This window comes from Streptomyces sp. NPDC050121 (assembly GCF_044460385.1).
Lineage (GTDB): Bacteria > Actinomycetota > Actinomycetes > Streptomycetales > Streptomycetaceae > Streptomyces > Streptomyces soliscabiei.
Window position 1 is genome coordinate 56,006 of record NZ_JBITJV010000037.1, and the last position, 45,242, is coordinate 101,247.

Here is a 45,242-nt window from a genome sequence, read left to right on the forward strand (position 1 = left end):
CATCAACCCCGGTGAGCCGTGGACGCCCGACAGCCTCGCGGCCGCCTACCGCAGCGCCTACGGCGACTTCATCCAGAAGCTGCGCACGCGATACGGGGCCGACACGACCATCGTGGCGGTGGGCGCCGGTCAGTACGCCGCTCATGTCCAGCAGGTGGTCAAGGCGCGCAACGACGCCGGCGACAGCCGGGTCCGCTACTGGTCCCTCGACGACACGGGCCTGGACTTCCTCGGCTGCGACTGGCACTACTCCGCCCACGACGACCGCCTCATCGCCGACCGGCTCACCCCCTTCATCGCCGGTCTGCCGACAGGCTGGTGAACCAGGCCGTACGGGGCCTGCGTACGGGGCCTGCGTACGGGGCCTGGCTGCGCGGAGGCGGGCCCTGCTCGTGCCGACAGAGCAGCGGGATGACGGCGACAGCGGCTGCCAGGGGCAACGGTCCGGGGGCCGTTGCCCACGCAGCGACCGTGCGTTGTCGGCCCGGGTGTGGCGCTCAGCGCGGCTCAGGCCGGGGGAGGTTCTGCGCGCACCAGATCGTCTTGCCATTGGTCGTGTGCCGGGTGCCCCACCCCTGGGTGAGTTGGGCGACGAGCAGCAGGCCCCGGCCGCCCTCGTCGAAGGCGCGGGCCCGGCGCAGGTGCGGGGCGGTGTTGCTGGCGTCGGAGACCTCGCAGATCAGGGAGGTGTCGCGGATCAGCCGCAGCTTGATCGGCGGCTCGCCGTATCTGATGGCGTTGGTGACCAGCTCGCTGACGACCAGTTCGGTGACGAATGACGCCTCCTCCAGGCCCCAGGCGTCCACCTGGTCGACGGCGAACTTCCTGGCCCGCGGCACCTGCGCGGGGTCGGGCTCGACGTCCCAGTCGGCGACGTGGTGGGGATCCAGCGCGTGCGTGCGAGCGAGCAGCAGGGCGGCGTCGTCGGTGCGGTGATCAGGGAGCATGGCGTTGATCACCGTGTCGCACAGTGCTTCCAGCGAGGTGGCCGAGTGGTTCAGGACCCGCTGCAGTTCGACGACCCCCGTATCGACGTCGCGCTCGCGGCTTTCCAGCAGTCCGTCGGTGTAGAGGGTGAGCAGGCTGCCCTCGGGCAGCTCGAGCTCGGTGGCTTCGAAGGGCAGCCCGCCGATGCCGAGCGGCGGTCCCGGGTGGGCGGGTACCGGGGTCCTGGTGCCGTCCGGGGAGATGACCAGCGGCAGGCGATGGCCGGCGCTGGCCAGCGTGAGGCGGCGGGAGACCGGGTCGTAGACGGTGTACAGGCAGGTGGCGCCGGTCTCGCCGGTCGGGTGGAAATGGCCGGTGGACTGGAGGTCGCTGGCGAGGTGGAGGACCAGGTCGTCGAGGTGGGTCAGCAGCTCGTCGGGTGGCAGGTCGACGTCGGCGAGGGTGCGGACCGCCGTACGCAGCCGGCCCATGCTGGCCGAGGCGTGCAGGCCGTGGCCGACGACATCGCCGACGACCAGGGCGACCCGGGCGCCGGACAGCGGAATGACGTCGAACCAGTCGCCGCCCACTTCCGCGCCGGTCCCGGCGGGCAGGTAGCGGGTCGCCACCTCGACCGCCTCCTGGTTCGGCAGTCCCTGCGGCAGCAGGCTGCGTTGCAGGGTCAGCGCGGTCGTGCGCTCGCGCGAGTACCGGCGGGCGTTGTCGATGGCGACGGCTGCCTTGGCGGTCAGTTCTTCGGCGAGGATCAGGTCGTCGGCGGTGAAGGCCTCTGGCCGGTCGAGGCGGGAGAAGGCGACGACGCCGAGCAGCGCGCCACGCGCACGGAGCGGCACGGTGATCCGGCCGGTCAGCCCGTCCGCGGCAAGGGACTCGTCGATCACCGGATTGCCCGGCGGCCAGTGGGCCGGGTCGGCGGCGAGCCCGGGCCCGAAGGCCCATTCGCCGCCCTCGCCGGGCTCAGCGGCGAGTTCCACCGCGGACCTGCCGGTGGTCATGCAGCGGGCGGCAACGGATCCAGGCGCGTGACGGACCGGTGTCGGGGGCCCGGGAGCCCGGTCGGTGTCCTCCTTCGCGCTGTGCTGGGCGGCACGACTGAGCGAGATGTCCTCGCCGGGGGCGAAGGTGGACACGGAGGGCGGTTCCTCTCCGCGCAGCACCTCGTCGAGCAGATCCACGCTGACGAGGTCGGCGAATCCCGGCACCGGGGTCCCGGCCAGTTCCTGGGCGGTGCCGATCACGTCGAGTGTCCGGCCGATGCCGCCGCTGGCCTTGTTGAGGATGAGCAGGCGCTGCCGGGCCCAGTACTCGGCGCTCATGTCGAATCCCCAGTTGGCGACCGCGCGGACCCTGCCCTCGGCATCCCGGACGGGCCAGATACTGGTGGCCCAGGCGTTGGCGTAGTTGCTGCCGCGCGGGCGGAAGACGGTGATGAGACGCGTGGGATCGCCCGTCCTCGCCACTCGGGCCAGCGCGTCGGTGTAGGGCTTGTCGTCCCTTTCGGGAAACAGCGTGCGGTCGAACTCGGGAAGCACCTCGCGGTACTTCCTGCCGAGCACCTGCTCCTCGGAGTGCGCGATCACCCGGCCCGAGGAGGCGTTGATCCACAAAAACCGCAGCTCAGGGTCGTAGACGCCCAGAGCGAATGGGCACTGCTCGAAAGCCCGGTCGGCGATCACCGGGCGACGTCCCCAGCGCTGGATGGTCAGCACGTGACCCACTACCCGCTCGCCGGGGCCGAACAGCGGGTGAGCCGCCACCACGGCGTCCATCGTGGAACCGTCCCGGTGGCGCAGGGGGATGAACCCCGTGGGGTCGGGGCCTGCGCCGTAGCCCTCGGGGAAGCCGGGCGGCGGGGGGTCGACCAGCAGGTCGGCCACGGGGCGGCCGACGGTGTCCTCCGCCGTCCAGCCCAGCAGCAGCCGCCCTGCCTCGCTCCAGCCGCTCACCAGGCCGCCTGCGTCCACCACAACAGCGGCAGTGGGGGCATCCTGCCTGTCGGCCATTTCCACGTGCCAGGCCTCCGTCCGGACAGCCGTGCCCGTCAGGGCTGGTTTCCAGCGGCTGCTTCCAGCCTAGATCGGCTGCCGCTCCACGGCGCTCCGGCCGGTGCGTTCGGGCTGCCAGGTGCCGGAGTGGACGGGGCTCGGGCCTTCGCGCCCCCGTCCGACAGCAGCCGCGAGCCTCCGCCGAAGTGAGCCTGGCTCCATGCCGTACGCCACGGGGGCACCGGTCGAGGTCGGGGCGTCTCGAAGTACCGGGCCGGCGCGACCGCGAGCGGGCGGCGTGCCGCGCGGGGAGTCCAGCCCGCCCGGCCGCCCGCCGTGACGGCGGCCGGGCCGCAGCGCCGTCGCCCATCCAGCGCCACAAGAACCGCCGCGGCCTCCACGGCGGGGCGAGAGACGAGGCCGCTGCCGTCGGCTGCGTGACGGTCCCGGTCCGCAAAGCCGGCCACGTCGCGCCGAGGCCGACCGCCTGGGGGAGCGGCCATCACGGTGGCAGCCCACCGGGTGGGACGTCCGTAGCAGGCCATGCCCTCGGACCGCACGCCGAAAGGACTGACGGCCGCGGGCCGCAGCGCAAGCACCACCACGTCAGGGCCACTCAGTCGGCCATGACCCCCGTGTCTGGCAGGCGGTCAGCAGCCAACGGCCGTCGTCCTCGAGCACGCACAACAGCACAAGAACCCCGATGAGTTCCTCGCCTCTTCCACCCCAACGCGATCTGGACGACGGGCGGCGGCAAGGTCCTCATGGGACCGCGCGACGTCCGGGCGAATGAAGAACACGTGGACCACCTCGTAGGTGACCTTGCCGAGGTTCGTCAGCTCTACGTGACCCGGGCGACGAGAGCGAGGTCCGCCGCGGGGAGGACCTTGTCGGTGGCAACGACCTGTTCGATGGCTTCGATGTCTGCGGCGTGCGCCGTGGATTCCGTGGTCATGTGAACCACGGTGCTGGCTCAAGCACGGTTGAGGTCAAGAGGCGATCGACCACGGACCCCTCATCGTGAGTGACGGCGCCTGACGACTGCGCGGTGCCGTTCTCCGACATCGGTTCCCGACGTCCGCGCCGGTCAGCGTCGGCCACCGGTGCCGGTGCCGGTGCCGGTGCCGGTGTTCAGCGTGCGGCCGAGCGCATGCGCCTCGCGCAGGAGGAGCGCGCCGAGTTCAGGTCTGCGCTCGGCGCGGAACCTGGTCTCCACCCCCGTCACGGTCAACGCCCACGCGGGCTGCCCGGCACGGTCGAACACCGCTGCCGCCATGCCCCAGCTGCCTTCCACGACGAGTCCGGGGTTCACGGCGTAGCCGTCGATCCGGGTCTGCGCGATCCGCTCGCGCACCGCGTCCGGCGCGTGTGCCGGACCCCACCGGTCGACCAGGTCCCCGTCCGCGAGATAGGCGTCGATCTCGGTGTCGTCGAGGAACGACAGGACCGCCAGGCCCGCCGATACGACTCCGAGCGGGAAACGCGCACCCTCGTACAGCACGAAGGAGCGGATCGGAAAGTCCCCGTCCTCACGCAGCAGGCACACCGTCTCGTCACCCCGCCGGGCCGAGAAGAACGCGCTCTCTCCCGTCACCGCCGCGAGCCGATGCACGCTCTCACGTGCCTGGCGGGTGATGTCGTAGCGAATGCCTGCCACCCCGCCGAGCAGATACAGCTCGGGGCCGAGGAACCAACGCCCACTGCGTCGATCGCGGTCGACGAACCCCTCCTCCGCCAACGAGACGAGCAGCCGGTGCACGGTCGGCCTCGGCAGGCTTGTCGCTCTCGCCAGCTCGGCAGTGCCGGCACCGGCCTCGTTGACCGTCGACAGCGCGCGCAGCAGCGCGCCCATCCTGCCGATGAGGTGAGCTGCCGGGGTCGCGTCCATGCCTTCATCGTACGTTCACTGAGTGGACGCTGTGTGAGGTCCCCGCTCGCCCGTCAACCGGTTTTCCCTGCCAGGGACCCCATTCCTTGCATGTCAGGGGCGCGCGAGAGTTGACTCTGCCGCTCGGACAGTGAACGCATCGGATGGGAGGTGGACGAGTTGATCAAGCTGCGCGCGACTGCGGAAGAGGCCTTGGCCGGCGTGCTGACCGATGGGATGACAATCGCCGTCGGCGGGTTCGGTCTCTGCGGCGTTCCGTACGACCTCATCGAGGTCGTACGGGACAGCGGGGTCACGGGGCTGACGGTCGTGTCCAACAACATGGGGGTCGACGGCAAAGGCCTGGGTCTGCTGCTGGAGAACCGTCAGGTGGCCAAGGTGATCGCCTCCTACGTCGGCGAGAACAAGCTGTTCGCCCAGCAGTACCTGGACAAGGTTCTCGATGTGGAGTTCGCGCCGCAGGGCACGCTCGCCGAGCGCATGCGTGCCGGCGGGGCGGGCATCCCGGCCTTCTACACCAGGGCCGGCGTGGGTACACCCGTCGCCGAGGGCAAGCCGCACGCCGAGTTCGACGGACACGTCCATGTCCGGGAGCGCGCGATCGTCGCCGACCTCGCACTCGTGCACGCCCACACCGTCGACCGGGCGGGCAACCTGACGTACCGGGCCGCCGCACGCAACTTCAACCCCCTCGTGGCCACCTGCGGCCGGGTGACCGTCGCCGAGGCCGAGCACCTCACCGAGGAGTTCATCGACCCCGAATCGGTCACCACCCCCGGCGTCTACGTCAGCCGTGTGGTGGTCGCGCGCAAGCGGACCAAGGAAATAGAACAGCGCACGGTCCGTTCCCGCGTGACCGTCGAAGCATAGGAGAGACGACTCGTGCCCCGGACACGCGACGAGATGGCCGCGATCGCGGCCGCCGAACTCAACGACGGCGACTATGTGAACCTAGGCATCGGGATCCCGACCCTCGTGGCCAACCACATTCCCGACGGCGTCCAGGTGACCTTGCAGAGCGAGAACGGCATCCTCGGCCTCGGCCCGTTCCCCTGGGAGGGCGAAGAGGACGCCGACGTCATCAACGCGGGCAAGCAGACGGTCACCGTCAACCCGGGTGCGAGTTACTTCGACTCGGCGACGTCCTTCGGCATGATCCGCGGCGGTCACATCGACATCGCCATCCTGGGAGCCCTGCAGGTGAGCGCGAAGGGCGACCTCGCGAACTGGACCATCCCCGGCGCCCTCGTGAAGGGCATGGGCGGCGCCATGGACCTCGTGGTCGGCGCCCGCCGGATCGTCGTGCTCACCGACCACGTCGCCAAGGACGGAAGTCCGAAGATCGTCGCCGACTGCACGCTGCCGCTGACCGCCGCCGGCGTGGTCAATCGCATCATCACCGATCTCGCCACCATCGACGTGAGCAGGGATGGCCTGCGATTGCGGGCTCTCGCTCCGGGCGTTACCGAGGAAGAGGTTCGGGCGAAGACCGGTGCGCCGCTGCAACTGTCCGCTGAGGCAGCGACGGGGGCCCGCTACTGACCCCGCTGAGCTCCATCTACAGCGAGTGGCGGGCGAGCTCCGATGTCCCAGGTCTTGGGAATGCGTTCTCCGAGCGCCGTCGTGACTGTCGGCCGGTCCACCTGGGCAGTCAGCGCGTCTCCACTCCCCTGCGGTAGGTGAGGGCGCACAACTCTCCGGCCTTGTACAAGAGGTCGAAGCAGGCGCGGAAGCGGTGATGCCGGCTTGCAGGTGCGCGGCCGCCGGGTGGTCGAGCGCGCGGTGTTCTGGCTGGCCGGATGCCGCCTTGGAGCTTGTCGAGGGCGCGGCCCGGCGGCTCACGCCGGCGGCCGGTGCCGGCGAGGACGCTGCCGAGGTCAACCCCCGTCGCCCGGCCTGAGCGGGCTCACCTGCGGAAACGACGCCTTGCCCAGTCTGGCACGGCTGGCCGATCAGGCTGCCGGATTCGAGCCGCACGTGGGGCGGCAACTCGCGATGACCGCAGTGGATCTGCTGAGGGTACTGATGCGTGAACGCCAGGGCCGACTGGACCCTCATGTTTCGGAAACGGCCCGGGGCATGCTGGCACGAGTCAAGGTGTACGTCCTTCGGAACCTGGCCGACCCCGAGCTCTCACCGGAGAGGATCGCGGTCGCGCACCACATATCGGTCCGGTATCTCCACAACCTCTTCCGCTCGGAAGGGATCACGGTGGGGCCGTTGGTTCCACCGCGAGCGCCTGGAGAGGTGCCGACGTGATCTGTCACGGCCTTCGGGGAGCCGGCGTCTGGTTTGGTTCCGGCCGGGCTGGTACCTACGGTCTGGAGAGAACTCATGCACCACCGCGACCTGAGCTCACAAGGCCTGCGCGTCTCCGCTCTCGGCCTCGGCACCATGGGGATGACCCTCGCCTACGGCTCCTCCGACGACGCGGAGAGCACAGCCACCATCCGCCGCGCTCATGAACTCGGAGTCGACTTCTTCGACACCGCCGAGCTGTACGGCCTTGGCACCGGGAGTAACGAGATCCTGCTCGGCAAGGCCGTGAAGGACCTCCGGGACGAGGTGGTCCTGGCCACCAAGTTCGGTTTCGACATGACCGCGCAGCAGATCGGTGCCGGTTTCGACAGCCGCCCGGAGAACATCCGCAAGGTCGCGGAGAACAGCCTGCGCTACACCGACCGTATCGACCTTTTCTACCAGCACGTCTGCGACCCCGAGGTACCCGTCGAGGAGGTCGCCGGCGTCGTCGGTGAACTGATCGCCGAGGGCAAGGTGAAGTACTTCGGCCTGAGCAACGTCGGCCCGCAGTACATCCGTCGCGCTCACGCCGTCACGCCGGTCACGGCGCTGCAGTTCGAGTACTCGCTCTTCGAGCGGGAGGTGGAGGAGAAGACCCTGCCGGTCCTGCGGGAGCTGGGCATCGGCCTGGTCCCGTACCGCGGCTTGTTCCTCGCTCATGTCCCCGGGCAGGAACCAGGCCAGGGGGGCGACCATCGTCGCTCCCTTCGTTCGGTGCCGGGGAACCACAGCCCTCGGCCCGCCGGCCTGTGTCAGCCCTCGCGGCGCAGTGCGGCCGGCGTCGTGCCGAAGTGGGAGCGGATCACTCGGGTCAGGTGTTCCTGGTGGGAGAAGCCGCAGGCGGCCGCCACCTGGGCGATGGGCATGGATCCGGCACGCAGGAGGCGGGCGGCTCGCTCCACGCGCAGCCGCACGAGGTACCGGTGCGGAGGGCACCCCGTGCGGGCCCTGAAACGCCGGGCGAACTGGCTGACACCGAGCCCCACGGCCGAGGCGAGGTCCTCCAGCGACAGCGGCTCGGAGAGTCGGGCGTCCATGAGTTCCCGAACGGCCGTGAACTGCCGGTCGCTCAGGCCCACTTGGCGCCGCGTCGGTTCGGCGACGAGATGCCGCACGCTGTGGCGGCGGGCCAACTGGGCCGCGGTCATCAGCGCGAGCTGATCCGCATAGGTGCTCCCGCTGGGCTCCCAGCGCCGTACGACACCGTCGAGCGCCAGAACGAGCTGCTCCAGCAGCGGATCCGTGGTGCCGAACTCCTCCTTCAGCCGCACCGGCCGGCCGTCCCCCGCCGTCTCAGCCGTCGCTTGGAGGGCCGCGTCCGACAGGTAGACGTGCACCGTGTTCAGATGACCGCCGAGTTCCACGTCCAGCTCCGTGTCGGCCGGATGCAGGAACAGACCGCCGGGCGGCACCTGCCGTGCGGCCGTCAACCCCCGGCGTCCCCTCCGCACCGTGACGGGGCCGTCGAGATGCAGGATCACCAGGTGGCTGTCGGCTCCCTGGAAGGCGTCCCGATACGGCAGTTCCCGTTGCGTCGACAGATACAACTGTTCCCAGCCGAGTCCCGCGCTGGTGCGGACGGGACGCACCCCGGGCCGCGTCAGGATGCCGTGGGTGTCACCGAGGCCCATCTCGCTCATGAGGCCCTCCCTCGGGACACGGTCCTGCTGCCCTCCGGCACAGACGGGCAAGCACGGACCGAGCCGCAGCCGACGCCGTTTTCGTGCAAGGTGATGCGGAGATTATGCAGGAACGGCCGGCGCACGGGCTCGAATACTGCGGGAGACCCCAGACCCCGCAGCACGGAGAGCACCTTCATGAGGAGTTTTGTGCACACCACCGGCCCGAGCCGGGTCGTCTTCGGCACGAGTACGCTTCCGCAGGTCCGTGATGAGGTCGAGCGGCTCGGCGGGTGCCGGGTACTGCTCCTCTCCGACGGATCACCGTCCCTGCGCAAGGCCACCGAACGGCTCCGCGAAGCCCTGGGCGGCTTGGTGGTGGCCGAGTTCGACGGCGCGGCCATGCACACGCCCGTCGAGGTGACCGAGCGGGCCCTGGGCCTGCTGCGCGAGCGGGACGTGGACTGCCTGGTGGCGATCGGCGGCGGTTCGACGACCGGTCTCGCGAAGGCGTTGGCGGTCCGCACGGATCTGCCCCAGATCATCGTGCCGACCACCTATGCCGGTTCCGAGGTCACCCCCGTGCTCGGCGAGACGGTGGACGGCCGCAAGGTCACCCGGTCCTCGCCCGCGATCCTGCCGGAAACGGTCGTGTACGACGTCGAGCTCACCCTCGGGCTACCGGTCCCGATGTCGGTGACCAGCGGTGTCAACGCACTGGCCCACGCCGTGGAAGCCCTCTACTCACCGGACGCCACTCCGGTCACCGACGCCATGGCCCTGGAGGCGGTCGCCGCCATCGCCCGTGCCCTCCCCGCCCTCCACGACGACCCGTCCGACCTTCAGGCGCGGGCGGAACTGCTCCAGGCGGCGTGGCTGGCGGGCACCTGCCTCGGTGCCGTCGGCATGGGACTGCACCACAAGCTCTGTCACACGCTGGGCGGCACCTTCGGTCTCCCGCACGCCGAGACCCACACCGTGGTCCTTGCGCACGCCATGGCGTACAATGCGCCCGCCGCACCCGAGGCGATGGACCGCATCGCGCGCGCCTTGGGCGTGCCCGACGCCCCCACCGGCATCTTCGACCTGATCCACCGGGTCGGCGGCCCGACGTCGCTGCGGGGTCTCGGCATGGCGGAGGCCGACCTGGACCGCGCGGCGGAACTGGCCACCGCACAGCCGTATCCGAACCCGCGCGAGGTGACCCGCGACGGCATCGCGGACCTGCTGAGGAACGCCTGGCAGGGCGGGCGTCCCCATGTCACGGTTCCCGACCTGCGCCCGCTGACCGACGAGGTCGCGGCGAGCTTCGACGGCTGCGCGAACCCGCGCCTGAAGCAACTGCTCACCGATCTCGCCCGCACCCTGCACGCCTACACGATCCGCAACGACCTCACCCCGCAGGAGTGGCAGCGGGCCATCGACTTCCTCACCGAGGCCGGCCACATCACCACCGACACCCGGCAGGAGTTCATCCTCCTCTCCGACACCCTCGGCGTGTCCAGCGTCGTCGACGCCCTCGCCAACTCCCGTAACCCGCACACCACTTCCTCCGCGATCCTCGGCCCCTTCTACGTGGCCGGGCCGCCTGCCGCCGAACACGGCAGCGACATCGCCGCAGGGCTCACGGGCACGCCGACGTGGGCGGACATCCAGGTGACCGACCAGGAAGGGGAGCCGGTCGCCGGTGCCGTGGTGGACGTGTGGCAGTCCAACGAGGACGGCTTCTACGACGTCCAACTCCCGGACCTCGACGGGCCGGTGCTGCGCGCCCGGTTCATTACGGATGCCGCCGGCCGGTTCACGTTCTGGTCGATCCTCCCCTCGGAGTACCCGATCCCGGACGACGGACCGGTCGGCAGGATGCTCTCGGCCGTGGGACGCCATCCCTACCGCGCCCCGCACGTGCACTTCCTGATCGACGCCCCTGGCCACCAGCCGCTGATCACCCAGCTGTTCGTGCGTGGCGGGGCCTACCTCGACGGAGCCCCCGGGCAGCGGGATGCCGTCTTCGGCGTCAAGGACGACCTGATCACCGACTTCGTCCGGCGGACCGGTCCGACGCCCGACGGTCGGCCCATCGACGGTGAGTGGCGCCTGCTCGAGTTCACCTTCCGCATTGCGCGCCTCGGCAACTGAGCACCCCTCGGGTGCCGCACAGCACGCAACCCCCTGACGCGTTTCACCCAGCTTCCCGGAGACAGACAGCATGAGCACGCCTGAGAAGTACGACACCGACGTCCTGGTCATCGGCAGCGGACCCGCCGGCGGCACCGCGGCACTGCTGCTGGCCACCTACGGTGTGCGCACCCACCTGGTCACCAAGTACGGATGGCTCGCCGACACCCCGCGGGCCCACATCACCAACCAGCGCGCCATGGAGGTCTTCCGCGACCTCGGCATCGAGCAGGAGGCGCTGGAGAAGGGCACACCGAGCCATCTGATGGGCGACACCGTGTTCGCCACCTCCCTCCTCGGCGACGAGATCGGCCGCATCCGCACCTGGGGCACCGGTGACGAGACCCTGACCGAGTACGCCTCCCAGAGTCCCTGCGAGATGATCGACCTCCCGCAGACCTACCTGGAGCCCATCCTCCTGTCCAACGCCGCCAAGCGGGGCGCCGTGGTCCGGCTGAACACCGAGCTGATCGACTTCGAACAGGACGCGGACGGCGTGACCGCGCGCCTGCGCGACCGGCCCAGCGGCACTGAACACACCGTCCGCGCCCGCTACATGATCGGCGCCGACGGCGGCCGCAGCATCGTCGCGGACAAGCTCGGTCTGCCGATGGAAGGGCAGATGGGCAAGGCCGGGAGCATGAACATCGTCTTCAGGGCCGACCTCACGCAGTACGTCGAACACCGCCCCAGCGTCCTGTACTGGATCATGCGCCCGGGTGCCGACGTCGGAGGAATCGGGATGGGCCTGCTGCGCATGGTCCGGCCCTGGAACGAGTGGCTCATTGTCTGGGGCTACGACATCGACAACCCCCCGCCCGCGCTCACCGACGAAGCTGCGGCAGCGATCGTCCGCGACCTCGTCGGCGACGACGAACTCGACGTGCAGATCGACAGCGCCTCCCTGTGGACGGTCAACCACGCCTACGCCACCCGGCTGCACGTCGGCCGCGTCTTCTGCGCCGGGGACGCCGTCCACCGCCACCCGCCGTCCAACGGCCTCGGCTCCAACACCTCCGTCCAGGACTCCTACAACCTGGCGTGGAAGCTGGCGGCCGTCGTCAAAGGCCACGCCGGGGCCGAGCTGCTGGACACCTACTCCGACGAACGAGCCCCGGTCGCGAAGCAGATCGTCGAACGCGCGAACCTCTCCCGGGACCAGTTCCTGCCCCTGTTCGAGGCTCTCGGCGTCGTGGGCGGCGACGAGGAGGGCATCACCAAGGCGCTGCACGCGGCCCGGCAGCCGGACGCCGACGGGGCGAAGAAGCGGCGGGCCATCCGCGAGGCGATCGAACTGAAGCACTACGAGTTCAACGCCCACGGCGTCGAGCACAACCAGCGCTACAAGTCGGGCGCCGTCATCCCCGACGGCACAATCGAGACGATCTCCAGCGACGGAGAACTCTTCGGCCACCCCACCTCCCGCCCCGGCGCGAAGCTGCCGCACGCCTGGCTCGTCGACGGCAAGGGCGGGCGGATCTCGACGCTCGACCTGGTCGCCAGGGGCAGCTTCTCGGTCGTCACCGGCCTCGCCGGAACATCCTGGGCGGACGCCGCCGACATCCTGGCCCGGGAACTCGGCCTGGACCTGCGCGGTGTCGTCATCGACCGCGACGCCCACGACGCGTACGGCGAGTGGAGCCGCCGCGCGGAGATCGACGAGGAGGGCGCGCTGCTGGTCCGCCCGGACGGATACGTGGCCTGGCGTACTCCGGAGGGCGCCACCGACATCACCGAGGCGACCGATCTGCTGCGGCAGGCACTGACCGCGGTGCTCTGCCGATCCGCGTGACGTGTGCCGCCGCGCTGTCTTGAGGGCGGCGTGATCGCCGTGGCCGCGGCCTGGGGTCGGGTATGCGGTCCGGCTGTCGTGGGGTGGGCGGTACGCGGTCGGTATCTCCCTCGCGGCCGGCCCCGACGTCTCAGGCTCTGGGGGAGGGCCGTGCCGCTCGCTGCACATCCACGCCGAGGATGGTCATGGTCAGGGGGGCGACAGATCGGACGGACGCGCCGGGGAGGGCTGCCGCGGGTCAGCGGCGGTGCCACGGCGGGGCGGACAGGTAGGTGTCCTCCTCGTCGGCTCGTTTGAGGGATGCGGTGATCGCCGCGGTGATGTCGGCGAGCTGTTCTGTCTGCACGGGCTGAGTGCCCCGAACACCGCGCGACGGAGGGCGGCCACATGTCTGGGGCCGCCCTGGTCAGAGCTCCATGCCGACGTCGGTGCGTACGGCCGGTCGTACGTGGCCGGACTCCTCCAGGCGGATCACCGCACGCGTGAACCTGCTGCGCGTGAACGTGAGCTGCCCGGTGAGCGAGGACATGCCCGGAGCAGGCCATGAACTTGATCCCGGCTCGCATTTCGGAGCCATCGGCTGGGTGGCCGTCCATCGCGCGGCCAAGAACCCCGCAGGACTGCTGCGATGGCCCGTGCCCGTCGTCGCGGACGTCTCGTCCGTGCCCGACCTGGCCCTGCTCGGTGGGGACACGCCCGGCAAGGGCCGTAGTCGCCTGCCGGCGCGTCCTGCCGCTGCCTGTCCCGTGACGCTTCCCGGGACACAGCTGTCTGCGCATGCCCTGAACAGTGCTGTCACCACGCTCATCCACGGTGTGGATGAGCCGGATACGAGATTCGAATCGCCCGAGGGATGGCAGCGGGGCCGCGGGCAGCCCATAGTCGTCCCGACCCGCACGTACTCGTACGCCGCTGTCCGGATCAGCGGCCGACATGCGGCCACTCCCAACATGCCGTGCGCCGTCGGTGCCCCTAAGGCATGTCCCCCTTCCGTACGCCGTCCCCTGGAGTCGCCATGCCTGGTTCCGTCCCGCCGTCCGCGACCGCGGTCGACGATGTCGCGTCGCTGCCCGTCGCTGTCTCCGGCCCGGCCCATCTGCTGCGCGTGTCCCTGCTGATGGCGGGCAGTTGCCTGCCGATCCTCGGGGCGGTGCTGATCGCTCCGGTGCTGCCGAAGATGCAGGACCATTTCGAGTCGACCCCGGCTGCCAAGGCGCTGGTGCCGTTGGCGCTGACCGTTCCGGCGCTGGCACTGGCGCTGCTGGCCCCCTTCGCCGGAGTGATCGTCGACCGGCTGGGGCGCAAGCGCCTGCTGATCGTGACGACTCTCCTGTACGCCGTTTTCGGAACGGCCCCGCTCTATCTGGACTCCCTCGGCGCGATCATCGTCAGCCGTGCCCTGGTCGGCGTCGCCGAAGCCGCCATCATGACGTGCTGCACCACGCTGATCGGCGACTACTACAACGGTGCACGGCGGGTGAAGTACCTCGCCCTGCAGACCATGTGCGCTTCCGCGTCGGCCACCGTCTTCTTCGTGATCGGTGGGGCCGCCGGGTCGGCGGGCTGGCGGGTGCCCTTCTGGGTGTACGCCGTGAGCCTGGTGCTCGCCCCGCTGATGGCGACCGCTCTGCCCAACCCGGCTGCCCACGCCACCGTTGGCGAGCTCCCGGCCGAGGCGGAAGTCCGCCGCCGCTTCCCGTGGCGGCGGTTGCGGGGCATCTGCGCCCTCACCTTCTTCGGGGCGATGGTCTTCTACGCCGTCCCGGTCGAGATGTCGTACCTGCTTGACGACCTCGGGGTGGAGAACTCCGGTGTCATCGGCCTGGCCACCGCGGTGTCGAGCGCCGCCACCGTGGGCGGAGCCGTCACCTTCGCCCGGCTGAAGCGATCCCCGGACCCGATGCTGCCTGCCGTCCTCGTGCTCTGCGCGGTCGGTTTCGGGGTGATGTTCCTGGCGGGCAACGCTCCGCTGCTGGTCGTCGGGGCCGTGATCAACTGCGTGGGCACGGGCATGTTGCTGCCCGCCCTCCTCACCAGTGCCATGTCCCGGCTGGCGTTCGAGGACCGCGGTCGAGGAACGGGGTTGTGGATGGCGGCCTTCTTCGGCGGTGAGTTCGTCTGCCCGCTGGTGCTGCTGGCCGTGGAGTCGGCGGTCGGCAGTCTCGCGGGTGCGGTGGGTGTGCTGGGGCTGGCCGCCGCCCTCGTATCCGCCGGCCTCCGTGTGGCCCGCCGCCGCGCCGGTGCCGTCGCCCCCCGGCCGCTGCCGGAGCAGACGGCCTGACGGACGTACTCTCCATCGGGACTGCCACGATGTGCCGCAGCGCGGTTGCCGCGCCATCGTGGCCAGTCGTGTCAGCGCGACGCATCCCCGCGCCCCTCGAGGACGTCGCCGTCGCCGTTGGTCATCAACGTCGCCCCCACCTCCTCCGCCTTCCGCCGCAGCCAGATGTGCGCCGCGTCCTGGGCGTGCACCGGGTGCCACCACATCGCCTCCTGCACCGGTACGGCCTCGAACGGGAAGGGCAGGACGCGTACCGCGGCGGCGCGGACCGCCGTGCGGGCCAGGCGTTCCTGGATCATCGCGATCCGGCGGGTGCCCTCGATCATGTGGGGCAGCAGCTGGAACGTCTGCACGGAGACCTCCACCCGGGGGCTGATGCCGAGCATGCTCAGCTGGCGCACGGCCGGGGCGTCGTACGGGCGCTGGTAGACGGCCCAGGGCAGCCGGGCCAGATGGTCGAGGGTGAGTTCATCGCGGACCTCGGGGTGGTCGTCGGCGACCAGACACAGCCAGCGGTCGCTGAAGAGGTCGACCGCGGGCAGACCGTCGATGACGCCGTGCGGCATCAGCAGTCCGTCGACGGTGCTCAGCACGGTCGCGGCGTTCTCCACGACGGAGGGCGCCGGGTGCTGGAAGGCGAGCCGGATTCCGGGTGCCTCCCGGTGCAGGGCGCGGGCCAGGGCGGCCCCGAACACGGCCGCGCCGTAGTCCGATGCGAGCAGCGTGAACTCGCGGGTCTCGGCCGTCGGATCGAAGTCGGCCTGGCTGGCGAAGACCCGCTCCAGCAGGTCGCACGCGGTGGCGCTGCGGTCGCGCAGGGCGGTGCCGAGCGGGGTCAGCTCGTAGGAGTTTCCGGTCCGGGCGAGCAGTTCGTCGTCGAAATGGCGGCGCAGCCGGGACAGCGCCGCGCTCATCGCGGGCTGGCTGAGTCCGATGCGCTCGCCGGCCCGGGTGACGTTGCGTTCCTCCAGAAGTGCGCGGAGGGCGACGACCAGATTGAGGTCGAGACGGGACAGGTTCACCGGACACCACCTGGACAGAGAGGTATTCGTAGCGTGGATGTGCGTCATCCACAGGATTCATTTCCACGATCTGATGATCCAGGTCAGAGTAGACCGCAACTCAGCGGGAGGAAATCTCATGGCAACGCACGCGCAACCTGTCGGCCCGTTCGCGCTCGGCACGCTTTCCGCGGCTGACGGGAGACGGTTTCCCGGCCTGGCGGTCCGGGACCGGGTGCTGGACCTGAGCCAGGCTCTGGCCTGGGAGCCGACCGATGTGCGTTCCGTGCTGGAACGGTGGGAGGAGACCCTTCCCGTTCTGCACACCCTCGCGGGCGAAGACGCCCTGGAGTGGCAGCGGCTCGACAGTCTGAGCGTGCATGCCCCGGTGGAACCCCGTCAGATTTTCCAGTCCGGTGCCAACTACCGGCAGCACGTGATCGACCTGGAGGTCGCCCACCGCTCCCCGGACGACCCGCGTACGGTCGAGGAGGCGCGGGCGGAGATCGCGGCGGTGATGGACCGGCGGGCGGCGGAGGACCTGCCGTACGTGTTCATCGGCCTGCCGAGCGCGATCACCGGCCCGTACGACGACGTCTTGCTCCCCGCCTGGGCCACACAGCCGGACTGGGAACTGGAGCTGGCGGCCGTCATCGCCAGACCCGCCCACCGGGTCTCCGTGGAGGAGGCGCTGGAGTACGTCGCCGGGTACACCATCGCCAACGACCTCACCGACCGGGCCACCGTCTTCCGCCGGGACATGAAGGCCATCGGCACGGACTGGCTGCTCAGCAAGAACGCGCCCGGCTTCACGCCGCTCGGCCCGTGGATCGTGCCCGCCGCCTCGATCGCGGACCCGGGTGACCTGCGGGTGACGCTGAAGCTGAACGGCGAGACCATGCAGGACGAGTCGACCAAGGACATGCTCTTCGGCATCGCCCGCCTGGTGTCGTACATCTCGCAGACAGCCCGGCTGCTGCCCGGTGACCTGGTGCTGACCGGCAGCCCGGCCGGCAACGGCATTCACTGGGGGCGGCTGCTGCGCGACGGCGACGTCATGGAGGGCTCGATCACCGGACTGGGCGTCCAGCGCACCCGCTGTGTCGCCGAGGAGGCAGACGCATGATCGACCGTACGGATCCCGAAGGCGCGATCGCCGAGGCCGCCGAGAAGTACTCCAACTGGGGCCGTTGGGGCGAGGACGATGTCCTCGGCACCCTCAACTTCCTCGACGAGGCCAAGCGCCGTGAGGGCGCGGCGCTCGTACGCCGGGGCGTGAGCTTCTCGCTGTCCCAGCGGTTCGACATGAACGGCCCGCAGAAGGGCTGGCGGCGTCGGACCAACCCCGTGCACACCATGCTCGACACCGGCACCGACGCGGCTCTCGGCAACCAGGGCTTCCCGCACGGCATCGGCGGCGCAGACGACGTGATCGCGATGCCGCTGCAGTGTTCCACCCAGTGGGACGGGCTCGGGCACATCTTCGACCACGGCAAAGCATGGAACGGGCGGAAGGCCGAGAAGGTCGTCACCTCCGACGGCGACCTCGTCACCGGCATCGAGCACATGGCGCCGTACGTCGCCGGGCGCGGCGTCCTGCTGGATGTGGGCCAAGCCCTCGGCACGGACGGCCAACTGCCGGACGCGTTCGCGATCACCGCGGAGCACCTGACCGGGACCGCCGAGGCGCACGGGGTGAGCGTGGGCCGCGGGGACATCGTTCTCGTTCGGACCGGGCAGCTGGCTCGCGTACGGCGCGACGGCTGGGGAGACTACGCGGGCGGGCCCGCGCCGGGTCTGTCGTTCAGCACGGCCGGCTGGCTGCACGGCAGCGAGATCGCCGCGATCGCCACCGACACCTGGGGCTTCGAGGTCCGGCCCAACGAGTTCGAGAACGCCTTCCAGCCGCTGCACCAGGTCGTCATCCCCAACATGGGCCTCCTGATCGGCGAGATGTGGGACCTCGACGCGCTCGCCGCGGACTGCGCGGCGGACGGCGTGTACGAGTTCTGGCTCACCGCCGCACCTCTGCCCATCACGGGCGCCGTCGGCTCCCCGGTCAACCCGATCGCCGTCAAGTAGCCCGCAGAACCGGCCGGATGCGTCCTCCCCGGACAGCAGCGGCGCATCCGGCCCCCACCCGCTCCACCCGCCGACGGGTGATTCACCAGAGCCCCTGGCCCGCCCTCCCGGCGGGCGAGCCGCACCCCCGCCGCCCGAAGCCGCGCGGCCCAACCTCGGGAGGATCCCGACATGGCAGACAGCCCGACATGCAGAGTCCTCGTCATCGGCGGCGGCGCCTCCGGCAACGCCGTGACCATTCTGCTGAGCCGCGCCGGCATCACCGTCGACCTCATCGAGGCCAAGCCCGACTGGAACGCCACCACCGGCTCCGGCATCACTCTTCAGGGGAACGCCCTGCGCGTGCTGCGCGAACTGGGAGTGTGGGAGCAGGTGAGCGCCTCCGGCTTCCCCTTCGGCACGCTGGGCATCACCACGCCTGACGGCACCGTGCTGCACGTCGCCGAGGACATCAGGACCGGCGGCGACGACCTGCCAGCAACCCTCGGCATGCAGCGCCCCCAGCTCCAGCAGATCCTCATCGACGCCGTCCGCTCCTCCGGCGCCACCGTCCGCCTGGGCACCACCGCCGAGTCCCTGGAGCAGGACGCCGACGGTGTCGCGGTGCGCTTCAGCGACGGCACCGAGGGACGCTACGACCTGGTGATCGGAGCCGACGGCCTGAACTCCGCCACCCGCGCCGCCATCGGCATCACCGAGAAACCCGAGCCGACCGGCATGGCCATCTGGCGCATCACCGCCCCGCGCCCCGAAGGCCTGGAGCGCAGCGACCTCGCCTACGGCGGTCCGGCCTACATCGCCGGCTACACCCCCACCAGCGAGAACACCATCTACGCCTTCGTCGTCGAGGGATGCCGCGACCGCACCTCCATCGACGCGGCCACCTACGCCGACGAGATGGCCCGCCTGGCGCAGGCCTACGGCGGAGTCTGGCCAGAGATCACCAAGCACATCACTGACCCGACGAAGGTCAACTACACCTGGTTCGACCGGCTGCTGTTGGAGGGCTCCTGGCACCGCGGCCGGGTCGTGCTGATCGGCGACGCCGCTCACTGCTGCCCGCCCACCATGGCCCAGGGCGCGGCGATGTCCCTGGAGGACGCCCTGGTGCTCGCCGAGCTGCTCACCAGCGGACGGGGCTGGGACAGCGAGCTGCTCCAGAGCTACTACGAGCGCCGCATTCCTCGGGTGCGGACCGTCGTCGAGGCGTCCGTGCAGATCGGCCAGTGGCAGCTGGACGGCGTGCGTGACGCCGACATCCCGGGGCTGATCGGCCGCACGATGAACTCCCTCAAGGAACTGCCGTGACAGTGCCCACCGTGGATGTGCACGCGCACGTCCTGCTACCCGAGGTCGACGCCCTGGTGGCGGACCTGCCGGGATTGGCCGAGGCCCGTGCCCTCGACGCCCGCCGCAACGGTCCGGCGGCCCTCGCCGTCAGCGGCCCCATGGTCCGCGAGCGCGCCCCGAGGATGATCGACGTCACCACGCGGCTCGACGCGATGGACGCCCAGGGGGTGGACGTACAGCTGGTCAGCCCGTCTCCCTCGCACTACCACTACTGGGCGGACGAGGAGACGGCCGAGAAGGTCTTCCGGCGTGCGAACGAGGCGACGGCCGCCCACTGCGCCCAGGCTCCCGGACGGCTGCACGGACTCGGCCTCGTCCCCCTGCAGCACCCCGAGCTGGCCGTACGCGCCCTCGAACACGCTCTGGAGCAAGGCCTGTTGGGCGTCGAAATCTCCAGTCACGCCCCTGGCCGCGAGCTCTCGGACGCGGCGTACGAACCCTTCTGGTCCCGCGCCGAGGAGACCGGCGCGATCCTGTTCCTGCACCCCTTCGGCTGCACCCTCGACGAGCGCCTCGACCGCTGGTACCTGTCCAACGTCGTCGGCCAGCCGGTGGAGAACGCGGTCGCGCTGTCCCATCTGATCTTCTCCGGGGTGCTGGACCGTCATCCGGGGCTGAAGCTGATCGCCGCGCACGGTGGCGGCTATCTGCCCACGCACATCGGCCGCTCCGACCACGCCTGGTCCGCCCGCTCCGACGCGGGCGCCGGCTGCGCCCACCTGCCCAGCAGCTACCTCAAGCGCCTGTACTTCGACTCCCTCGTCCACGACCCGCACGTGCTGCGGGAGCTCGTCCGGGCGGCGGGCGCGGACCGAGTGCTGCTGGGCTCCGACTACGCCTTCGACATGGGCGCCGAGGACCCGGTCGCCGCCCTGCGCGCCGCCCGGCTGCCCGACCCCGACTTCCACGCCATCCGCGGCGGAAACGCCGCCGCACTTCTCAACCTCTCCTGAGGAGGTCCCCATGTCCAACCGCTTGCTCACTCATCTACGGCACGTCGACCTCGCCGTGCCCGACTACGACAAGCAGCTCGACTTCTACTCCGGGGTCTGGGGCCTGACCAAGGTCGCCGAGGACTCCGGCATCTCCTTCCTCGCCGCCGAGGGCTCCCCGGAGCAGTACGTCGTCCGGCTGCGCAAAGCCGAGGAGAAGCGTCTCGACCTGGTCTCCTACGGCGCCGCGAACGCCGCCGACGTGGACATACTCGCCGAGCAACTCCTCGCGGGCGGAGTGCAGTTGATCTCCCAGCCGGGCAAGGCGGAGACGCCCGGTGGCGGTTACGGCTTCCGTTTCTTCGACGTCGACGGACGCACCATCGAGGTCTCGGCCGATGTCGAGGTACGGCAGCACCGCAGGATCGAGGAGAAGGAGTCGATCCCGGTCAAGCTGTCGCACGTCGTGCTGAACTCGCCGGACCTGGACAAGACCAAGGCGTGGTACGAGCAGCACCTCGGCTTCCGGCTGTCCGACACGCTCGGCCATCCGCACATCGGCGACGTCATGCACTTCATGCGGATCAGCAACCAGCACCACTCCATGGCCATCGCCAAGGGCCCGCACACCTCGCTGCACCACATCTCCTTCGAGATGCGCGGCGTCGACGAGTACATGCGCGGCTCCGGCCGTGTGATGCGCGCCGGCTTCAAGAAGATCTGGGGGCCGGGCCGGCACATGGCGGGTGACAACACCTTCACGTACTTCCTCGACCCGCACGGCAACACCGTCGAGTACACGACGGAACTGGAGCTCCTGGACGAGGACACCTGGCACCCGCACGTCTACGACTTCTCCCAGCCCGAAGTGACCGACCAGTGGGGCACCGCCAACCCCATGAACGAACTGGTCACCAAGGAATCCTTCAACGACGTCGACCGCGGCGTGTTCGTCGCCCCGCCGGTCTGATCGGCGAAGCCCTCGGTCCCCGGGGGCGCGGTGGCCCTGTCAACGCCCTGACTCCCACGCCGCGCCCCCGGCCTTCGCGCCCACCCCTCACGCCGACAGGAAACCGCCATGCGCTTCGCCGCGTACGAGTACCGCAACCGACGCCACGTGGCCGTCGTCGAAGAGGACGGCACGCTCTACCCTCTCCCCGGTGTCGGCTCCCTGACCGGCCTGCTCGCCCAGGGCGGCGGCCTGCCCCAGCTGCTGGAGGCGGGCTCCGCCACGCCTGACATCCCCGCCGGCCCCCATGTCTCCGAGGTGCGGCTGCTCCCCCCGTTCCAGCCGCCCACCGTGCGGGACTTCGTCACCTTCGAGGAGCACGTCGAGGGTGTACGACGCTCCGTGGACGGCACCGCAGGCGTACCGGAGCAGTGGTACGCGGCCCCGACCTTCTACTTCACCAACCCCTACGCGGTGTACGGCCCACACGACGACATCCCCATGCCGCCCGGCTCGACCGTGCTGGACTTCGAACTCGAAGTGGCCGCCGTGATCGGCAAGGAGGGCCGCGACCTCACACCCGAGCAGGCTCGCGACCACATCGTCGGCTACACGGTCTTCAACGACTGGTCGGCACGCGACCTGCAGTCCGCGGAGATGAGGGTGGGCCTCGGCCCGTGCAAGGGCAAGGACACCGCCACCACGCTGGGCCCGTACCTGGTCACCGCGGACGAACTGGAGAAGTACCGGGACGAGGACGGTTTCCTGCGGCTCGGGCTCACCGCCTCGGTCAACGGCGAGACCGTCGGCACGGACCTTCTGTCCAACATGAGCTGGACCTTCGAGGAGATGGTCGCCTACGCCTCCCGTGGCACCCTCGTCCGCCCCGGCGACGTCCTCGGCTCCGGCACCTGCGGCAACGGCGGCTGCCTCGCCGAACTGTGGGGCGTACGCGGCAGGCAGGACCCGCCGCCGCTCAAGCCCGGCGACACGGTGACCCTCACCGTCGAAGGAATCGGCAGCGTCTCCAACACGGTTGTCGCCGGAGCCGCCCCGGCCCCGCTGCCGACCGGCCGACGCCGCTCCCGGGAGCGACCGTGACCGACCTCCACCCCAAGAGGCTTCTCGGCAAGGTCGTCGTGCTCACCGGCGCCGCCCGCGGCCAGGGCGCCGCGGAAGCCCAGGCGCTGACCCGCGAGGGCGCCCGGGTCATCGCCACCGACGTGACCGAGGCACCTGGCTGCCGCCGGCTCGACGTCACCAGCGAGAAGGATTGGGCCGAACTCGCCGCCGAACTGGGGGAGTCGTACGGCCAGGTGCACGGCCTGGTCAACAACGCCGGTGTCACCTGGCGCGCCCGCCTCGACGCCGTACGTCCCGAGGACATGGCCCGCGTCCACGCGGTCAACGTCACCGGGCCGCTCCTGGGCATCCAGCACCTGGCCCGGCTGATGCGCCCCGGGGCATCCATCGTGAACGTCGGCTCCTCGGCGGCACTGACCGCCCACTACCCGGTCGCCTACACCGCCAGCAAGTGGGCACTGCGCGGCCTGTCGGCCACCGCCGCCATGGAACTGGGGCCACGCGGCATCCGCGTGAACACCATCCACCCCGGCTTCATCGAGACAGAGATGACCGCCTCCGCCGCGCCCGCCTTCCGCGAGGCCAACCTCGCCGGGACACCACTCGGCCGCACCGGAACCGTCGACGACATCACCCCGCTCGTCACCTTCCTCCTCTCCGACGAGTCGTCCTTCATCACCGGAGCCGAGATCCCCGTGGACGGCGGCCTCACCGCGCACGGCGGCGCCAAGCCGATCTCGGACGCCGTACGCAACTAGAGATCTTTAAATGTGCGGGTTACGCGGGGTCGTGACGGCTGTCGTGTGTCGCGCTATGCCGGGGGGATGAGGTATCCCGATGGCGGAGGGCTGACGGATGAGGAACGGGTTCGGCGTGAGCGGGCCCGATTGGCGGCCGCTGATCTGATCGAGGCTGGGGCCAGTGACCGGGAGGTGGCCCGGCGCTTCACGGTGACCCGAATGTCGGCGAACCGCTGGCGGTGGGCGTTGGCTGCGGGCGTTGGCTGCGGGTGGCCGGCAGGCCCTGGTCTCCAAGGGGCCCGGCGGTGCCCGCTGCAGGCTCGATGCAATTCGACCACGTGCGCTGGAGGCGGTGTTGGAAGCAGGTCCGGCCGCTGCCGGCTGGTCTGACCAGTGCTGGACTCTGGCGAGGATCGCGGAGATCGTGCGCCACTGGTTCGGTGTGGAGTACACCCTGGCCGGGATGGACCTGCTGCTGCACCGCATCGGCTGGAGCGTGCAGGTTCCCTCCCGCAAGGCCACCGAGCGCGACGAGGAGAAGATCGCCGCCTGGAAGGACGAGCAGTGGCCCGTCATAAAAAGACGGCGGCGGACCTGGGCGCCCGGCTCTGCTTCGAGGACGAAGCCGGCCAGGGGCTGAGACCGCCCGAAGGCCGCACCTGGGGCCGACGAGGCCGCACCCGTCGTGCGGGTCACCGCCGCGGGCGCCAAACGCGTCTCCGTGGCTGCACTGATGTGCACCAAGGCCGGCCACCGGTCCCGGCTGATCTATCGCATCCACCTCGACCGCGGCCCCGCCAAAGGCCGGCGCAAGGGCTTCACCGAGACCGACTACGCCCGCCTGCTCGACGCCGCACACCAGCAGCTCGGCGGTCCGATGGTGTTGGTCTGGGACAGTCTGAACACGCACGTCAGCCGCACCATGCGTGAGCTGGTCGACGCCCGATTATGGCTGACCGTCTGCCAACTACCTCCGTACGCATCCGAGTTCAACGCGGTCGAGGGCGTCTGGTCGCACCTGAAAGGTCCCTGGCCAACCTCGCCAAACACAGCCTCACCCAGCTCACCGCGCTGGTGAAGACCCGGCTCAGCCATTGAAGATCTCTAGAAAAAGCCAAGTTTCTGAGGGTCGTAAGAACAAAGAATGTTCTTCCTCTGCCGGTGGTACAGGCGTCAGGCGTCGCTGACCTGCGTAAAACGTGGCCGCATGTGGCTTGTTGGACTGTCGGCCCCGGAATGGTCCGGATTTTGTGGACTGCTCCAACCGGATGTGTCGGCCCGCCCGGTGCTACGGCGAGGTGGGCGGGTGCGGGGACCGGAGGACGAGCAGGGTGATCTCGCTGGGGGCGAAGACGCGGAACGGCGGGCCCCAGAAGCCGGTGCCGCGGCTGGTGTAGAGGAAGGTGCGGGTGCCGTGGTGGCTGAGGCCGGCGACGACGGGCTGGTCGATGCGGACCAGGTGGTGGAAGGGCCAGATCTGGCCGCCGTGGGTGTGGCCGGAGAGTTGGAGGTCGATGCCGGCGGCTGCGGCCCGGTCGATGAACTTGGGCTGGTGTGCCAGGAGCAGGACGGGTAGGTCGGGATCGGCGCCGTTCAAGGCTCCGGCGAGGTGGGCGCGGTGGCCTGCCAGGCCGGAGGACTCGGCGGTGACGTCGTCCACGCCGGCGACCACGAGGGTGTCGCCTCCGCGTTCGAGCAGCAGATGGCGGTTGCGCAGCGGTTCCCAGCCCAGCTCGTCCATCAGGTCGACCCAGCCCTGGGCCTCGGTGTAGTACTCGTGGTTGCCGGTGACGTATACCCGGGCCCGGCCGGCCCGCACGGTTCCGAGTGGGGCGGCCTGGGCGCGGCGGCGTTCGGCCGTGCCGTCCGCGATGTCGCCGGTGTGGCATACCAGATCGGCTTCCAGAGTGTTCACCGTCTCGCATACCCGTGCCGACCAGCGAGCGCGATCGAGGGGGCCGTAGTGGGTGTCGGTGATGAGGACGACGCGGGTGCCGTCCAATCCGGCGCCCAGTCGCGGGAGTTGCACGTCGAGTCGGCGCACGCGTGGCACGCGGCGGGCCTCGGCATACCCCCAGGCGAGTAGTACGGCGGTCACGCCGACGACGGCCCAAGTGACGATTCGGGCCCGGTCCTGACTCTCGCCGACGCCGGCCACGGTCAGGGCGAGCCGCAACAGGACACCGAGCAGAACGGACCACGTGAACAGGACCCAGCTGCTTCCCAGCAGGGTGTCACCGATGATCGCCGCCCAGTCCTGCTGGCGCCGGCCGTGGCCGCGCACCATCGCGAGCGGCATGCCGATGAGGCCGAGGGCGAACAGGGCGGTGCCGACCAGCGTGACAGGCAGCGGCCAGTGCTGGCCGCCGTACAGGAGCACCCAGCAGGGCACGGTCCACAGCAGGACGGGGGCGATCAGGGGGATGTAGCGCATCAGGCGGTGCAGTCGGCTCTGCCGCGGAGCGTGCGCTTCCCCCTCGGCGGGCCGGGTGTTGCTGGTGTTGGTCATGCTTCCCCTCCGTGACCAGGCTGCCGTCTCGCGCACTGTATCCGGTCGCCTTGGGCCCGACTGGACGGGCGTTCATGTGCGCGGCTCCTTGGGGCGAAGGGTTTCTGCGGGAGTACTCCCGCAACAGGCGTTGATGTCTCCCCGCTCAGGGAGGTCGTCATCAGCGCCTCCTTCGCGCTGAGCCTTCCGGCACAGCGGCGCTCACCCCAGGCCAGGGCCTGAGTGCAGCACCCGGCCGTGCTCAGGCTTCTCGACCAGTTCGGCTCCCCGGCTCAGATCCGCAAAGCCGGACGGCGACGGCTGGTCAGCATGCTCCGGCCGAAGGCACCGCGGATGGCCGAGCGCCTGGTCGAGGACATCTTCACCGTGCTGGACGAACAGACCGTCGTTGTTCCCGGCACCGCCGCGGCTGCACTGATCGTCCCGAGCCTCGCCAATTCGCTCCAGGCGGTGTTCGACCAGCGCAAACTCATGGCCACAAGGATCGAGGAACTGCTGGAGTCCCACCCTCTTTCCAAAGTCCTGACGTCCATGCCGGGGATCGGCGTCAGGACCGGAGCACGAGTCCTCATCGACGTCCGCGACGGATCCAGGTTCCTTCCGCCGCGCACCTCGCCGCCTACGCGGGCCTCGCCCCGGCAACTCGCAGCTCGGGCAACCATGGCGGCAGGGGCAGGTCAGAGGCCGCCGGTGTTGAGCAGCCGGTTGGGGGTGTCGGGGCGGACGCCGTGTACGACGCCGCGGGTGGCCGTGTGGTCGAGCCAGACGTGGACCTCGTTGGCCGTGGCGTGGGGGTGTGCCGACAGGTACAGCGCGATCACGCCGGTCGCATGCGGCGCAGCCCAGGACGTGGCGCCGTCGTTCTGCGTGGTCGTGCCGCCGCCGGCGAGGGCGGCGGTCACCTTCTGGCCGGGGGCGTACAGGTCCACGCACCGTCCGTACCCCGATCCGTAGGAGCCGCCGTCGCTCCACGCGCGGTCGTTGGCGGTGGAGGCCGCCACGACGATCGTGCCCGGGACGCCGGCGGGGGAGTGCTTGCAGGCGTCGTCATGGAAGTTGCCGGCCGACACCACCGTCGGGATCCCCGCGTCGACCATCTTCTTCACGGCGGACTCCAGGGCCGCCGACCGGTGGTCGAGGTTGAGCGACATGTTCACCACCGCGGGCTTCTGCGCATGCGCGGTGACCCAGTTGACCGACTTCACCAGGGCTGCCTCGGCCGCTGCCGGGGAGCCCCCGCCCTCGCTCTCGCACAGGATGCCCTGCACCCGTACGAGCTCCGCCTTGGGCGCCACCCCGTACTTCGTTCCGCCGATGATGCCCGCGACGAACGTGCCGTGCCCGGTCCCCTCCTCGTTGAAGCAGTCACCGGAGTCCTTGGGGCCCACGAAGTCGGCGCCGAGGTGGGCGCGTCCGCCGAACTCCTTGTGGGCGATGTCCATCCCGGTGTCGATCACATAGACGTGCACGCCCTTGCCCGTGGCGGTGGTGGTGAACGTCCCGTTCAGCGGCCGCGACCGCTGGTCCAGGATGTCCAGGTTCCACGGCACGTGCCGGGTGATGGGCGACGCCGCGGCCTGGGCAATGCCGGACAACTTCCCCACGGCGCCGGGAGTGCCCTTCCCCTGCGCGGCGAGAGTCCCGCCGCTCTTCCCGGCTGCCGCGCCGGCTTCCCCGCCGCAGGCCGAGGCCCCCAGCAGCGTCACCATGGCCGCCGCCATGAGACCGGCCTTCGTCACGTTCCGCGTCACAACGTCCCCCACATGCCCGTTTCGTACACAGTCAGCGCACAAGACGACCACAGGGGGCGGGCGGTTGCAGCGGGGTGCAGCCAACGATCGATTCCGTTCGGCGGATCGCCGTCCTTGCGTTGCTGCAGGTTCGCGAAGAACAGCCACTGGCGGGTCACCTGCCGCAGGTACGGATCGATTACTGGCGTGCTGATCGGCCGATCGCGGGGACTGACGCGCTGCCGGCATGGCGCCGTGTCGTCAGGCACCGCCGACATCACGGTGCCGAGGGCATGTCACCAGCTGCTTTCCCCGGCCGGACGCTGTCGGCGGGGCTGGAAGTCGGTCACGGACGGGGGTAGACCCCGCACGACGTCACCGGCTTGCCGTTCGCATCGTCGAGGCAGACCCCCACGTACGAGCCGCCGCCGACAACATCCGCGGGAAGTGTGGCGGGCACCGACGTCACCGTGTTGCAGTGCGTACTGCTGCTCCTGGGGCCGAGCGGGTTGGCATAGCCATCGAACACGCTGTACCACGCTCTGCGGCAGCCGACGGACTTCAACGTCCCTGTGAACACCACCGACCGGTTGTACCAGGTCAGGGTGCCCGAGATGTAACTGCCGGCACCGTCGGAGACGTAGACCGGGGTGGGGGCGTAGGCGGCGGCCGTGGCCGGGGTCGCCGCGACGGCCGGCGCGGTCAGTGCCGCGGACATGGTCAGGCCCGCCACGGTGAAGAGTGTGAGAGCGTATCGACGCAACACGACGTAAGTCTCCTATGGTGCGGGTTCGCGGGATGACGCCACAAGGCTGCCCGCAGCCATTGCGCGTCAACCCTGACGAAGGACGGCGTCTGCGTTCGGCCCCGCCGCCGGGTCCAGGGGGTGGGCGTCCGGTCCGCGCAGGAAGGACGTGCTTGTCGAACTCTGCCTTCACCGCGTTCGCCGAGTCCCCGGTCGCCTGCATGGGTCGACTCGGTGCGCCGGCGCCGACGGTCCTCGACCGGCAGCGAAAGCACATAGGTCGCCAATCGGGTGAGCGGCATCCCCGCAAGGTCGGTTTGTACCCCTGTGGACCCACGTTTGTGCGCGGACTCCTACAGCCGCAAGGTCTCCAGGCGGGTCATCCTTGGAGCTATGCGCTCCAGGAAGACGGCCAGGGGAATGGCGTGCTTGGCGGCGAAGCCCTCGGCAACGGTTGTTCACCCTGGCCCTGCGCCGGGCATCGAACAGTCCGTACACGCAAGAGCAGGTCACAAGGCCTCTACTGACTTCCTCTCACCTCGACGGAACGCAGAGCGCCTTGTGCTCTGTGGCTGGGAGGCCTACCGCGCCGACACCGTCACGTACTCCGTCTTCTTCACCCGGCCGTGATGGGCGACGATCGTCACGGCGTAGCGGCCGGGCTTGAGATCGGGGCGGACGGTGGCCGTGCCGAAGAAGCGCGGGTCGTCGCCGTCGGCGCCCTTGCTGTCGTCGTGGCGGAGGTGGACCGTCCCGGTGAACGCCGGGGAGGTGGCGGTCAGCCGCGTCTCCTCGCCCGGGTCCGGGTACTCGTCGTGCCACATGACCGCGACCTGACGCCCGGCGCCGACCCGGAACTTGTGCGTGTCGCCCGAGTAGCCCTGGCTCGGGTCGTAGAACTCGGGGCCGTACGCCTTGCCCAGGTAGTCGCGGTCGCCCGGCCGGGACGCGCGGACCTTCAGGCGCTTCTCGGAGATGCGGCGGCCGTGCGGGCCGTACAGCTCGAAGGTGTACGTGCCGTCTGCCAGGGCGGGCTTGAGCTCCGGCCGCGCCGAGAAGGCCCGCGGGTTGTAGAAGTCCATATCCGGGTCGTGGACGAGACGCACGGGACCGGGCAGGGCCGCGGATCGCACGGTGAAGTCGGTGCCCCGCTCACCGGGGTACAGGTCGTCGAAACCCACCCACACCGGCTCCCCGGGCCGGGTCACGTCCTGCGATGCCGACAGGGTGAAGGAGGGCCGCTGGGATCGTACGACCTGGATCCTGTCGTGGGCCACGGTGCGACTGTGGACAGCGACCATCAGCGGATACCAGCCGGGCTTGTCCGTCATCTTGAGGGTCGCCACGGCCCAGTAGTGGTCGCCCTCCCATCGCAGCCGTACCGGCCCGCTCAACGCGGGCGACTGGGCGGTCACCGCGTCGCCGCCCTGCGCATGGCTGACGCCGTAGAGCATCATGTGGACCAGTTGCCCGGGGCGGGCGTCGGTCTGGCCGTTGAGGATCAGATCGGGCTTGCCGCTCGGGGCCCCGGGACTGCCGGCGGCGGTGGATGCGATCTTGTGCGCGGAGACGCCCGTGCTCGGTGCCGCTCCGGCCGTGCTCGCCGCGGTGGCGCACCCGCACAGTATGAGACCCGCCGCTGTGACGGCCACGGCCCTGGACCATTTCATCGTTTCCCCCCGTAGGTCGGTCACCCATAGAGAAGGCGAAACCGCACTGCTGGTTACCTTCGCCGACGAGAGAGACGCGAAATGCACCTTCGTTGGCCGGGCTGTCGCGCGCACCCCGCCCTGAGAGGACGTTTCGAGTAGCCGGATTGCCCTTTATGTTCCAGTAAGTTCCTCGACAGGCGGGTGTCGTCCTGTCCGTTGTGTGCTTGGTGAGGTTGCCGGTGGGGGGGGGGGGGGGGGGGGGGGGGGGGGGGGCGGGGCGCCGCCCCCCCCCCCCCCCCCCCCCCCCCCCCCCCCCCCCCACCCATCCGCCTGACTCATCAGGCCCTCGAACGCTTCCTGCCGGCGAGCAGGGTCGACGCTGCGACCTGCGGCCACCGCAAGATCGTCAGCCTTCGCACAGCGATGATCAGTGATGGCCGCAGCCTTTCCGCAGCCGACCCACGGGCAAGATCAAGGTCTACGGCTCGAGGTCGCGCTGGTACCAGGTGCCTGGCTTGCCGCCGAGATCGGCCGGGGTGGCAGGGCCCACCGGGACGAAGCCAGTCTTGGCCAAGACCCTCTGGGACGCGGCGTTGTCGTGGGAGGTGGCCGCCCGCAGTGTGCGCAGGCCGTGCATCACTGTCGCCATCCGGCACAGCTCCCGGACGGTCGCGGTCGCCACGCCGCGGCCGGCGACCCGCTCCGCGACCCGGTAGCCGAGTCTGGCAGTGCCGTCCTCCAAGTCGTACAGGTTGAACCTGCCGAGCACCGAGCCGTCCTCGGCGACGAGCACGTAGAGGGCGCAGACGCCGGCCTCCTGCTCGGCCAGCGAGGCGTTGTACCGGTCGGTGAACTGGTCGAAGAAGCCGTCGCCGCGGTCGGAGACCGAGGCAGTGAAGTAGGCGCGGTTCGCCAGCTCGAAGGCCAGGACCGCCGGGGCGTGGTCGGCATGCAGCGGCTTCAGCTCGGGCATTGCCCGACTCTACCCAGGTCGTGCGCTGAGGCACCTGAGTTTCCGCCAGTGGCAGACAGCCCCAAGCCCGGGGCGCATAACGATCTATGGCTGGATTACTGAATTGATCACGCTTCATGCAGCCGGGCGATCTCACGGACGATCAGTGGGCGACGCTGGAGCCGCTGTTGCCGAAGGGGACGAGGGCGGGGCGGCCACCTCTCTGGCCTTGGCGGCAGCTGATCGACGGCACACGGTTCCGGGTCCGTAGAGAACGGTCCCGGCGCGGGCGAGGTACTTGCGGGCGTAGTCGGCCTTCACGGTGGTGCCTTCGAAGCGCCGTACGGTGCCGGCCTGGTGCAGGGACCGGCGGGCGGCGGGGCCCAAGGCGCCTTCGCCGCGACTGTAGCGCTCGTTGAGGCGGCCGCGGTCTCGGCGGTGCTCAGGGCCATCCACCAGGCCGTCTTGAAGGTCCCTGCCTCGGCCTGGACGCCGGCCGTTGAGCCCGACGGCGACATCCGCGACGGCGCCTGGGGCGCCGAACTCGCCGGCGACTGCCTGACCGGCCGAGCGAAGGGGCTGCGGCTGATCGTGCGCAAGGAACGGCCACACCCCGGCGCCCAGTTGCGCTTCATCGACGCCGACGGCATGCGGTTGACCTGCTTCGCCACCAACACGGCGGGTGAGGCGATCGCCGCCCTCGAACTGCGTCACCGGCAGCGGGCCCGGCCCGAGGACCGCATCTGCGCCGCCCGCGCCACTGGCCTGCGTAATCTGCCACTGCACGACGCCGCGCAGAACCCATATCTGGCTGGAGATCATCCAGACCGCCCTGGACCTGCTCGCCTGGATGCCAGTGCTTGCACTGAGTGGCAAAGGCCCGGCTCTGGGAGCCCCGCCGCCCGCGGCTCCGCCTTTTCTCCGCTGCCGCCCAACTCGTCACCACCGGCCGCCGCCGCGTCCTCCGCCTCGCCGGACACTGGCCCTGGACCGACGAGATCACCGACGCCCTGGTCCGGCTCCACGCCCTCCCGAACCCCGGCTGAACAGCACCTTCCCATCCCTGCGAGCAGAACGAGCCCACCGGAGCCGTGGAACCCGGCGCCCACCCGACGCGACAACCGGGCGCTCAACCTGCCCCAGCCCTGAAAAGACCCACCACACAGCCGCAAAGTCCCCGTAAGCAAGCTGACGGAGACTCATGAATGATCGGGCTAGAGCCTGTCTCACAGTCCGGCTCATTTGTTCTTGTGGCAAGATCGAGGGATGCTACGACTAACCGACTTCATCATCGATTGCCCGGACACGATGAAGCTGGCAGCCTTCTACTCCGAGGTGACGGGGCTCCCGGTCAAGGAGGGCAGTAACGAGAACTGGGCCGGTATCCAGTTCGGCGAGATCGAACTGGCCTTCATCCAGGTGGAGGACTACCGCGCCCCGCAGTGGCCCGACAGCGAGCACCCCAAGCAGTTCCACCTCGACTTCGAAGTCGACGACGTCGAGGCCGAACAGCGCCGCGTCCTGGACCTCGGCGCGACCCTGCAGCGGGACTGCATCGACCCCGACGGCTACGGTTTCCGCGTCTACGCCGACCCCTTCGGCCACCCCTTCTGCCTCTGCCGCAACAAGGGTGTCATCTGGACCGATCAGGGCCTCATCTGGCCCAAGCACGACCAGTAGGCCGTGTTTCGAAGGGAGCCGCTCGTTGTTGGCGGTGATGTGGACGGTGGCCAGGTGGCGGACGGCGAGCTTGTCGAACCGTCTGCCGCCCAGTGGGGTTTGAGGCGGTTTGATGCCGCACTCCACGGCATGCCGGCTGCGGTAGTCGATCGGGTCGAAGGCGGCCGGCCGGCCGTCACGGCTGCCGCGTCTGCGCCGTTGACCGGCATGGTCAGCAGGCTCGGGAATGGTGCAGGCGATCTGGCGCCGCCGCAGGTGGGCGCAGACGGCGCGGCAGGAATACGCCTTGTCGGCGCGGACCGGCTGCGGCCGGGTCCGGGGTCGGCCACCATCCGGCCGGACGATGCGGATACCTGCCATCACCGTCTCGAAGTGCGGGGCATCCCCGGCCTGCCCGGCGCTCAGGACCAGCGACAAGGGCCTTTGTCCGTGCTCGCAGGCCAGGTGCAGTTTGGTCGACAGCCCGCCGCGGGAGCGGCCCAGCGCGCGATAGCCCGGCTCCGGTGTGCTCCCGTAGGCCGGCTCGCGCTGGGCATCCCCGGGCACGGGAGCACACGGGGCCCCGACTGCCCACGCGGCCTCGACTCCACATCCCTCACGAACACCTGCGCGTCCGGATCAGGCAACGTTGAAGTCGGCAGCCTTGGTGACCAGCTTCGTCTCGCCGCCCTTCGAGGTGGCCAGGACCGCGACGTGCCACACACCCCGCTCGGACGCCTCGGCGTCGGCCCGGGTGACAGCGGCCGTATAGGTGCAGCGCACGGTGTCCTCGCCGGACGGCTTGCACACGGCCGACTCCACGGAGGCCATGTCCTTGGCGGTCAGGCCCTTCTTGGCGAAGGATGAGTTCGCCGGCCACGCCAGGACCTTCACGTTCTTGACACCGGAGGACATCGTGACGTCAGTGGTGAAGGTCAACGAGCCGGCGCGGTCGCCGACGGGAGCCGCGTAGCGGGCGGCACTGTGCGCCACCGAAGGGGACTGCTCCCCGGCGTAGGCGAGGGCGAAGGCACCGGCACCGCCGAGGCCGACGACACCGGCGGTAACGGCCAGAACGACACGACGCGCCATGAGAAATTCCCCTAAGAGGATCAGCTGGATCGGAAGACCGGCGCTCTTGGCTGCGCCGTTGCACCAATCCTGGCCGCGCAGCAGGCGCCGGGTATGAGTACACGCACTCAACTCCAGCCTGAGTAGAGCCTGTTCCGCACTGAGGACGAAAGGGCGACGCCGACGACTGACGGCAACGGGGATCGGCACGCAGTGCTGGCCATGGTCCCGGGCAGATGGCCGGTGCGGACCCTGGAGTCGTCCTCGTGGAAGATGCGGTCGCGGACGTGGTGCAGGAGGTTCTTGATATGCAGTGGCCCCGGATCCAGGGGCGAGCTGCTCGCCGCTGGCTGTGCCCGGCGGCAGGCTGAAGACCATGGCAAGTGTGGCGGCCGCACTGCCGGCGCCGTTGGTGACGTTGATCCTGAGCTGTACCGTCGCGCAGGTTGATTCGATGGGATTCGTCGTGCGCAGGTGAACGGCATCACCGCCGCGGACTTCTCCTGAGCGGTCCGGTGATCCGGTGAGCGGAGTCAAGAAGCTTCGCTTCGGCACGGGCGCGGCGCAGCCCGAGGCTCCTGGTCGGACGGGCTGGAGGGCTACGTCGTCGACGACGCGGCCGTGTCGTGGTCGCGGGCCAGGGCGGCGATGGACCGGGCTTCCAGGTACGAGGTGCGCACGGTCTCGGTCTCGGTCTCGGTCTCGAAGATCTTGTCGCGCGGGATGCCGGGTGCGCTGAGCGCGTCCAGCTGCGACTGCAGTTCCTTGAGGGAGGTGTGAGCACGGGGCGTACCCGATGCGGATGACGGCTGCGGGGGAGGGGCGCGTGTTGATGGCGGCCGGCGGCGGAGTGCCGGGCCACCAGGGCCGGCCGGGGTGAGCGAGCCGGGATGGGGCAGGCAGCGCGGGCAGGCGTGTCGCTCGAGGTCGCCAACGTCGTTTTCGTTTGTGAGAGTCGGGGGCGGGGTGTCGCTGGTGCGCGGTGGAGCATGGTGTCCGAGTATCGGCTGCGTTGTTCTTACGGCTTGTGCGCGGTGGTGAGGAAGTCCAGGACGAGGGGGCCGGCGTGGGTGCGGCACTCCTCGAAGCAGGCGTGCCGGCCATGGGGGACCATGTGCAGTCGGGCGTCGGGGATACGGTCGGCGAGCAGGGGCGCGTTGGCGGTGGGGTTGAGGAGGTCGTTGCTTCCGTGGGCGACCAGGGTGGGTGCGCTGATGTCCGGCAGGATGTCCCAGGCGTCGTGCCGGTTGCTGGCCGCGAGGTGATGGCGCCGGGCGTGGGCAGGCATGCGAGGGTCGCCGAGGGTGTGGTGCGGGCCGGGATGGGAGGCGAGCCATCGAGGGGTGTACATCAGCTCCAGCAGGGCCTGTCGCACGGCTCCAGGCTGAGGTTGCGTCAGGGCTTGGCGGACGTCGCTGCCGCGTTCGACGCTGTGCGGGCCGCCGGGTGAGGTGCAGCCGAGAACCAGGGTGCCTACCCGGTGGGGTGGCCGGCCGCGATCTGCTGGGCCACTCGTCCGCGGGGGTTGCCGAGGTTGGTGATCAGGCCGGTGAGATATCCGCCCGCGAAGCCAGTGCGGCGCCCGCCATCGAGGGGCGGGCGGGTGGAGACGGCGGCGAGCGCGGTCCGTAGCGTCTTCACCCCGAGGATCATCAGCACGATGCCGCCTGCGATCCGGAGCACCGCGTACGCGGTGGGGCTGGCCAGCAGGACGGCGGACAGGCCGGCAGCGGCGGCCGTGGACCACAGCAGGAAGCCGCTGGCATTGCCCGCGAGCGTGCCTCGGAGCGTACGTTGGCCGCCATCCAGAACCTGCCGGACCATCAGGGCTTGACTCGCGCCTGGCAGCATCGCCAGCAGCAAGGTGGTGACGATGAAAACGGGCACATGCGTGGGCATGGGAAAAGAACCCCTTCCGGGGATCGCGGCCGATGGGTGTACCCCCAGGCTTCCTGTCCCGCGGCCCTAAGAGAAGTTAAAAGAGAAGGGTGCAGCGTTAGGATTAGTGAGTGGTGGTGGATCCGGGACAGCTGCGGCTTCTCGCGTTGATCGAGCGGCACGGCTCCCTGACGGCGGCGGCTCACGCATTCCAACTCACGCCCGCCGCGGTCACCCAGCAGGTGGCCAAGGCCGAGCGCGACTGGCAGGCACCCCTGGTCATCCGTGGTCCTCGCGGAGCAACGCTCACCGCGGCCGGTACGCTGCTCGCCTCCCACGGTCGAACTGTGGAAGAGGCGTCGGACAGAGCCGAGGCGGAACTGGCCGCACTGCTCGGCCACCTCTCGCTCCGTCTGCGGATCGGGACGTTCCAGGCGGCTGCACTGCACCTGCTGCCACCGGCCCTGACGACTCTGCGACACCGACATCCGGACGCCGACGTCTCCGTCATGGACGTGGTGTCCGGACGCGGAGCGGACGAGATAAGCGCAGGATGCCTGGACGTGGCCCTCGTCGCGTCCTGGGGCACGCCGCTCGCGCCGCCCCCACACGTACGGGCCCACTCGCTCCTGTTGGACCCGATGGTCGTGGTTCTCCCCGATGACCATCCACTGGCCACCGGGCAGCCCGCGGACACCGAACTTCACCTGGAACAACTGCGCCACGAATCGTGGGTTTCCATCCTGGCCGGCCATGCCGCCCGCGAACAGTTCCACGACGCTGCCCGCGAGGCCGGCTTCACTCCCACCATCCGGTTCGAGACCGAGTCCTACGACGTCGCCCAGGCCCTCGTCGGCACAGGCATCGCAGTGGCCCTGGTCTCGCGCCTGGCTCTGACCCATGCGCCTGGCACCACCCATCGCGAACTGGCCCACCCCAGGCCCTACCGCCAGATCTACGCCGTGACCAAAACCGACGCCGGCCTCACACCACTCGCGGACATGCTCATCGACCTCCTACGTGATGTCGCCCGCGACATCACCGGCACCTGGGAGGCTCCCCTGCCAGAAAAACAACGCTCATCGAACTCACCGCGCAGAGCCTGAAGAGCCCCCGGTTCTGAATCGACACCGCCTGCCCCGGAGCGGCCGGCCCCGCTCCGGACGACCATCGACGCCGGCAGCCGACTCGGCGTCGGCCCGGCCGTAGCCGGAGCCCGGGGCGGTCGAAGCCACGGCACTTGGCTTCCCGCGGCGTCGGCGCTTCACCCGGCGGCTGCGGGCTGCGGTCCCTCCGTCCGTCGGCCGGGGTTGGGCGTGGCGATGGTGTGACGGATCCAGATGATCGACGATTTCGGCAAGGGCGCCACCATCGCCCTCGTCGAGGTGTCCCGTGTGATCGATGGCGAGCCCAGAGTGCGGGCCGCGGTTGTCGAACACGTCCGACAGGCGGTAGCCGAACTCGGCTACGTACCCGACCAAGCCGCCCGAAGCCGGCCGCCCGCCGCAACAACGCCGTCGCCGTCGTGGTCACCGAACCGCAGAACCGACTCTTCGTGGACCTGCATTTCGAGCAGTCACAGCTACACGTACGTCGACGCCGACAACCGCGGCGGAGCCAGGGAAGCCGTCCGGCACCTCATACCACTGGGACGCCGACGCATCGGGACCATCACTGGCCCACTCAACCAAGCTTCCGCGATCGACCGCCTCGCCGACTACCGGGACGTACTCGTCGACACCCCACCCCCGGCTCATCGCTGAGGGCGACTTCACGCTGAAGGGCGGCGCCGACGCCATGCTCGTCCTCCTCCACCGGTGCCCCGACCTGGACGCGCTCTTCGGCGCCTCGGACCTCATGGCTTCCGGTGCCCTGCGCGTACTGCGCGAGAGCGGGCGTCGCGTACCCCGTGACGTGGCGGTGGTCGGCTTCGACGACCTCGCGACCATCGCCGAGGTGAGGGCCGCGTAGTCGGGTCGGCGGATCAGCCGGCGAAACCACCGTTGCTCTTCAGCAGCTGCCCGTTGATCCACTGGCCCTGCGGTGAGCACAGGAACTCCACGAGGTGAGCGGTGTCCTGCGGGCTGCCCAGACGCCCCAGCGGCGTCTGACGCAGAACGTGCTCCCGGATGTCGTCGGACATCCAACCCGTGTCCACCGGTCCCGGGTTGATCACGTTGGCGGTGATCCCGAGGTGGGAGAGTTCGTGGGCGGCTGCCAAGGTGATGCGGTCGAGTGCACCCTTGCTCGCCCCGTAGGGCAGGTTGCCGACGGTGTGGTCGCTGGTGAGGCTGATGATGCGTCCGGTTCCCGCAGTCCCCTGGAAGCGACGGCCGTACTCGCGGATCAGCAGCCAGGTGGCACGCGCATTGACCGCGAAGTGGCGGTCGAAACTCTCAAGCGTGGTGTCGAGCAGGCCGGAGTCGACCGACTCGCAGTGGCACATCACCAAGGCGGTGATGCCGCCCAGGCGACGCTCAACCTCATCGAAGACACGCTCCGCCGCCTCCGGGTCGGCGAGGTCCGCCTCCACCGCCACCGTGTCGGCGCCCCGTTCGGCCAACGCCTCGGCGATGGCGTCCGCGGCGCCGGCCTCGGCGCCCCAGGCCATGCGAGCGTCGTACGGCGTCCAGTACGTGAAGGCGACGTTCCAGCCCGCCTCGGCCAGCCGGCGAGCGACGCCCGCGCCGATGCCGACGGACCGGCCGACGCCGGTCACCAACGCGACCGGCCTGACGGCGTCGAAACGCGGCATTACTCCAGTAGTCGTCACAAGGCGCAATCGTTCGGCCTGCGATGCGGGCACGGCAACTCAATTTCTACGGCCCGATCCACAGGCCTCGTCAGTTACTTCGCGTGCCCTGCCCGTCGGGCCACCGCGACGCTCCATCGACGACTTGGTATGGTGCGCAGGCTGCCTCACTTGGATCACCACGTGGCGCTGGGAGCGAGGCGACCAACTCCCCAACGGCCGGCGGCTGGGCGCAGAGTGGCTCAGTCAGATCCGCGCAGCAGTCGATCGCAACGGCCCGGATACCCATGGCTAGTCCTCCGCGGTGAGATCGCGGATCCGCCGGCGGCTCATTGGAGGGCGGGGAGCACCACGCCGACGGCGATGCTCCGCGAGCTGAGCGAAGAACTCGGTTTGCATGAGAAGGCGGTCGAACGGGGGGGCGCCGCTCGCGGAGCGCAGCAAGGACCACCTCGTCGGCGGCCGTGAGGTCCGCCGGGTGGAGAAGTACTTCCTCACCCGAGTCTCCGCATCCGACGTCGACCTGGCCCGGGCATCTGTGACTGAGCGCCTCACTTGGCGAGGGGGCGGTCTACTTCGCGGACGGTGTACTCAGTGCCGGCCCATCAGATCCGACATCACGGCAGACGGCAGGGAGGGGTTGGCTGCTGCCGCTTCCGCCACCTGCCGGTTTGCGTCGGTGAGCAGTTCTGCGATGGCCGGTGTCGGGAGGGCTGGGTGGCCGACGGCCAGGGGTCTCGCCGGCTTGTCCGCCAGGCAGACGAGCAGTGCCGAGGCCGTCGCCCTGGGATGCCGGGCAACCTCACGGAAGGGCTCTTGACGCAGCTGGGATCGATCATCCTGCCGGCTTCACCCACGAGGTGGTGTTCCGGCACTGTCCCGCCTGCGGTCAGCTGAACATCGTTCGGGAGAAGTACTTCGTCTGCGTCTTCTGTGACGAGGAACTGCCGCAGGAATGGAACGTGGACGGGGCCGGGCGTTAGCGGACCGGGGGCTTGGCGGACTTGTCGGTGGAGTTCTTGGGCCGCTTGTTCGGGCGGTAGCTGGGGCCGTTCATGATCACCTGGTGGCTGGTGTTATCAGCCGGTCCCGGAGAGGAGTGACTCGGCGACGACCGGGTTGGGGAAGAGGGGATACCAGTCGCTCTGGGCGTGGAGATCCAGGAGGACGCCGCCTGGACCCTTGCCCAGGACCTCCGCAGCCAGATCGAACAACTCCAGGCCCGGCTGCGGGAGGCCGAGACCCATCTTGAGCCCTTCGCCATCACCCGGAACACCATCACCGCTGTCGCCGACCGGATCCCCGCCCGGGCTGCCTCGCCCGACCTGCCCCACCCTCCGTACTGCCCTCGCATCCTGGCCGTCTTCAACAACGCATGAGCCCTCTGCGGGCCCGCGTTGCGAAGCCCTCGACCACGAACTGCTGCCGAAGAACGTCGAAGGCACCCGCGCCAAGCTGAAGCGCCTGGTCAAGCTCGGCATCCGCACCGAGGCCGACGTCGGCACCTTCGCCAGGAAGCAGTAGCCCGTGCCGCGGCGAACAGCAACTGCGTCACAGCTGTCATCGTCGGAGATCAATTCTGGTCTCCGACGACCCGACAGGACGACCCGTCGGTCGGGCCCGTGGGAGTCGGTCAGCCTCATTGCTCCGTGGCGACGCGCCAAGACCGATCTGCCGAAGCTCGGGCCACCTCGGCGTCGTACTGCCCGGCCTCGAAGTGAAATGCCGGCGGCCGAACTTCACCGCCGGGCACCTGCCAGTCGGACCACTCAACGACGCCCCCGTGCCGCTGCACGAACACCGAGAGGAGGCCGCAGCATCCGCCGGTGCACTCGGGCTCCCCCAACACCACACGCCTTCCCTCTACGGTCGCCCACAGCGGGCTGTGATCGTCGGCGGGCAGGGCCTCTTCCGCGAACGGGCCACGGCCGCCAGCGCCGACCGACTCTGCCACCACATCCTTGCCGTCGATCCACAACCGCAACTGGGCAGCCCATCGGGATCCCGATGACAACACACTGATCTCCAGCCGGTTGAACATCGGATCATCCTAGAGGCCCGTTGTGACGCCCAGACCTCGAAGGTCGCGCAGGACGTCCGAATCACGGTGACCCATCGGACGCTGAAGGCCTGGCTGGAGGGCAGACGCCGCCACTCCAAGGCCGACCTGGAACGCATCGACCATGTGCACAGGGCGGTGCGCCGTCACAACGCCGCCCGCCATCTTCTCGGGCGCCTCAACCGCGACGGATGCGGTACGCGACTGGAGATCCACCCGCTCAACCAGTCCCAGGTGCCGCGAACGCTGCAGCGCGTGATGGAGTACCGGACGATGAACGTGCGCCGCTGGGGCCGCGTCGTCGGCTCGTGGGCGGCCGGCGACCACCAGAGCCTCGACGCCACGTGGCAGGACACGATCGTCGACCTCGGCTCGTAGTGGGGCCAGTATGAGTACGTCACCAACGGGCGGTATCCACAAGGGCAATAGTGCTGAGTCGCGCCTGTCGGCGGCGCATGGCGGGCTCGTGTCCCGTGATCGATGATTTCGCATGAGTTCGTCGCGCTCGCCCGGCTTCATCGCGGTGAGTGCGGACACCGCCGAGCATGAGCTCAGTCGGACAGCGTGAGCGGGGACCACGTGCCGAGCCACTGCTCGGCGCCCCATGCCTCGAACCGCTCTGTCTCGGTGAACCCCCGCTTAAAGCCGACCCGGACTACGTCCTGCTGAACGGCACCCTTGCCGAATGCGACCGAGTCGGCGACAGCCGCACCGACCACTCCGCGTAGTGCGCGCAGCAGGCCGGGCGCGCGATCGGCGAGCAGGACGACCACCGCGGACGTGTAGGCGTGGGCGGTGCCGACGGATATGCCGAAGCCGGCGGCGAGCTGCGCGAGAGTGTTGTGCCGGCGCAGGTACACCCGACCGGTCAGAGCACGCTGGTGCGGCGGGAGCTTGCAGCGGCGGTCATCCTCGCGGGTGACGATGAGGGTGGTGATCCACTCGACCAGGGCATGAGGCAGGTCGAGTGCGGCAGGACGGGAGCCTTGTCCGTCACGGACGCCTGCTTCGTCACCGGATCAGTGGCCACGCTGAAAGACCTCACTGATCACCTGGGCCGCCATCAACCTCGGACCCGGCGCCTCGCCCGCGAGGGAGCCACCCCCAGCTGACCGAGGAAACCAGCGTCGACCGCTGTCTGAATGAGAGCCGAGTCTCGTGGTCAACGGGCCGCGGCGGCTGGGCGCTGAAAGTCATTCGGGGAGGGTGAGTGAACGAAGGTCAGCGTCTAGCATGCGTGTCAATTCACCAACCCGTCCACCACCACCTGGTGCCGCTGGGAAGCGTTTGAGCACCTCCGCGACGACCGGTGTTGCACGATGCACCGCTCGCTCAACATGTTCGGCACCAACGTCCGGATTGTGGCCGGCAACGATTTCGGCTGCTCTGGCCGCGTGAGCGCCGGCGCCGAGCACGTGGAGGTCCGTGCGTCCCCGATGACGTCGGCAGAGTGTCCGGTGAGGTGGGGAGCCCCCGAACAGGGCAGTGCGGCGCCCAGGGACGCACTGATGCGGAGCTGCCGGGGGGAGGACCTGCGTCTGGCGGTGCAGCGCGACAGCGAGCGAGCGGCTGCCTGGTCCGAGCCGGTGCGTCGCACCGCCCAGCCCACCGCGGCACCGCCCGGGGTGCCGGAAAGAAGGAGCCTGCTACGCCGCCGCAGAAGAAGTCGGCCGCGGGGAAGACGGTGCGCAGGCCTGGCGAAGGCGGCGGAGAGGAAAGCCGCTGGCAAGAAGACTCCGCCGAAGTCGGCCCGGGCGTCGGCGACAGGGCGGGGGAGAGGCGGAGGGAAGAGCGAGCTGCGGCAGTTGAGCCAGACGGAGCTGTACCAGCGGGCCCCGAGCAGGACATCGCAGGCGGTCCAAGATGAGCCGCGAGGAGCTGGTCGACGCGCTTACCCGGGCTGGACGCCGCCGCAAGAAGAGCGCCGCCTGATCCCCGCCTCCGCCGTGCCCATGACGTGGACCCCGCGGGAGCCGATGCTCACCGGGGTCGTGAACAGCCCCGACCTGCCGCCGGGGTGGGCTGACGAACCGAAGTAGTGGACAGGGCTTGGCGCTGTCCGTTGTCCACTGGAGGTCGGGAATCGTCGCCGTAAGGGCCCGCCCTTAAAGTGCGGTAAGTTCCTGCGGCCGCACACCGAGTCGAAGTGGCCGTGAGGGGCCGTTTTCACTGGCAGACCTGATCTCTGCTTGCTGGACGAGATCCGACTGGCCCGGTCGTTACGGCGTGGAGAACAGGCCGGGCCCCGGAGGCGTGGGGCCGTCGGCGCGGACGCCGTTGGTGACCCGTAGGAAGTCCAGCTTTTCCGCGTCGGTGGAACCCGCGGCCACCGTGTACACGACGAGGCGGATGTCGCAGCCTGGGACGGTGAGCACGTCGCAGTCGCAGATCACCTCACCCACCTGGGGGTGCACGACGGTCTTGCGGGCCGAGACGTGCGGGCCGACCGTGCCCTCGTCCCACAGGCGGGCGAACTCCGCGGTGGTGGACCGCAGTTCCTCCACGAGGTTGGTCAGGCCGCGGTCGCGGGGGTAGTCGACGAGAGCTGTGCGCAGGTCGGCGACGAGGGCGGGTTTGAGGGCATCGTCGTCCTGGAGCACGGGCCAGGACGCGAGCCGGCTGGGCCCTGTGGCGAAGACCGCCCGTGCCAGGTTGCGCTCGTCGTGTGTCCGTGCGCTGGGGTCGCCCATCAGGACTGACCATGCGGGGGTCCAGGACAGCAAGGTCCAGTCGGCACTGAACACGCCCACAGGGAACTCCCCGAGGCGGGCCAGCATCCGTTGGACCCCGGCCGGAACATGCGTGGAGATCGTCCCCTCCTGGGGAGGCAGGAGGCCGGCCAGCCGGTAGGCGTGATCGCGCTCCATGGGCTGCAGTTGCAGTGCCCTGGCCAGGCTCGCGACGACCTGTGCCGAAGGGCTTTTGGCGCGTCCCTGTTCCAGGCGGACCACGTAGTCGACCGACAGCCCGGCGAGTTCGGCCAGTTCCTCGCGGCGCAGCCCCACCGCACGTCGTCCGGGCCGTGAGGTCAGTCCGACGTCGGCGGGAGAAAGGCGGTCGCGCCAGCGGTGCAGTGCCGTGCCCAGGGTCTCGTCCACTCGGCCATTGTGTCCGCCGGGCCGTCGTCGTGCCTGGTACTGGCTGTCCTACCGTCACTAAGAGCACTGGCTGGCCTCTCGCCACGGGCCGAGAGTGGACGCATGACGACCACATTCATCACAGGAGCCAACAAGTCCCTCGGGTACGAGACCGCCCGCCGCTTGATCGAGGCCGGCCACACCGTCCTCATCGGCGCTCGTGATCCGGAGCGCGGCCAGGCGGCCGCCGACGCACTCGGGGCCCGTTTCGTCCAGATCGACGTGACCGACGACGCATCGGTGGCCGCTGCCGCCGCCCATATCGGGGCTCGCGAGGGCGGCATCGACGTCCTGATCAACAACGCAGGTATTTTCGGGACGCACAAGCCCGCCGACCAGATCAAAGCCGCTGACGCCAGCGAGGTGTTCGAAGTCAATGTCGTGGGGATCGTCCGGGTCACGCACGCGTTCCTGCCGCTGCTGCGCAAGTCCGCGCACCCGGTCATCGTCAATGTGTCGAGCGGTATGGGGTCGTTCGCGGCCACCCACGATGCCGAGCGCGTCGAGTCGAGGAACCTCGCGCCGCTCTACACGGCGTCGAAGGCCGCGGTGACCATGCTGACCACGCAGTACGCGAAGTCCTGGCCGGATGTGAAAGTGAACGCGGCCGACCCGGGCTACACAGCGACCGACTTCAACGGGCACAGCGGCCCGCAGACCGTGACCGAGGGCACCGACGCGATCGTCGAGCTCGCCACCATCGGACCGCACGGGCCGACCGGAACCTTCCGCGACCGTCACGGTGAGATGGCCTGGTGATCCACCCTCGAATTCGGGGCGTGCCCGGCACGGACGAAGGCCCCAGAGTGGCGAACTCACTCAGAAGTCCTTCACGCGGCCGGAGTGACGGTACTCCTGCACCGCTACCCCCCGAGGCGTACGCCGACTTCAAGAAGCTCATCACCGCCGCCGCATAAAGGGCAGGCACCAACACCCGAGTCCCCGGCCGTTGATCGCCGGGGGCTTTGGTGTGAGTCCGCTCAGGCGCCGAGGCGGGCGCGGATGGCCTTGGCCTTCTCCTCGGTGAACACGCCGGTGTCGAGGAGGGAGAGGACGGACAGCGCTCCGCCGCGCGAGCCCCAGCTTCCCTCGTCGATGACACGGAAGTCGCCCCACCAAGCGGGCGACGGCTCGGCAAGCTCGCAGGCATCGGCCATCGCCGCCAGGAGGCGTTCCATGACCTGGGTCCGGACCTCCTGGCGCCAGTCCCCGTCCATCACCGCCACGTCGATCACCATGACGTCGGCGTCCGGTCCGGCGTCCGCCAGGAGTCGCCCGCCGATCGCCATCATGTCCGGCTCGTGCTCCACGAAGTGCACCTGGAACCCGACCCGCGCGGGCGGGGCAAATTGCCCCACCTCGGGCACGAGCACCGCATCGGTCAGTGTCTCGGCCAGCTTGCGGCGCTGCTCCAGGCTCAGACGGACCGAAGTGTTCTAGTTGGTGACAGTCACGACTACGTTCTGTAACGACCCCTGTAGGGGAGGCTAAATCGACCTATAACGATCGTCATGCCGAGGGCTTGAGCGCAGCCCGCCGGTATGCGTGCAGAACTTCCGCAGCCCCTCAGCTCGCCTCAAACGGCCCGGCCGAACCCGACGGTGGTCAGGGAGCGGCGGGGCCAGGTCCGGGTCGACCACGAACAACTGTCGCGCCTGCGCGTAGCAGGCCGCCGGATACTCGCCCACCGCCAACCCTCGGTAGTCGACCCGGACCTGGCCCGTCGCCGCCATCGACTCCAGCCGCGCCCCCTGCTCCCGCTCGGTGGCCGACAGGTCCTCGGCGTTGTCGAGGAATCGCTGATGCTGCGCTCGAGGTGCGGCACGGACATGGGGCCGGCTTTCACCGAGGTCGTAGCCGGGGCCGCGTAACTGCTAGCTTGATCTTTAACATGCGGCGTCGAATGGTGTGTCGAACTTGATCACCTGGTCCGGTAACCGCCGTACACGGAAGCGGCCTTCGGCTGAAC

Annotated in this window: 35 protein-coding genes and 11 pseudogenes (1 of these 46 cut by a window edge); 25 read left to right on the forward strand and 21 right to left on the reverse strand. The window is 69.8% G+C overall.

Features of this window, described 5'->3' with window-relative positions; all coding sequences use genetic code 11:
- Window positions 1-322, forward strand: the 3' end of a protein-coding gene (locus ACIBTS_RS38505) for an RICIN domain-containing protein (protein ID WP_399325350.1). It extends 1,169 nt beyond the left edge of the window; the window shows 322 of its 1,491 coding nt (coding positions 1,170-1,491); its start codon lies off the left edge, out of view; it ends in the stop codon at window positions 320-322.
- Between the two features lie 175 nt (window positions 323-497).
- On the opposite strand, the gene ACIBTS_RS38510 is transcribed toward ACIBTS_RS38505, so the two are convergent.
- Window positions 498-2,951 (reverse strand): SpoIIE family protein phosphatase, encoded by a 2,454-nt coding sequence (locus tag ACIBTS_RS38510; RefSeq protein WP_399325320.1) that lies wholly within the window; start codon window positions 2,949-2,951, stop codon window positions 498-500.
- Between the two features lie 1,069 nt (window positions 2,952-4,020).
- The gene (locus tag ACIBTS_RS38515; protein WP_399325321.1) at window positions 4,021-4,821 is read right to left on the reverse strand and encodes an IclR family transcriptional regulator; all 801 of its coding nucleotides are present in this window, start codon (window positions 4,819-4,821) and stop codon (window positions 4,021-4,023) included.
- Between the two features lie 159 nt (window positions 4,822-4,980).
- On the opposite strand from ACIBTS_RS38515, the gene ACIBTS_RS38520 reads away from it, so the two are divergent.
- The 3 genes and pseudogenes from ACIBTS_RS38520 to ACIBTS_RS38530 form a co-directional block, all read left to right on the forward strand.
- On the forward strand, window positions 4,981-5,691 hold the full coding sequence (locus ACIBTS_RS38520; protein WP_399325351.1) for a CoA transferase subunit A: 711 nt from the start codon (window positions 4,981-4,983) through the stop codon (window positions 5,689-5,691).
- Between the two features lie 33 nt (window positions 5,692-5,724).
- Window positions 5,725-6,363 (forward strand): 3-oxoacid CoA-transferase subunit B, encoded by a 639-nt coding sequence (locus ACIBTS_RS38525; protein WP_399325352.1) that lies wholly within the window; start codon window positions 5,725-5,727, stop codon window positions 6,361-6,363.
- Between the two features lie 792 nt (window positions 6,364-7,155).
- Window positions 7,156-7,770 (forward strand): annotated as a pseudogene (locus ACIBTS_RS38530) (aldo/keto reductase); the annotation flags it as partial.
- 104 nt (window positions 7,771-7,874) lie between these two features.
- Here the strand turns inward: ACIBTS_RS38530 and ACIBTS_RS38535 are convergent.
- Window positions 7,875-8,762: a helix-turn-helix domain-containing protein gene (locus ACIBTS_RS38535; RefSeq protein WP_399325322.1), complete on the reverse strand. Its 888-nt coding sequence runs from the start codon at window positions 8,760-8,762 to the stop codon at window positions 7,875-7,877.
- A 177-nt stretch (window positions 8,763-8,939) separates the two neighbouring features.
- On the opposite strand from ACIBTS_RS38535, the gene ACIBTS_RS38540 reads away from it, so the two are divergent.
- Window positions 8,940-10,880 (forward strand): maleylacetate reductase and hydroxyquinol 1,2-dioxygenase domain-containing protein, encoded by a 1,941-nt coding sequence (locus ACIBTS_RS38540; RefSeq protein ID WP_399325323.1) that lies wholly within the window; start codon window positions 8,940-8,942, stop codon window positions 10,878-10,880.
- A 70-nt stretch (window positions 10,881-10,950) separates the two neighbouring features.
- Window positions 10,951-12,711: an FAD-dependent monooxygenase gene (locus ACIBTS_RS38545; protein ID WP_399325324.1), complete on the forward strand. Its 1,761-nt coding sequence runs from the start codon at window positions 10,951-10,953 to the stop codon at window positions 12,709-12,711.
- A 406-nt stretch (window positions 12,712-13,117) separates the two neighbouring features.
- Here the strand turns inward: ACIBTS_RS38545 and ACIBTS_RS38550 are convergent, their stop codons facing one another.
- Window positions 13,118-13,240, reverse strand: coding sequence for a hypothetical protein (locus ACIBTS_RS38550; protein WP_319675515.1), 123 nt, complete (start codon window positions 13,238-13,240; stop codon window positions 13,118-13,120).
- 486 nt (window positions 13,241-13,726) lie between these two features.
- Here ACIBTS_RS38550 and ACIBTS_RS38555 point away from each other — a divergent pair, with 486 nt between their 5' ends.
- Window positions 13,727-14,992, forward strand: coding sequence for an MFS transporter (locus ACIBTS_RS38555; protein WP_399325325.1), 1,266 nt, complete (start codon window positions 13,727-13,729; stop codon window positions 14,990-14,992).
- Between the two features lie 71 nt (window positions 14,993-15,063).
- Here the strand turns inward: ACIBTS_RS38555 and ACIBTS_RS38560 are convergent, their stop codons facing one another.
- The gene (locus ACIBTS_RS38560; RefSeq protein WP_399325326.1) at window positions 15,064-16,014 is read right to left on the reverse strand and encodes a LysR family transcriptional regulator; all 951 of its coding nucleotides are present in this window, start codon (window positions 16,012-16,014) and stop codon (window positions 15,064-15,066) included.
- A 118-nt stretch (window positions 16,015-16,132) separates the two neighbouring features.
- Between ACIBTS_RS38560 and ACIBTS_RS38565 the strand changes: the two genes are divergently transcribed.
- From ACIBTS_RS38565 to ACIBTS_RS38605, 9 genes are all read left to right on the forward strand, one after another.
- Window positions 16,133-17,119: a fumarylacetoacetate hydrolase family protein gene (locus ACIBTS_RS38565; protein WP_399325327.1), complete on the forward strand. Its 987-nt coding sequence runs from the start codon at window positions 16,133-16,135 to the stop codon at window positions 17,117-17,119.
- A complete protein-coding gene (locus ACIBTS_RS38570) occupies window positions 17,116-18,075 on the forward strand; it encodes a cyclase family protein (protein ID WP_399325328.1) in 960 nt (319 codons plus the stop codon). Before ACIBTS_RS38565 ends, ACIBTS_RS38570 begins: the two co-directional genes overlap by 4 nt.
- A gap of 171 nt (window positions 18,076-18,246) precedes the next feature.
- Complete coding sequence (locus ACIBTS_RS38575) at window positions 18,247-19,383, forward strand: FAD-dependent oxidoreductase (protein ID WP_399325329.1); 1,137 nt, start codon at window positions 18,247-18,249, stop codon at window positions 19,381-19,383.
- Window positions 19,380-20,378: an amidohydrolase family protein gene (locus tag ACIBTS_RS38580; protein ID WP_399325330.1), complete on the forward strand. Its 999-nt coding sequence runs from the start codon at window positions 19,380-19,382 to the stop codon at window positions 20,376-20,378. The genes ACIBTS_RS38575 and ACIBTS_RS38580 overlap by 4 nt, the downstream gene beginning before the upstream one ends.
- A 10-nt stretch (window positions 20,379-20,388) precedes the next feature.
- Window positions 20,389-21,327, forward strand: coding sequence for a VOC family protein (locus ACIBTS_RS38585; protein WP_399325331.1), 939 nt, complete (start codon window positions 20,389-20,391; stop codon window positions 21,325-21,327).
- Between the two features lie 108 nt (window positions 21,328-21,435).
- Window positions 21,436-22,407: a fumarylacetoacetate hydrolase family protein gene (locus ACIBTS_RS38590; protein WP_399325332.1), complete on the forward strand. Its 972-nt coding sequence runs from the start codon at window positions 21,436-21,438 to the stop codon at window positions 22,405-22,407.
- Window positions 22,404-23,147: an SDR family NAD(P)-dependent oxidoreductase gene (locus tag ACIBTS_RS38595; RefSeq protein ID WP_399325333.1), complete on the forward strand. Its 744-nt coding sequence runs from the start codon at window positions 22,404-22,406 to the stop codon at window positions 23,145-23,147. The genes ACIBTS_RS38590 and ACIBTS_RS38595 overlap by 4 nt, the downstream gene beginning before the upstream one ends.
- A gap of 406 nt (window positions 23,148-23,553) precedes the next feature.
- The gene (locus tag ACIBTS_RS38600; protein ID WP_399325334.1) at window positions 23,554-23,769 is read left to right on the forward strand and encodes a winged helix-turn-helix domain-containing protein; all 216 of its coding nucleotides are present in this window, start codon (window positions 23,554-23,556) and stop codon (window positions 23,767-23,769) included.
- Between the two features lie 45 nt (window positions 23,770-23,814).
- Window positions 23,815-24,207: a transposase gene (locus ACIBTS_RS38605; protein ID WP_399325335.1), complete on the forward strand. Its 393-nt coding sequence runs from the start codon at window positions 23,815-23,817 to the stop codon at window positions 24,205-24,207.
- A gap of 210 nt (window positions 24,208-24,417) precedes the next feature.
- On the opposite strand, the gene ACIBTS_RS38610 is transcribed toward ACIBTS_RS38605, so the two are convergent.
- Entirely contained in the window at window positions 24,418-25,638 is a 1,221-nt protein-coding gene (locus ACIBTS_RS38610) for a metallophosphoesterase (RefSeq protein ID WP_399325336.1), read from the reverse strand.
- 222 nt (window positions 25,639-25,860) lie between these two features.
- Here ACIBTS_RS38610 and ACIBTS_RS38615 point away from each other — a divergent pair.
- A pseudogene (locus tag ACIBTS_RS38615) lies at window positions 25,861-26,303 on the forward strand (transposase); the annotation flags it as partial.
- A 12-nt stretch (window positions 26,304-26,315) separates the two neighbouring features.
- Here the strand turns inward: ACIBTS_RS38615 and ACIBTS_RS38620 are convergent.
- The 6 genes and pseudogenes from ACIBTS_RS38620 to ACIBTS_RS38645 all read right to left on the reverse strand — a co-directional run bounded on the left by ACIBTS_RS38620 (window position 26,316) and on the right by ACIBTS_RS38645 (window position 30,738).
- Entirely contained in the window at window positions 26,316-27,377 is a 1,062-nt protein-coding gene (locus tag ACIBTS_RS38620) for a S8 family peptidase (protein ID WP_399325337.1), read from the reverse strand.
- A gap of 8 nt (window positions 27,378-27,385) precedes the next feature.
- Window positions 27,386-27,637 (reverse strand): hypothetical protein, encoded by a 252-nt coding sequence (locus ACIBTS_RS38625; protein WP_319674433.1) that lies wholly within the window; start codon window positions 27,635-27,637, stop codon window positions 27,386-27,388.
- Between the two features lie 77 nt (window positions 27,638-27,714).
- Window positions 27,715-28,101: a hypothetical protein gene (locus ACIBTS_RS38630; protein ID WP_399325338.1), complete on the reverse strand. Its 387-nt coding sequence runs from the start codon at window positions 28,099-28,101 to the stop codon at window positions 27,715-27,717.
- Between the two features lie 230 nt (window positions 28,102-28,331).
- A pseudogene (locus ACIBTS_RS38635) lies at window positions 28,332-28,568 on the reverse strand (hypothetical protein); the annotation flags it as partial.
- A gap of 126 nt (window positions 28,569-28,694) precedes the next feature.
- Entirely contained in the window at window positions 28,695-29,765 is a 1,071-nt protein-coding gene (locus ACIBTS_RS38640; protein ID WP_399325339.1) for a hypothetical protein, read from the reverse strand.
- A 478-nt stretch (window positions 29,766-30,243) separates the two neighbouring features.
- Window positions 30,244-30,738 (reverse strand): GNAT family N-acetyltransferase, encoded by a 495-nt coding sequence (locus tag ACIBTS_RS38645; RefSeq protein WP_399325340.1) that lies wholly within the window; start codon window positions 30,736-30,738, stop codon window positions 30,244-30,246.
- Between the two features lie 417 nt (window positions 30,739-31,155).
- On the opposite strand from ACIBTS_RS38645, the pseudogene ACIBTS_RS38650 reads away from it, so the two are divergent.
- Window positions 31,156-31,763: pseudogene (locus ACIBTS_RS38650) on the forward strand (transposase); the annotation flags it as partial.
- Window positions 31,764-31,983: 220 nt separating this feature from the next.
- The gene (locus tag ACIBTS_RS38655) at window positions 31,984-32,397 is read left to right on the forward strand and encodes a VOC family protein (RefSeq protein ID WP_399325341.1); all 414 of its coding nucleotides are present in this window, start codon (window positions 31,984-31,986) and stop codon (window positions 32,395-32,397) included.
- A 117-nt stretch (window positions 32,398-32,514) separates the two neighbouring features.
- On the opposite strand, the pseudogene ACIBTS_RS38660 reads toward ACIBTS_RS38655, so the two are convergent.
- From ACIBTS_RS38660 to ACIBTS_RS38670, 3 genes and pseudogenes are all read right to left on the reverse strand, one after another.
- Window positions 32,515-32,943 (reverse strand): annotated as a pseudogene (locus tag ACIBTS_RS38660) (transposase); the annotation flags it as partial.
- Window positions 32,944-33,015: 72 nt separating this feature from the next.
- Window positions 33,016-33,468 carry a DUF5707 domain-containing protein gene (locus tag ACIBTS_RS38665; protein WP_399325353.1) on the reverse strand — a complete coding sequence of 151 codons (453 nt, stop codon included), beginning with the start codon at window positions 33,466-33,468 and terminating at the stop codon, window positions 33,016-33,018.
- Between the two features lie 997 nt (window positions 33,469-34,465).
- Window positions 34,466-35,346: pseudogene (locus ACIBTS_RS38670) on the reverse strand (LysE family transporter).
- 110 nt (window positions 35,347-35,456) lie between these two features.
- On the opposite strand from ACIBTS_RS38670, the gene ACIBTS_RS38675 reads away from it, so the two are divergent.
- Together ACIBTS_RS38675 and ACIBTS_RS38680 are read left to right on the forward strand one after the other, a co-directional pair.
- Window positions 35,457-36,431 carry a LysR family transcriptional regulator gene (locus tag ACIBTS_RS38675; protein WP_399325342.1) on the forward strand — a complete coding sequence of 325 codons (975 nt, stop codon included), beginning with the start codon at window positions 35,457-35,459 and terminating at the stop codon, window positions 36,429-36,431.
- A gap of 234 nt (window positions 36,432-36,665) precedes the next feature.
- Window positions 36,666-37,281: pseudogene (locus ACIBTS_RS38680) on the forward strand (LacI family DNA-binding transcriptional regulator); the annotation flags it as partial.
- 28 nt (window positions 37,282-37,309) lie between these two features.
- Here the strand turns inward: ACIBTS_RS38680 and ACIBTS_RS38685 are convergent.
- Complete coding sequence (locus ACIBTS_RS38685) at window positions 37,310-38,080, reverse strand: SDR family oxidoreductase (protein ID WP_399325343.1); 771 nt, start codon at window positions 38,078-38,080, stop codon at window positions 37,310-37,312.
- Window positions 38,081-38,668: 588 nt separating this feature from the next.
- A pseudogene (locus tag ACIBTS_RS38690) lies at window positions 38,669-38,896 on the reverse strand (hypothetical protein); the annotation flags it as partial.
- Window positions 38,897-39,228: 332 nt separating this feature from the next.
- Here ACIBTS_RS38690 and ACIBTS_RS38695 point away from each other — a divergent pair.
- Window positions 39,229-39,456 (forward strand): hypothetical protein, encoded by a 228-nt coding sequence (locus ACIBTS_RS38695; protein ID WP_399325344.1) that lies wholly within the window; start codon window positions 39,229-39,231, stop codon window positions 39,454-39,456.
- A 260-nt stretch (window positions 39,457-39,716) separates the two neighbouring features.
- On the opposite strand, the gene ACIBTS_RS38700 is transcribed toward ACIBTS_RS38695, so the two are convergent.
- The gene (locus tag ACIBTS_RS38700; protein ID WP_399325345.1) at window positions 39,717-40,118 is read right to left on the reverse strand and encodes a hypothetical protein; all 402 of its coding nucleotides are present in this window, start codon (window positions 40,116-40,118) and stop codon (window positions 39,717-39,719) included.
- Window positions 40,119-40,157: 39 nt separating this feature from the next.
- On the opposite strand from ACIBTS_RS38700, the pseudogene ACIBTS_RS38705 reads away from it, so the two are divergent.
- Window positions 40,158-40,514, forward strand: a pseudogene (locus tag ACIBTS_RS38705) (transcriptional regulator); the annotation flags it as partial.
- A 269-nt stretch (window positions 40,515-40,783) separates the two neighbouring features.
- A pseudogene (locus ACIBTS_RS38710) lies at window positions 40,784-40,861 on the forward strand (IS5/IS1182 family transposase); the annotation flags it as partial.
- Here ACIBTS_RS38710 and ACIBTS_RS38715 read toward each other — a convergent pair.
- A pseudogene (locus ACIBTS_RS38715) lies at window positions 40,859-41,098 on the reverse strand (transposase family protein); the annotation flags it as partial. The pseudogenes ACIBTS_RS38710 and ACIBTS_RS38715 sit on opposite strands and share 3 nt — an antisense overlap.
- Before the next feature lie 1,257 nt (window positions 41,099-42,355).
- Window positions 42,356-43,234: a helix-turn-helix transcriptional regulator gene (locus ACIBTS_RS38720; protein WP_399325346.1), complete on the reverse strand. Its 879-nt coding sequence runs from the start codon at window positions 43,232-43,234 to the stop codon at window positions 42,356-42,358.
- Window positions 43,235-43,336: 102 nt separating this feature from the next.
- On the opposite strand from ACIBTS_RS38720, the gene ACIBTS_RS38725 reads away from it, so the two are divergent.
- Window positions 43,337-44,032 (forward strand): SDR family NAD(P)-dependent oxidoreductase, encoded by a 696-nt coding sequence (locus ACIBTS_RS38725; RefSeq protein ID WP_399325347.1) that lies wholly within the window; start codon window positions 43,337-43,339, stop codon window positions 44,030-44,032.
- 221 nt (window positions 44,033-44,253) lie between these two features.
- On the opposite strand, the gene ACIBTS_RS38730 is transcribed toward ACIBTS_RS38725, so the two are convergent.
- Window positions 44,254-44,583: a hypothetical protein gene (locus ACIBTS_RS38730; protein WP_399325348.1), complete on the reverse strand. Its 330-nt coding sequence runs from the start codon at window positions 44,581-44,583 to the stop codon at window positions 44,254-44,256.
- Window positions 44,584-45,242 lie beyond the last annotated feature (659 nt).

Excerpts from the sequence above, each read along its gene's own strand:
- ACIBTS_RS38550 (WP_319675515.1), bottom strand. The coding sequence starts at position 13,240 with ATGTCCTCGCTCACCGGGCAGCTCACGTTCACGCGCAGCAGGTTCACG.
- ACIBTS_RS38585 (WP_399325331.1), top strand. The coding sequence starts at position 20,389 with ATGTCCAACCGCTTGCTCACTCATCTACGGCACGTCGACCTCGCCGTG.
- ACIBTS_RS38545 (WP_399325324.1), top strand. The coding sequence starts at position 10,951 with ATGAGCACGCCTGAGAAGTACGACACCGACGTCCTGGTCATCGGCAGC.
- ACIBTS_RS38655 (WP_399325341.1), top strand. The coding sequence starts at position 31,984 with ATGCTACGACTAACCGACTTCATCATCGATTGCCCGGACACGATGAAG.
- ACIBTS_RS38540 (WP_399325323.1), top strand. The coding sequence starts at position 8,940 with ATGAGGAGTTTTGTGCACACCACCGGCCCGAGCCGGGTCGTCTTCGGC.
- ACIBTS_RS38570 (WP_399325328.1), top strand. The coding sequence starts at position 17,116 with ATGATCGACCGTACGGATCCCGAAGGCGCGATCGCCGAGGCCGCCGAG.
- ACIBTS_RS38610 (WP_399325336.1), bottom strand. The coding sequence starts at position 25,638 with ATGACCAACACCAGCAACACCCGGCCCGCCGAGGGGGAAGCGCACGCT.
- ACIBTS_RS38535 (WP_399325322.1), bottom strand. The coding sequence starts at position 8,762 with ATGAGCGAGATGGGCCTCGGTGACACCCACGGCATCCTGACGCGGCCC.
- ACIBTS_RS38590 (WP_399325332.1), top strand. The coding sequence starts at position 21,436 with ATGCGCTTCGCCGCGTACGAGTACCGCAACCGACGCCACGTGGCCGTC.
- ACIBTS_RS38685 (WP_399325343.1), bottom strand. The coding sequence starts at position 38,080 with ATGCCGCGTTTCGACGCCGTCAGGCCGGTCGCGTTGGTGACCGGCGTC.
- ACIBTS_RS38555 (WP_399325325.1), top strand. The coding sequence starts at position 13,727 with ATGCCTGGTTCCGTCCCGCCGTCCGCGACCGCGGTCGACGATGTCGCG.
- ACIBTS_RS38515 (WP_399325321.1), bottom strand. The coding sequence starts at position 4,821 with ATGGACGCGACCCCGGCAGCTCACCTCATCGGCAGGATGGGCGCGCTG.
- ACIBTS_RS38725 (WP_399325347.1), top strand. The coding sequence starts at position 43,337 with ATGACGACCACATTCATCACAGGAGCCAACAAGTCCCTCGGGTACGAG.
- ACIBTS_RS38565 (WP_399325327.1), top strand. The coding sequence starts at position 16,133 with ATGGCAACGCACGCGCAACCTGTCGGCCCGTTCGCGCTCGGCACGCTT.
- ACIBTS_RS38575 (WP_399325329.1), top strand. The coding sequence starts at position 18,247 with ATGGCAGACAGCCCGACATGCAGAGTCCTCGTCATCGGCGGCGGCGCC.
- ACIBTS_RS38700 (WP_399325345.1), bottom strand. The coding sequence starts at position 40,118 with ATGTTCAACCGGCTGGAGATCAGTGTGTTGTCATCGGGATCCCGATGG.
- ACIBTS_RS38645 (WP_399325340.1), bottom strand. The coding sequence starts at position 30,738 with ATGCCCGAGCTGAAGCCGCTGCATGCCGACCACGCCCCGGCGGTCCTG.
- ACIBTS_RS38525 (WP_399325352.1), top strand. The coding sequence starts at position 5,725 with ATGGCCGCGATCGCGGCCGCCGAACTCAACGACGGCGACTATGTGAAC.
- ACIBTS_RS38665 (WP_399325353.1), bottom strand. The coding sequence starts at position 33,468 with ATGGCGCGTCGTGTCGTTCTGGCCGTTACCGCCGGTGTCGTCGGCCTC.
- ACIBTS_RS38510 (WP_399325320.1), bottom strand. The coding sequence starts at position 2,951 with ATGGCCGACAGGCAGGATGCCCCCACTGCCGCTGTTGTGGTGGACGCA.